Source organism: Campylobacter concisus (assembly GCF_902460665.1).
GTDB classification, from domain to species: domain Bacteria; phylum Campylobacterota; class Campylobacteria; order Campylobacterales; family Campylobacteraceae; genus Campylobacter_A; species Campylobacter_A concisus_AL.
This window is the reverse complement of the sequence record NZ_CABPUR010000003.1, coordinates 56,335-112,845: the sequence shown is the minus strand read 5'-3', so window position 1 is coordinate 112,845 and position 56,511 is coordinate 56,335. Positions and strand designations below refer to the sequence as shown.

Annotated in this window: 63 protein-coding genes, 1 tRNA gene and 1 pseudogene (2 of these 65 cut by a window edge); 37 read left to right on the top strand and 28 right to left on the bottom strand. The window is 37.0% G+C overall.

Annotated features, from left to right (window positions below):
• The 3 genes in view from F3G66_RS07470 to F3G66_RS07460 are tightly spaced (at most 50 nt apart) and all read left to right on the top strand, a layout consistent with a single transcriptional unit that may run on beyond the window.
• Window positions 1-42 carry the 3' portion of a hypothetical protein gene (locus F3G66_RS07470; RefSeq protein ID WP_107686353.1) on the top strand. 144 nt of this gene lie to the left of the window's left edge, so 42 of the gene's 186 nt are visible here — the last part of the coding sequence; the start codon falls outside the window, past its left edge; its stop codon occupies window positions 40-42.
• A gap of 50 nt (window positions 43-92) precedes the next feature.
• A complete protein-coding gene (locus F3G66_RS07465) occupies window positions 93-923 on the top strand; it encodes an adenylosuccinate lyase (RefSeq protein WP_103559273.1) in 831 nt (276 codons plus the stop codon).
• A gap of 38 nt (window positions 924-961) precedes the next feature.
• Window positions 962-1,705 (top strand): hypothetical protein, encoded by a 744-nt coding sequence (locus F3G66_RS07460; protein WP_149707673.1) that lies wholly within the window; start codon window positions 962-964, stop codon window positions 1,703-1,705.
• Here F3G66_RS07460 and F3G66_RS07455 read toward each other — a convergent pair whose 3' ends face one another.
• Genes F3G66_RS07455 through F3G66_RS07430 form a run of 6 tightly spaced genes read right to left on the bottom strand, consistent with a single transcriptional unit; the run spans window position 1,706 to window position 7,287 of the window.
• Window positions 1,706-2,956: an RNA polymerase factor sigma-54 gene (locus tag F3G66_RS07455; protein WP_223154240.1), complete on the bottom strand. Its 1,251-nt coding sequence runs from the start codon at window positions 2,954-2,956 to the stop codon at window positions 1,706-1,708.
• Between the two features lie 3 nt (window positions 2,957-2,959).
• Window positions 2,960-3,688, bottom strand: a complete 729-nt coding sequence (lptB, locus tag F3G66_RS07450) for an LPS export ABC transporter ATP-binding protein (protein WP_087584490.1) — start codon at window positions 3,686-3,688, stop codon at window positions 2,960-2,962.
• Window positions 3,681-4,079 carry a tRNA (adenosine(37)-N6)-threonylcarbamoyltransferase complex ATPase subunit type 1 TsaE gene (gene tsaE, locus F3G66_RS07445; RefSeq protein ID WP_149707671.1) on the bottom strand — a complete coding sequence of 133 codons (399 nt, stop codon included), beginning with the start codon at window positions 4,077-4,079 and terminating at the stop codon, window positions 3,681-3,683. Before tsaE ends, lptB begins: the two co-directional genes overlap by 8 nt.
• Complete coding sequence (locus F3G66_RS07440; protein WP_054196626.1) at window positions 4,079-4,324, bottom strand: RNA-binding S4 domain-containing protein; 246 nt, start codon at window positions 4,322-4,324, stop codon at window positions 4,079-4,081. The genes tsaE and F3G66_RS07440 overlap by 1 nt, the downstream gene beginning before the upstream one ends.
• 33 nt (window positions 4,325-4,357) lie before the next feature.
• Window positions 4,358-5,185, bottom strand: a complete 828-nt coding sequence (locus F3G66_RS07435; protein ID WP_149707670.1) for an alpha/beta hydrolase — start codon at window positions 5,183-5,185, stop codon at window positions 4,358-4,360.
• The gene (locus F3G66_RS07430) at window positions 5,179-7,287 is read right to left on the bottom strand and encodes a TonB-dependent receptor domain-containing protein (protein ID WP_149707669.1); all 2,109 of its coding nucleotides are present in this window, start codon (window positions 7,285-7,287) and stop codon (window positions 5,179-5,181) included. The genes F3G66_RS07435 and F3G66_RS07430 overlap by 7 nt, the downstream gene beginning before the upstream one ends.
• A 201-nt stretch (window positions 7,288-7,488) precedes the next feature.
• Here F3G66_RS07430 and F3G66_RS07425 point away from each other — a divergent pair, with 201 nt between their 5' ends.
• The 17 genes and pseudogenes from F3G66_RS07425 to F3G66_RS09825 all read left to right on the top strand — a co-directional run.
• Window positions 7,489-8,712, top strand: coding sequence for an argininosuccinate synthase (locus F3G66_RS07425; protein ID WP_149707668.1), 1,224 nt, complete (start codon window positions 7,489-7,491; stop codon window positions 8,710-8,712).
• A 25-nt stretch (window positions 8,713-8,737) separates the two neighbouring features.
• Window positions 8,738-9,184: a 50S ribosomal protein L9 gene (gene rplI, locus F3G66_RS07420; RefSeq protein WP_054196623.1), complete on the top strand. Its 447-nt coding sequence runs from the start codon at window positions 8,738-8,740 to the stop codon at window positions 9,182-9,184.
• Window positions 9,185-9,718 (top strand): ATP-dependent protease subunit HslV, encoded by a 534-nt coding sequence (gene hslV, locus F3G66_RS07415; RefSeq protein ID WP_002940451.1) that lies wholly within the window; start codon window positions 9,185-9,187, stop codon window positions 9,716-9,718. It abuts the gene before it with no gap.
• A gap of 8 nt (window positions 9,719-9,726) precedes the next feature.
• Window positions 9,727-11,049 (top strand): HslU--HslV peptidase ATPase subunit, encoded by a 1,323-nt coding sequence (gene hslU, locus F3G66_RS07410; RefSeq protein WP_149707667.1) that lies wholly within the window; start codon window positions 9,727-9,729, stop codon window positions 11,047-11,049.
• Window positions 11,046-11,915 carry a GTPase Era gene (era, locus tag F3G66_RS07405; RefSeq protein WP_149707666.1) on the top strand — a complete coding sequence of 290 codons (870 nt, stop codon included), beginning with the start codon at window positions 11,046-11,048 and terminating at the stop codon, window positions 11,913-11,915. The genes hslU and era overlap by 4 nt, the downstream gene beginning before the upstream one ends.
• 58 nt (window positions 11,916-11,973) lie before the next feature.
• Entirely contained in the window at window positions 11,974-13,161 is a 1,188-nt protein-coding gene (locus F3G66_RS07400; protein WP_223154238.1) for a C4-dicarboxylate ABC transporter, read from the top strand.
• Window positions 13,162-13,247: 86 nt separating this feature from the next.
• Window positions 13,248-13,493, top strand: coding sequence for a hypothetical protein (locus F3G66_RS09645; RefSeq protein ID WP_223154237.1), 246 nt, complete (start codon window positions 13,248-13,250; stop codon window positions 13,491-13,493).
• Window positions 13,490-14,137 carry a pilus assembly protein PilO gene (locus F3G66_RS07395; protein WP_149707665.1) on the top strand — a complete coding sequence of 216 codons (648 nt, stop codon included), beginning with the start codon at window positions 13,490-13,492 and terminating at the stop codon, window positions 14,135-14,137. Before F3G66_RS09645 ends, F3G66_RS07395 begins: the two co-directional genes overlap by 4 nt.
• On the top strand, window positions 14,137-14,550 hold the full coding sequence (locus tag F3G66_RS07390) for a hypothetical protein (protein WP_149707664.1): 414 nt from the start codon (window positions 14,137-14,139) through the stop codon (window positions 14,548-14,550). The genes F3G66_RS07395 and F3G66_RS07390 overlap by 1 nt, the downstream gene beginning before the upstream one ends.
• Complete coding sequence (gene mshL / locus F3G66_RS07385) at window positions 14,528-16,048, top strand: pilus (MSHA type) biogenesis protein MshL (RefSeq protein ID WP_084107949.1); 1,521 nt, start codon at window positions 14,528-14,530, stop codon at window positions 16,046-16,048. The genes F3G66_RS07390 and mshL overlap by 23 nt, the downstream gene beginning before the upstream one ends.
• Window positions 16,041-16,868: an ATP-binding protein gene (locus F3G66_RS07380; RefSeq protein ID WP_149707663.1), complete on the top strand. Its 828-nt coding sequence runs from the start codon at window positions 16,041-16,043 to the stop codon at window positions 16,866-16,868. Before mshL ends, F3G66_RS07380 begins: the two co-directional genes overlap by 8 nt.
• On the top strand, window positions 16,861-17,739 hold the full coding sequence (locus tag F3G66_RS07375; RefSeq protein ID WP_149707662.1) for a transformation system protein: 879 nt from the start codon (window positions 16,861-16,863) through the stop codon (window positions 17,737-17,739). The genes F3G66_RS07380 and F3G66_RS07375 overlap by 8 nt, the downstream gene beginning before the upstream one ends.
• Entirely contained in the window at window positions 17,736-18,275 is a 540-nt protein-coding gene (locus tag F3G66_RS07370; protein WP_149707661.1) for a hypothetical protein, read from the top strand. The genes F3G66_RS07375 and F3G66_RS07370 overlap by 4 nt, the downstream gene beginning before the upstream one ends.
• A gap of 9 nt (window positions 18,276-18,284) precedes the next feature.
• Window positions 18,285-20,036: a GspE/PulE family protein gene (locus F3G66_RS07365; protein ID WP_087580060.1), complete on the top strand. Its 1,752-nt coding sequence runs from the start codon at window positions 18,285-18,287 to the stop codon at window positions 20,034-20,036.
• Window positions 20,033-21,271 carry a type II secretion system F family protein gene (locus tag F3G66_RS07360; protein ID WP_103579980.1) on the top strand — a complete coding sequence of 413 codons (1,239 nt, stop codon included), beginning with the start codon at window positions 20,033-20,035 and terminating at the stop codon, window positions 21,269-21,271. Before F3G66_RS07365 ends, F3G66_RS07360 begins: the two co-directional genes overlap by 4 nt.
• 21 nt (window positions 21,272-21,292) lie before the next feature.
• Complete coding sequence (locus tag F3G66_RS07355; protein ID WP_021091396.1) at window positions 21,293-21,793, top strand: PAS domain-containing protein; 501 nt, start codon at window positions 21,293-21,295, stop codon at window positions 21,791-21,793.
• A gap of 572 nt (window positions 21,794-22,365) precedes the next feature.
• Window positions 22,366-23,055, top strand: a pseudogene (locus F3G66_RS09825) (methyl-accepting chemotaxis protein); the annotation flags it as partial.
• A gap of 9 nt (window positions 23,056-23,064) precedes the next feature.
• Here F3G66_RS09825 and F3G66_RS07345 read toward each other — a convergent pair.
• From F3G66_RS07345 to F3G66_RS07335, 3 genes are all read right to left on the bottom strand, one after another.
• On the bottom strand, window positions 23,065-23,559 hold the full coding sequence (locus F3G66_RS07345; RefSeq protein WP_149707659.1) for a SixA phosphatase family protein: 495 nt from the start codon (window positions 23,557-23,559) through the stop codon (window positions 23,065-23,067).
• Complete coding sequence (locus F3G66_RS07340) at window positions 23,559-24,368, bottom strand: ferritin-like domain-containing protein (RefSeq protein ID WP_149707658.1); 810 nt, start codon at window positions 24,366-24,368, stop codon at window positions 23,559-23,561. The genes F3G66_RS07345 and F3G66_RS07340 overlap by 1 nt, the downstream gene beginning before the upstream one ends.
• 107 nt (window positions 24,369-24,475) lie before the next feature.
• On the bottom strand, window positions 24,476-25,156 hold the full coding sequence (locus tag F3G66_RS07335; RefSeq protein WP_072594208.1) for an NlpC/P60 family protein: 681 nt from the start codon (window positions 25,154-25,156) through the stop codon (window positions 24,476-24,478).
• Between the two features lie 140 nt (window positions 25,157-25,296).
• Here F3G66_RS07335 and murA point away from each other — a divergent pair, with 140 nt between their 5' ends.
• The 15 genes from murA (at window position 25,297) to F3G66_RS07260 (ending at window position 38,197) form a co-directional block, all read left to right on the top strand.
• Complete coding sequence (murA, locus tag F3G66_RS07330) at window positions 25,297-26,565, top strand: UDP-N-acetylglucosamine 1-carboxyvinyltransferase (protein ID WP_149707657.1); 1,269 nt, start codon at window positions 25,297-25,299, stop codon at window positions 26,563-26,565.
• Window positions 26,566-26,567: 2 nt separating this feature from the next.
• Entirely contained in the window at window positions 26,568-27,728 is a 1,161-nt protein-coding gene (locus F3G66_RS07325; RefSeq protein ID WP_149707656.1) for a molybdopterin molybdotransferase MoeA, read from the top strand.
• 51 nt (window positions 27,729-27,779) lie between these two features.
• Window positions 27,780-27,854, top strand: a tRNA-Gly gene (locus tag F3G66_RS07320).
• A 65-nt stretch (window positions 27,855-27,919) separates the two neighbouring features.
• Window positions 27,920-28,726, top strand: a complete 807-nt coding sequence (gene flgA, locus F3G66_RS07315) for a flagellar basal body P-ring formation chaperone FlgA (protein ID WP_149707655.1) — start codon at window positions 27,920-27,922, stop codon at window positions 28,724-28,726.
• Window positions 28,723-29,274 (top strand): UbiX family flavin prenyltransferase, encoded by a 552-nt coding sequence (locus F3G66_RS07310; RefSeq protein WP_149707654.1) that lies wholly within the window; start codon window positions 28,723-28,725, stop codon window positions 29,272-29,274. The genes flgA and F3G66_RS07310 overlap by 4 nt, the downstream gene beginning before the upstream one ends.
• Entirely contained in the window at window positions 29,271-29,741 is a 471-nt protein-coding gene (gene coaD, locus F3G66_RS07305; RefSeq protein WP_012001782.1) for a pantetheine-phosphate adenylyltransferase, read from the top strand. Before F3G66_RS07310 ends, coaD begins: the two co-directional genes overlap by 4 nt.
• 1 nt (window position 29,742) lies before the next feature.
• Window positions 29,743-30,330 carry a dTMP kinase gene (tmk, locus tag F3G66_RS07300; RefSeq protein ID WP_149707653.1) on the top strand — a complete coding sequence of 196 codons (588 nt, stop codon included), beginning with the start codon at window positions 29,743-29,745 and terminating at the stop codon, window positions 30,328-30,330.
• 30 nt (window positions 30,331-30,360) lie between these two features.
• Window positions 30,361-31,587: a histidine--tRNA ligase gene (gene hisS, locus F3G66_RS07295; RefSeq protein ID WP_149707652.1), complete on the top strand. Its 1,227-nt coding sequence runs from the start codon at window positions 30,361-30,363 to the stop codon at window positions 31,585-31,587.
• Window positions 31,584-33,419 (top strand): biosynthetic arginine decarboxylase, encoded by a 1,836-nt coding sequence (gene speA, locus F3G66_RS07290; RefSeq protein ID WP_149707651.1) that lies wholly within the window; start codon window positions 31,584-31,586, stop codon window positions 33,417-33,419. The genes hisS and speA overlap by 4 nt, the downstream gene beginning before the upstream one ends.
• A gap of 11 nt (window positions 33,420-33,430) precedes the next feature.
• Window positions 33,431-34,609 carry a pyridoxal phosphate-dependent aminotransferase gene (locus tag F3G66_RS07285; protein WP_149707650.1) on the top strand — a complete coding sequence of 393 codons (1,179 nt, stop codon included), beginning with the start codon at window positions 33,431-33,433 and terminating at the stop codon, window positions 34,607-34,609.
• Window positions 34,609-34,812: a sulfur carrier protein ThiS gene (gene thiS, locus F3G66_RS07280; RefSeq protein WP_149707649.1), complete on the top strand. Its 204-nt coding sequence runs from the start codon at window positions 34,609-34,611 to the stop codon at window positions 34,810-34,812. Before F3G66_RS07285 ends, thiS begins: the two co-directional genes overlap by 1 nt.
• 7 nt (window positions 34,813-34,819) lie before the next feature.
• Entirely contained in the window at window positions 34,820-35,671 is an 852-nt protein-coding gene (gene thiF / locus F3G66_RS07275; RefSeq protein WP_149707648.1) for a sulfur carrier protein ThiS adenylyltransferase ThiF, read from the top strand.
• Window positions 35,672-36,436 carry a thiazole synthase gene (locus tag F3G66_RS07270; protein ID WP_009293788.1) on the top strand — a complete coding sequence of 255 codons (765 nt, stop codon included), beginning with the start codon at window positions 35,672-35,674 and terminating at the stop codon, window positions 36,434-36,436.
• Window positions 36,436-37,590, top strand: coding sequence for a 2-iminoacetate synthase ThiH (thiH, locus tag F3G66_RS07265; protein WP_149707647.1), 1,155 nt, complete (start codon window positions 36,436-36,438; stop codon window positions 37,588-37,590). The genes F3G66_RS07270 and thiH overlap by 1 nt, the downstream gene beginning before the upstream one ends.
• The gene (locus tag F3G66_RS07260; RefSeq protein WP_223154236.1) at window positions 37,577-38,197 is read left to right on the top strand and encodes a thiamine phosphate synthase; all 621 of its coding nucleotides are present in this window, start codon (window positions 37,577-37,579) and stop codon (window positions 38,195-38,197) included. The genes thiH and F3G66_RS07260 overlap by 14 nt, the downstream gene beginning before the upstream one ends.
• Before the next feature lie 4 nt (window positions 38,198-38,201).
• Here F3G66_RS07260 and F3G66_RS07255 read toward each other — a convergent pair whose 3' ends face one another.
• The 11 genes from F3G66_RS07255 to F3G66_RS07205 all read right to left on the bottom strand — a co-directional run bounded on the left by F3G66_RS07255 (window position 38,202) and on the right by F3G66_RS07205 (window position 49,669).
• Window positions 38,202-38,771, bottom strand: a complete 570-nt coding sequence (locus F3G66_RS07255; protein ID WP_087577011.1) for a nitrogen fixation protein NifR — start codon at window positions 38,769-38,771, stop codon at window positions 38,202-38,204.
• Window positions 38,772-39,311 (bottom strand): molybdopterin adenylyltransferase, encoded by a 540-nt coding sequence (mog, locus tag F3G66_RS07250; RefSeq protein WP_149707646.1) that lies wholly within the window; start codon window positions 39,309-39,311, stop codon window positions 38,772-38,774.
• A gap of 10 nt (window positions 39,312-39,321) precedes the next feature.
• Entirely contained in the window at window positions 39,322-40,974 is a 1,653-nt protein-coding gene (locus F3G66_RS07245; protein ID WP_149707689.1) for an ATP-dependent metallopeptidase FtsH/Yme1/Tma family protein, read from the bottom strand.
• Window positions 40,961-42,199, bottom strand: coding sequence for a tRNA (N(6)-L-threonylcarbamoyladenosine(37)-C(2))-methylthiotransferase MtaB (gene mtaB, locus F3G66_RS07240; RefSeq protein ID WP_149707645.1), 1,239 nt, complete (start codon window positions 42,197-42,199; stop codon window positions 40,961-40,963). Before mtaB ends, F3G66_RS07245 begins: the two co-directional genes overlap by 14 nt.
• The gene (locus tag F3G66_RS07235) at window positions 42,199-43,788 is read right to left on the bottom strand and encodes a mechanosensitive ion channel domain-containing protein (RefSeq protein ID WP_149707644.1); all 1,590 of its coding nucleotides are present in this window, start codon (window positions 43,786-43,788) and stop codon (window positions 42,199-42,201) included. The genes mtaB and F3G66_RS07235 overlap by 1 nt, the downstream gene beginning before the upstream one ends.
• Complete coding sequence (gene aroB, locus F3G66_RS07230) at window positions 43,785-44,822, bottom strand: 3-dehydroquinate synthase (RefSeq protein WP_149707643.1); 1,038 nt, start codon at window positions 44,820-44,822, stop codon at window positions 43,785-43,787. Before aroB ends, F3G66_RS07235 begins: the two co-directional genes overlap by 4 nt.
• A gap of 2 nt (window positions 44,823-44,824) precedes the next feature.
• Window positions 44,825-46,243, bottom strand: a complete 1,419-nt coding sequence (locus tag F3G66_RS07225) for a COG3400 family protein (RefSeq protein WP_149707642.1) — start codon at window positions 46,241-46,243, stop codon at window positions 44,825-44,827.
• Window positions 46,244-46,335: 92 nt separating this feature from the next.
• Window positions 46,336-46,896, bottom strand: a complete 561-nt coding sequence (locus F3G66_RS07220; RefSeq protein WP_021090524.1) for an ABC-type transport auxiliary lipoprotein family protein — start codon at window positions 46,894-46,896, stop codon at window positions 46,336-46,338.
• On the bottom strand, window positions 46,893-47,825 hold the full coding sequence (locus tag F3G66_RS07215; protein ID WP_021090581.1) for an MlaD family protein: 933 nt from the start codon (window positions 47,823-47,825) through the stop codon (window positions 46,893-46,895). The genes F3G66_RS07220 and F3G66_RS07215 overlap by 4 nt, the downstream gene beginning before the upstream one ends.
• Window positions 47,826-48,566, bottom strand: coding sequence for an ABC transporter ATP-binding protein (locus F3G66_RS07210; protein WP_149707641.1), 741 nt, complete (start codon window positions 48,564-48,566; stop codon window positions 47,826-47,828). It lies immediately after the preceding gene.
• Window positions 48,563-49,669, bottom strand: a complete 1,107-nt coding sequence (locus F3G66_RS07205; RefSeq protein WP_149707640.1) for an MlaE family ABC transporter permease — start codon at window positions 49,667-49,669, stop codon at window positions 48,563-48,565. Before F3G66_RS07205 ends, F3G66_RS07210 begins: the two co-directional genes overlap by 4 nt.
• A gap of 79 nt (window positions 49,670-49,748) precedes the next feature.
• On the opposite strand from F3G66_RS07205, the gene tgt reads away from it, so the two are divergent.
• Window positions 49,749-50,879, top strand: coding sequence for a tRNA guanosine(34) transglycosylase Tgt (gene tgt, locus F3G66_RS07200; RefSeq protein WP_149707639.1), 1,131 nt, complete (start codon window positions 49,749-49,751; stop codon window positions 50,877-50,879).
• On the top strand, window positions 50,869-51,567 hold the full coding sequence (locus tag F3G66_RS07195) for a CorA family divalent cation transporter (RefSeq protein WP_149707638.1): 699 nt from the start codon (window positions 50,869-50,871) through the stop codon (window positions 51,565-51,567). The genes tgt and F3G66_RS07195 overlap by 11 nt, the downstream gene beginning before the upstream one ends.
• Before the next feature lie 173 nt (window positions 51,568-51,740).
• On the opposite strand, the gene rplS is transcribed toward F3G66_RS07195, so the two are convergent.
• From rplS to waaA, 8 genes are all read right to left on the bottom strand, one after another.
• Window positions 51,741-52,097: a 50S ribosomal protein L19 gene (gene rplS / locus F3G66_RS07190; RefSeq protein ID WP_021090978.1), complete on the bottom strand. Its 357-nt coding sequence runs from the start codon at window positions 52,095-52,097 to the stop codon at window positions 51,741-51,743.
• 8 nt (window positions 52,098-52,105) lie between these two features.
• Window positions 52,106-52,798, bottom strand: a complete 693-nt coding sequence (trmD, locus tag F3G66_RS07185) for a tRNA (guanosine(37)-N1)-methyltransferase TrmD (protein WP_149707637.1) — start codon at window positions 52,796-52,798, stop codon at window positions 52,106-52,108.
• On the bottom strand, window positions 52,795-53,325 hold the full coding sequence (gene rimM / locus F3G66_RS07180; protein ID WP_149707636.1) for a ribosome maturation factor RimM: 531 nt from the start codon (window positions 53,323-53,325) through the stop codon (window positions 52,795-52,797). Before rimM ends, trmD begins: the two co-directional genes overlap by 4 nt.
• A complete protein-coding gene (locus F3G66_RS07175; RefSeq protein ID WP_072594183.1) occupies window positions 53,318-53,560 on the bottom strand; it encodes a KH domain-containing protein in 243 nt (80 codons plus the stop codon). Before F3G66_RS07175 ends, rimM begins: the two co-directional genes overlap by 8 nt.
• Window positions 53,560-53,787 (bottom strand): 30S ribosomal protein S16, encoded by a 228-nt coding sequence (gene rpsP, locus F3G66_RS07170; protein ID WP_009293992.1) that lies wholly within the window; start codon window positions 53,785-53,787, stop codon window positions 53,560-53,562. Before rpsP ends, F3G66_RS07175 begins: the two co-directional genes overlap by 1 nt.
• 71 nt (window positions 53,788-53,858) lie before the next feature.
• The gene (gene ffh / locus F3G66_RS07165) at window positions 53,859-55,199 is read right to left on the bottom strand and encodes a signal recognition particle protein (RefSeq protein ID WP_149707635.1); all 1,341 of its coding nucleotides are present in this window, start codon (window positions 55,197-55,199) and stop codon (window positions 53,859-53,861) included.
• Between the two features lie 62 nt (window positions 55,200-55,261).
• Window positions 55,262-56,020, bottom strand: coding sequence for an RluA family pseudouridine synthase (locus F3G66_RS07160; protein WP_149707634.1), 759 nt, complete (start codon window positions 56,018-56,020; stop codon window positions 55,262-55,264).
• Window positions 56,017-56,511, bottom strand: the 3' end of a protein-coding gene (gene waaA, locus F3G66_RS07155; protein WP_149707633.1) for a lipid IV(A) 3-deoxy-D-manno-octulosonic acid transferase. 642 nt of this gene lie beyond the right edge of the window; only the last 495 of its 1,137 coding nucleotides appear in the window; its start codon lies off the right edge, out of view — the gene reads right to left on this strand; it ends in the stop codon at window positions 56,017-56,019. The genes F3G66_RS07160 and waaA overlap by 4 nt, the downstream gene beginning before the upstream one ends.

Here is a 56,511-nt window from a genome sequence, read left to right as displayed (position 1 = left end):
TTTGCAGATTACATTAAAGGCCAAGATATAAGAAAAATATAAATTTGGAATGCTTATTGCTAAAACATGTAATATTTTATGTGGAGTAGGCAATGAAAGTTACGCAAACATTAGAATCTCTAAGCATTTTAACTGATAATGACGCTTTGTTTCGTGAGCTTAGAGATATGATAAGCAGAAATTTTACAAAAATTTTATCTAATAAAAATAAGGTTATTTCGTTTTATGAAGAGAGCGAGATCCCACAACGCAAGTGCTTTTTAAAATTTATAAAAAAACTTTATGAAAAGCAAAGCGATGATAAGCTTGATATTCGTTTTGCAAACTATAAAACCATAAAGCTTGGCTTTGTTCAAAAAAATACCCTAACTCCAGTCATTAGCCTAAACGTAAATTTTGTAAAAAATGAAGTCAAATTTGAGCTAAAAGATGCACTTTGCAGAGATTTTGCTAGCTACATCAGCGAGAGTCTAGTAAAAAGCAATGTTACTTTTAGCAAAAATGATGATTTTTTAAACATCACCATCTCAAACGACAACGACATAAACACATTAAACAAACTACTCTACAAAAGAAGCTATCCAAAATTTAGCGTAAATTTTATCTATGATGAAAAAGACTACAAAGCCTTTAAACAAGGTATAAAAATAAAAAGCTCATCTAAATTTGTAAGCAGATTTTCTGTGCTTGCAAATTTGCTTGAGGAAAATTTTGGGATTTTGGGTTGCAAAAAAGATGATGACTTTGAAACTATCAGACAAAGCTATCTTTCACTCGTAAATATCTATCACCCAGATAGGCACGCCAACAAAAATCCTCTCATACAAGAAGAATACGCAAAGAAATTTAAAAATATTCAATCTGCTTATGAGAGCCTAAAACCATACTTTAAAAATCAAGAAAATTTTGTGATGGTTGGCTAGAGTACAGCTTGCCACAAGGGCTATTAAAGAGAGCAAAAATGAATGGTGAAATGTTTAATATTTGCGCTATTATTGTTGCCGCAAAGCAGGCTATAAAGTCAAATTCTCCTATCCTGTATAATGGCACTAGCTACGAAAATAGTATAAATTTTCACTTTCTCTCAGATCATAGAGCAAATGGCGTAAATGAGTGGTTTGAGCATGCATTAAAGCTTGGATTAAGCGATGTAAGACTTACTACAAATTTAACTGGCTCATCAGATGAACGTTTATTGCTTAGCTTTTCAAACTCTACCGCAAAATCGATCATCTGCATTTTTAAAGAGCACATGAGCTGCTTCGTACCCTACTGGAAATACAACAAAGATCAAAGAGGCTGGGACATAATATATAAAGAATTTGGTCTTGAAAAAGATGTAAATTTAGAAAATTTTAGCGACAACACAGAGGCTTTTGTGGACACACTTACCAAGATAGCGGCCTTTGCAGATGAGATAGAATGTGAGAATTTTGGTGAGTGTTTTCGCAGGGCTTTAAAATCACTTGGATCTTCAAACAATGATGATCAAAAGATATTTAATGCGCCACTTATGCCAAAGCCAAATTTAGCCCTTTTTACTGCGGCAAGTGCGGCTGATGTCTTTGGTGGCATGGGCTCTTGGAACGATGACGCGGCAGGCTTGGCGCAGCATAAAAAACGCGCTAAAGAGTATGATGAGCTTAGCGGTGAGCTTTTTACGCAGATGCGCAAAGCCACGCTTTTTGCCATAAATGAGTGGTAGCTAACCGTTTATCTGATAGATCTTTTTTCGTTGGCTTGAGCTGCCGATATTTAGGATTTTGCGGTATTTTGTGATGGTTCGGCGAACGATTTGGATGTTAAATTTAGCTTGGATTAGCTCTTGAATTTTTAGGTCAGAAAGTGGCTTTTTGTGGTCTTCGTCTTTAATGAGCTCTAGTAAAAATTCCTTTATTGCAGCGTTTGAAGTCTCCTCGTCAAAGCCAGTTGAAAAGAAATTTTTAAGTGCGACCGTGCCTCTTGAACAGCTTAGATATTTGTTTGCGATCGCTCTTGATATGGTTGATGGGTTGCGCCCAAGCTCGTCTGCTATGTCTTTTAGCTTCATAGGCTTTATATCGCCGCCCAAGAAGTAGTCGTACTGATACTCAACTATCATAAGCCCTATTTTATAAAGCGTTGATTTTCTCATTTCAAGGGCATCTATGAGCTCGCTTGCCTCTTTTATGCGTGAGCTTACAAAGGTCTCTTTCTCGTCTAATCCCTCGGTGTCGATCGAAATTTCAGGATAGTACTCGTCATTTATCTGCACGCTAATGCCACTACTTGTGCTTAGCACGAAGATGTCAGGCACTGCCTCTTTTTCATCTTCAAAATACTCAATGGCCGGGGGATTTTTAAATTTCTTTATGATCTTTAGCGCGTCATCGTAAAATTTAAGCTTTCTAAGCTTTTCTATGTTTTCAAAATTTAAGATGATCTTTTTTGCGCACTCTATGATCTCATCGCTTGCCTCTGCCTCACTTAACTGAAATAAAAAACTCTCTTTGACATCTTTTGCACCAACGCCACAAGGCTCAAGGTAAGCAAATCTCGCTCTAACCCGCTCTACTTCGCCCTCATTAAAGCCCGCAAAAATTTCATCATCATAAGAAAAATAGCCCTCATCGTCTAAGCACTCGATGATCTTATATGCGATATCTTGTGACTTTTGCGTGGGGAAAAGTGGCGGATTGATTTGACTAATTAGCTTTTCATAGAGGCTTTCTTTGTAGATGCTTAAAGCCTCGATGCTCTCACTAACAGAATTTCTACTAACCTGCTCAAAAAAATTTCGTTTTTTTTCGCTTTTTTCTAAATTTTTATGTTCGATCGTGGCAAATGGATTCTCTTTTATAAAAGGCTCAAGCGTCTCTTTTAGCTCATCAAGTCCGCTTTGAAGTATGGGAAGCCAGCTTCGTAGCGTTTGGTTTAGTTTGATCTTTGGCGCTAAAGTTTGCTTTTGCCTTAGCATCATCTACTCAAGCAGCTTAAATTCTTCGCCAAGATAGTGCGTTCTAACGAGCTTGTTGTTTGCTACTTCGCTCGCACTGCCGCTTGCTAGTAGCGAGCCATCTTTGATGACGTAGGCTCTGTCGCAAATGGCTAGTGTCTCACGGACGTTGTGGTCAGTTATCAAAACGCCGATGCCTAGCTTTTTAAGGTCTCTAACGATACTTTGTATGTCGCTAACTGCGATCGGGTCAACACCAGCAAATGGCTCATCGAGCAGTAAAAATTTTGGCTTTATGATGAGGCTTCTAGCGATCTCACAGCGTCTGCGCTCGCCACCACTTAGGCTAACGCCCTTTCTTAGGCGGATAGGCTCAATGTTTAGCATATTTAGCATCTCATTTACTTTTTTAGAGATCTCTTCTGTGTTTTGGTCTAAAATTTCAGCTCCAAGAAGTAAATTTTCTTCTACACTTAGCTCTTTAAATATGCTCGACTCTTGCGGTAAATAGCCGATGCCAAGGTGTGCCCTTTTATGAAGCGGGACGCTTGTGATCTTTTGATCATCTAAAAAGACATCTCCGCTAGTTGGCGAGATGAGCCCACAGATCATATAAAAAGTGGTCGTCTTTCCAGCGCCATTTGGCCCAAGAAGCCCCACGACTTCGCCACTATTTACCTCTAAAGATATACCTTTTATGATCTCAGTTTTTTTAATCGTCTTTTTTAGATCTTTTACTTCTAGTTTATGCACTTATAACCTCGTATTTTCTGCCGTTTTTGCTAGGAGAAATTTTTACTAACGTATAGCTCTCGCCATTTTTCTTTAGAGCTTTTTCTAAATTTTCATCGCCCCACTCTACTAGATGAAGCCCCTCTTCAAACAAATTTTCAAAAAGGCCGTTTTTCGCCATCCCGTCAAATCCGATCTGATAAATGTCGTAGTGGTAGATATCTTTACCATAAATTTGCATCAAAGAAAACGTAGGCGACGTCACGCTCTCATCTATGCCATGAGCCTTGATGATCGCCTTTACAAGCGTCGTTTTACCACTTGCTAGATCGCCAATTAGTAGCACCACGCCACTTTTTGGAAGTACCTGTACAAGCCGGTTTAGCTCATTTTCTAAAAGCTCAAAAACCATCAAAGCTCTTTTACATATTCGTTTTGAGCGCTTTTTGGTATGCTTTTTGTAGTTGGGATCGCTAGCACCTCGTATCTCGCCTCGCGCGTTAGAAATTTGATGCTAACCACATCGCCAACCTTAACATCTTTTGCCGCTTTTGCCTGCACGCCGTTGATGCTCACAACACCGCTTTTGCACATATCTTCGCTAACGGCACGCCTTTTGGTGATATTTACTACGTTTAAAAATTTATCTACTCTCATGTGGCGGATTTTAACAAAAATAGCCTTAAATTTTTAATCCTTTAGATATTTTAAAAGCTCTTTTAAATTTAGAGGTATGACGCTGCCGTGCGTTTGCCCTTTGTAAAACTCAAAGTGAGAATTTACGTCACTTTGCTTTAAAATTTGTGCCAAATCGCTCGCCTTTAAAGTACCAGGCTTGTCAGTCTTGTCCTTTCTCTTTTCAAGCTCGCCAACGCTAAGAAAGACAAATTTAGCTTTTAGTTTCTCTTTAATTTTACCCTCGCTCACATTTTGCTTTAAAATTTCAGACTCGCCCCACCAAAGAGATGGCGAAGCGATAAAGAAATTTGAAAATACGCCATCATTTTTTAGTAAGGCATAGAGCGTAAAAAGCCCGCCAAAAGAGTGTCCATAAAGGCTTTTTTGGCTATCTTGCACGTTAAATTTCTCATCAATTAGCGGCACTAAATTTTTAGTTAAAAAGCGGTAAAACGCATCAGCGCCACCACCTTTGCTAAACTCCTCACCCTCTGCCTTTGGCGTGAGGTCTCTTGTACGTTTTTCTACCTCATAGCTTTTGTCTGTGTCATATCCTATGCCTATTATTAGTGGTGCAGCCTTACCATCAAATTCATTTAAAAGCATGTTAAACTGGGCGTTTGCATCAAGTAAGAAAAGCACATTTTTAAACTCATTTTGCCCTTTCAGCTTGGCTGTAAAAATTTTATAAATTTTATCATTTGCACTCATTTTAAAGGTTGAAATTTCAAATTTACTAGCAGCTTTTTGGCTAAGTGGCTCAGGCGTTTGGCTAGGTCCTGCGTGCAAAGTCTGCGTCACACCAAGCGTAAAAAGCAAAAATTTAAACGCTCTTACCATTTTGCAGCGACCTTAAACCAAAATCTCCTGCCCTCTTGCGGATAAAAGTAGTATGTATCGCCCACAAGCGACTCATCGTATCTTACTTTATCAAAGATATTATAAGCATTTAGGCTAAGAGTTAGGTGCTTGTTTGCGTCCCAGCTGACGCCTGTATCGAAGGTGAGAAGGTCTTTTGTGTTCTCTCTTACTTTGTTGCCAGCACCAAAATTTACGCTCGTTAGCTTACTCTCGTAGTTTGTGCCAAAAAATGTCTTGACGCTTTTTATAGGCTTATATGTAAGCGTAGCGTGAAATACATGCTCTGGCGTTGCTGTTAGGCTTTTGCCATCAAGTCTGTTAAGCCCTGTTTGGCTAAATTTCATAGGGCCATTTGGCGTGTTTATCGTTGGGTCGCCAGTTTTTATCTTTGATTTGTTATAAGTGTAGTTTGAGCTTAAATTTAGATTTGAAAGAATATCATAATCGCCACTTAGCTCCACACCCCAAACGGTCGCACCCTCAATGTTAAAGTAAGTTCCCCAGCCAGGGCAACCGACTGTTTTTACCCTTGTCCTTGCTGGGCAAGCGCCAAAAGCTGGGATTTTATTTACATTACTGCCGTCAGTGTCTAGGATTTTATCTTTAAATTCATTTCTAAAAAGCGTTACCGAGCCTCTAAAATCAGCTTGATTGTCATAATATGCCCCAACTTCATAAGTCGTGCTCTTTTCTGGTTTTAGATCTTTATTACCAAAATCAACTATCGTCCAGCCACCTTGAATAGTGCCTACTTCTGGAGAAATTTGATTGACATCTGGTGTTTTATAGCCAGTCGCTACGCCACCTTTTAAGCTTAGCGTATCTGTGGCGTTATAGACTAGGTAGGCTCTTGGTGAGAGGTGGTTGCCAAAGAATTCGTTGTGCGTGAGCCTTGAGCCAAGTGTTAAAAATAGCTTTTCATCTAAAATTTGCCACTCATCCTCGATAAATCCTGCATGCTCGCTCATCGAGTAGGTCTTTGGATCTTTTAAGCCGTTTCTTGAGGCGTTTGAGACGATGAAGGTCGTGCCGACATTTTGCTTGCTAAAGTCATAGCCAAAAGTTAGTGCGTGAGCACCAAGAAAGGTTGTAAATTTTGAGTTAAAGTTGTGATTTTTGGCTTTTGCAGGTATGAGGCTATCAAAAAGGCTCGTTCTTTGTGTCTGATCATAAATGTAGCTGATATCGGCATTTAGGTTATCAAATTCACCAAGGTAGCCCACGCCATAGCTCTTTTTCTCGTAGTCATAATTATCTAATGGTCTTCTTCTTGGGTTTGGATCGGCTGATTTGCCAACCGTTTTTGAATAATCATGCCTTTCGTTTGAGCCAAGGATAAAAAATTTATTGTGTTCATCTGGAGTGATCCAAAGTTTTGCGCTTAAATTTCTCTTATCACTCTTTTGATAGCCACCGATGTAGCCATCTTCGTCTCTTAGCTTTTTATAGCCCCAAAGCTGGAGTGCAAAAAGGTCTTTATAAAGAGGTAAATTTAGATAAAAGTCACCTTGCCTGCCATCGCCTATACCTTTATGCGTGTTTAACGTGGTTGAGATACCGACGTTGCCACTAAATTTTGAAAAGTCCTTTTTGGTAATGATATTTATAACGCCTCCAACCGCGTCGCTACCATAAAGCGAGCTCATAGGCCCACGGATGACCTCTATACGCTCGATCGCTTCAGCTGGTGGGATGAAATTTGAGTTCATATCCCCTGCTCCGCCCTTTGGATTTGCGCTGCTTGAATTTACTCTTTTGCCATCAATCAAAACTAGCGTTTGAGACTTCTCCATGCCACGTATCGAGATACCGCTAGCTGGACCATCCTCGCCACCGACGACATTTACGCCTGGCACCTTTTGAGCGATAGAGTGGAGCGAAGTAAAGCTATCTTTTGTAAGCTCATCGCCGCTTATCACGCTTATGCTCGCAGGAGCCTCTTTGATCTGCTGCGAAAAGCCACTCGCACTTACTACAACACCATCAAGCCTTGTTTCGTTATTGTCTTTATGCTCTGCTCCAAAGAGCGAATTTGCCACGCAAGCGCTAAGGCAGATGGCAATAAATTTTGTTTTTCTCACGACTATCCTTTTAAAAATTTAATTTGAAAAAGTTTGAAATTTAGCGAAGTATCTTTTAAAACAATATTAATTATCATAATTTTAAATAGTAATCTTTTTTATAAAATTTTCTAAAAAAAACTTACATTATTTATTAAATTAGTTTATTAAAAATTAATCAATTTAGGCTAAAATACGACCATTTTAACAAAAGGAAGAGCTATGAAAAAAGGCGTAAAAAAAGTGGTTTTAGCATACTCTGGCGGACTTGACACAAGTATCATTTTAAAATGGCTTCAAGATGAATATAACTGCGAAGTAGTCACATTTACAGCTGACATTGGCCAAGGCGAAGAGCTAGAGCCTGCACGCAAAAAAGCCTTAGCACTTGGTGTAAAGCCTGAAAATATTTTTATAGAAGATTTAAGAGAAGAATTTGTACGTGATTATGTGTTTCCAATGTTTAGAGCAAATGCAGTCTACGAGGGCGAGTATCTGCTTGGCACTTCGATAGCGCGCCCACTAATAGCAAAACGCCAAAGCGAGATCGCAAGACTTGTTGGTGCTGATGGCGTGAGCCACGGAGCAACAGGCAAAGGCAACGACCAAGTTCGCTTTGAGCTTGGATACTACGCGCTCGGCGACAACCTAACTATTATAGCTCCATGGCGCGAGTGGGATCTAAATAGCCGCGAAAAACTTTTGGCATATGCTGAGAAAAACGGCATAGATATCACTAAAAAACCAGGCAAAAGCCCATACTCAATGGACGCAAATTTACTTCACATAAGCTACGAAGGTCTAGTACTTGAAGACCCAAGTCATGCACCAGAAGATGATATGTGGAGATGGACAGTAAGCCCAAAAGATGCTCCAGATAAGAGCGAGATCATCGAGATCGGCTATGAAAAAGGCGATCCAGTAAGCATAAACGGTAAAAAAATGAGCCCAGCTGAAATTTTAACCGAGCTAAACCGCCTTGGCGCAAAACACGGTATAGGCAGACTTGACATCGTAGAGAACCGCTCAGTTGGTATGAAGAGTCGCGGATGCTACGAAACTCCTGGCGGCACGATAATGCTAAAAGCTCACAGAGCGATCGAGAGCATCACGCTTGACCGCGGCGCAGCTCACTTAAAAGATGAGATCATGCCAAAATACGCCGAGCTAGTTTACAACGGCTACTGGTGGTCACCTGAGCGAAATATGCTCCAAGCTCTCATCGACAAGAGTCAAGAACACGTAAATGGCTCAGTTAAAGTTGAGCTTTATAAAGGCAACGTGACTATCCTTGGCAGAAGCAGTAAAAATGATAATCTATTTAGCGAGGCATACTGCACATTTGAAGAAGACAGCGTTTATGACCAAAAAGATGCAGAAGGATTTATCAAACTAAATGCACTTCGCTTCATCATCGCACGTAAAAATGGACGAAAATTTGACTAAAAGATAAAATTTAAAAAGGAAAGAAATGAAAGTATTATTAATAAAAGATGTAAAGGCGCTTGGTAAAGCTGGCGAGATAAAAGAGGTAAAAGACGGCTATGGCAATAACTTCTTAATCGGCAAAGGCTTTGCAAAAGCAGCTACTCCAGACGTTCTTCGCCAATATGAAGCAGCCCAAAAAAGAAAGGCCGAAGAGCTAAAATATGAGATTGCAAATTTAGAAAAGCTAAAAGAAGAGCTTGAAAAAGTTACAGTTGTCATCAAAAAAACTCTTGGCGCAAATGGCTCGCTTTTTGGTTCAGTCTCAAAAGAAGAGATCGCAGCAGAGCTTGAAAAAACGCATCATTTAGTTGTCGAGAAAAAAGCGATCGACATGGACACTCACCTAAAAGCAGTCGGCCTTTATGACGTTCATGTAAAGCTTGGACACTCGATAAATGCAAGTTTGAAGGTTGATGTGCAAGGAGAATAGATGTTTCATGCAACAACCATCTTAGCCTACAAAGGTAAAAATAAAGCGGTCATCGGCGGCGACGGACAGGTGAGCTTTGGTAACACCGTCTTAAAAGGCAATGCCGTAAAAATTCGTAAAATTCATAACGGCAAAGTCCTAGCTGGCTTTGCCGGCAGCACTGCTGATGCGTTTAACCTTTTTGATATGTTTGAGAAAAATTTAGAGCATACAAAGGGCGATTTGCTAAAGGCGGTTATAGAATTTAGTAAAGAGTGGCGCAAAGATAAGTATCTAAGAAAGCTTGAAGCGATGATGCTTGTGCTTGATAGGGATAAAATTTTCTTACTTAGTGGTACTGGAGATGTTGTAGAACCAGAAGATGGCAAGATAGCAGCTATCGGAAGTGGCGGCAACTACGCTCTCTCAGCAGCCCGTGCCTTAGATAAATTTGCCGATATCGACGAAGAAGAGCTAGTCAAAGAGAGCCTTAAGATCGCCGGTGAAATTTGCATCTATACAAATACAAACATCAAAACTTATGTTTTAGAATAAGAGAGAAAATGAACTTAACACCAAGAGAAATTGTTAAATTTTTAGATGACTATGTGATCGGTCAAAAGGACGCCAAAAAGATTATAGCGATCGCACTTCGCAACCGCTACCGCCGCATGAAGCTTGAAAAGAGCTTGCAAGATGACATCATGCCAAAAAATATCTTGATGATCGGCTCAACTGGCGTTGGTAAAACTGAGATCGCAAGGCGTCTTTCAAAGATGATGGGACTACCATTTATCAAGGTCGAGGCTAGCAAATATACCGAGGTTGGCTTTGTTGGCCGTGATGTTGAGAGTATGGTAAGAGACCTTGCCATGGCCTCATATAATCTCGTAAAAAACGAGCAAAGTGAAAAAAATCAAGATAAAATCAACGCCTACATCGAAGAAAAGATCGTCTCAAAGCTACTGCCACCATTACCAAAAGGAGCAAGCGAGGAGAAGCAAGCAGAGTACGCTAAGAGCTATGACAAGATGTTAAATAGGCTAAGAAACGGCGAGCTTGACGAGCTAAATATTGAGATCGAGGTACAGCAAAACCCGCTTGAGGCTGGCTCAAACGTGCCACCTGATATGGCGCAGATGCAAGAGAGCTTTATAAAGATAATTGGCATCGGTGGCAAAAACATCAAAAAAGAGATGAAGGTAAAAGACGCTAAAAAAGCCCTTCAAAGCGAGGCAAATGATAAAATTTTAGACCTTGAGAGCGTAAAAACTGAAGCTTTAAGAAGAGCTGAAAACGAGGGCATCATCTTTATAGACGAGATCGATAAAGTGGCCGTTGGCTCAGGTAGCTCAAACAGACAAGATCCTAGCAAAGAAGGCGTGCAAAGAGACTTGCTGCCTATCGTTGAGGGCTCAAATGTAAATACTAAATTTGGAAATTTAAAGACAGATCACATTTTGTTTATCGCAGCTGGCGCCTTTCACATAAGCAAGCCAAGCGATCTCATCCCAGAGCTTCAAGGTCGTTTCCCACTAAGAGTCGAGCTTGATAGCCTTGATGAAGATGCGCTTTATCAAATTTTAACTCAGCCAAAAAATTCGCTTTTAAAGCAATACATCGCCCTACTCTCAACCGAAAATGTTGAACTAGAATTTGACGATGAAGCGATAAAAGAGATAGCAAGGATCGCTCATGCTGCAAATGAAAAGATGGAAGATATCGGTGCCAGACGCCTTCATACAGTGATCGAGCGTGTGATAGAAGATATCAGCTTTGAGGCTAGTGAAAAGAGCGGCGAGAAGATAAATGTGACAAAAGAGCTTGTAAAAGAGCGCCTAAAAGACGTGGTCGAAGATCAAGACCTAGCGAGGTATATACTTTGAAATCAGGCTTTGTTAGCATCATAGGACGCACAAATGCTGGCAAAAGCTCGTTTTTAAATGCTTTGTTAAACGAAAAGATCGCCATTGTTTCGCACAAGCAAAATGCAACCCGCAGAAAGATAAATGGTATAGTAATGAACGGTGAAGATCAGATCATCTTCACCGACACGCCAGGACTTCACGAGAGCACAAAGGCGATAAATCAACTACTAATCAGCCAAGCGATAAAATCGATGGGAGACTGCGATCTCATCGTATTTTTAGCGCCTATTCATGATGATACAAGTGACTATGAAAAATTTTTAGCTCTAAATCCTGAAAAACCACATATCTTAGTGCTAACAAAAGTCGATGAGAGCTCAAACGCTAAAGTATTAGAAAAGATCACCCAATATCAAAAATTTCAAGATAAATTTACAGCTTTGCTTACCTTTAGCACCAAGCAGCCAACCTATAAAAAGCCGCTTCTTGATGAAATTTGCAAGCTTTTGCCAGAGCATGAATATTTTTACGATCCAGAATTTCTCACGCCGACAAATGAAAAAGAAATTTTTAGAGAATTTATACTAGAAGCGATATATGAAAATTTAAGTGACGAGATCCCTTATCTTAGTGATGCGATCATAAAAAGCGTAAAAGAAAAACCTGGCATTACTGAAATTTTTGCAAGTATCATCACTGAGCGTGAAATTCATAAAAGTATGATCATCGGTAAGAATGGTGAAACGATAAAACGAATAGGAATTTTTGCAAGAAAGTTAATACAAAATTTAACCGGATCAAAGGTCTTTTTAAAGCTCGATGTAGTCGTTAAAAAAGGCTGGAGTAAAGAAGAAAAGAGCCTTAATAAAATAATTGGTTATTGATTTTTTATTGTAAAAATATTAAAATACAGCCCAATTAGAGCATTATGAGGTAAATTTTATGTTAAAGCTTAGAAAAATTAACGATAATCCAATCGTTACACTAGATCCTTATGAATATGAAGGTTTTAGATTTTCTAATAGCAATGTCGATACGCTAAGTCTTTCAAAGAATATTCTCAAGCGAGACTTCTTTATATCTTATATCGAGTACAAAGATATAATAACAGCTACCATAAACATCTCAAGAACAATAGATGATGAGGATATTGAAAATAATATCTCGATCAAAATTTACGAAGAGCTCTCTCTTGATCCTGCGATTGACTATAAAATAGTTTATTTTGAAAGCAATGTTGAAAAAGAAGATAGAATTTTTAATGTTTTTATTGCTACAAACGAAACTATAAATAAAATTTTTAAAAATATTTCTAAAAGAGTACCTTTTATAGATTATGTCGTTGTAGAGCCACTCTTATATAGTGCTATCTATAAAAAGGGCTTACTTCCTAGCACTCAGAGTGATTGTTTTTTGACATTTAGGGCCGATGAAGCATTTATAAGCATTTATGTAAATGGAGAATACCTTACATCAAGAGGTTTAAGATACACACTAAATTATCTAAAAGATAAATTTATAGAGCAAAGCGGCGAAAGAGTAAGCCTAGAAAGCTTTTTAGACATCCTAAAGACAAGAGGACTTTTAGATAGCAATGAAGAAGGCTTTAGCTACGATCTAAATACTGTTTTTGAGGACTATATATTTTACGTAAATGATACGATAAATGTTGTCAATAGAATCTATAGCATAAATATAAAAAATATCTATATTGACTGCGACTATAAAATAGAGCGTTTGGAGAAATTTATCAATACAAAACTTGGAACAAATGCTACGAAATTAAATACAAGCACTGTAATAAATTCTAAAAATTTAGCCATTAGCGAACGGTATAATATGATGGCTTTGTATGCAAATTTTTACAAAAAAGAGGCCTTTAATGCCGATTTTAACTTCTCAAATTTGCTTAGACCTGATCCATTCACAAAAAGAAAAAGCGGTAAATTTATACTGACATGTGCCACTGCTTTTTGCCTAAGCATGTCCTATCCTCTTTATAATTATATAGCTGGCAGTATTTTAGAAGCAGATTCGCAAAAGCTAAGTGATGAGCTTGATGTGCTTAATGCACAAGCAGCACAAATAAGAAGTACTCTTGAAAGACTAAAAAAGAGCAAAACGATATAAAAGGATTAACTGATAAAGAGGAAGAGAAGTTAAATTTTAGAAAAGGATTGCTTCAAGAAATTGAAAACAAAAAAGATCATTACGTAATGAAAGGTTTAAATCTTTTTGAAATTACAGATATGATAAACAACAATAGCGTTTTTATAACAAATATTAAAAACAACGATAAAAATTTAACTGTAACGGTTGTTAGCGATAATGAAAAAAGGATTACGCAGCTAATAAAAGATATTAGCAAGATGCCTAAATATTCAGTAAATACAAAAAAAATTAAAGAAGATAGGCAAAACAACGAGTATGAAAGTAATATAAGTATAGAGATTAGACAATGAGACAAGATGTTTTAAGTAAAATAGATAAGTATTTTGACGCAAAAAAACAAAGTGAAACAAATATAATTTTTTTGGGTTCAGCTTTAATTATTATTTATATTGTTTATATGCTTTGCTTTGATCCGTCGCAAGATTTTTATGATGAAAGACTTAATGCACATACTAAAATTAGCAATGATCTTACAAGAACAAGAGATTATTTAAGATCGACCAGCTCACCTAGTGGGGATAAAAATTTTAAAATAAATGAAGAGTCCAAAATACTTGAAGCGCTTAAAGGCAAATACTCTAGTGTTTTAAAATTTAATGCTCATTTTGACTCAAAGCTAAAAGAACTATCGTTTTTATTATTTAACGATCAAAATTGGGCAAATTTCTTAGACAATATCGTATCTTTAGCGAAGCAAAATAATATAAAAATTTTAGAGTTAAAAAGCGATATAAAAGAGCCAAATTTCCAAAAAATTGAGCAAATTTTAAATATTGACTTGACATTTTTGGGAGGTTTTAAAGATATGCTTTCATATATAAATGGTCTTGAAGAATCAAAGCTGGTAGTTGATCTTCATAAAATGGATGTAAATTCTACCCAAAAAGAGCTTGGCGCTAAGATCTCAATATCTGTTTGGGGGATGAAATACTAATGAAAATAAAAATTTTATTGGCTTTTTTCTTTTTAAATATTACTTTTGCTAATCAGCTTCAAGAGGAAATGGACTCTTATGATAAAATTTTTGAAAAAATAAAGGAAAAAAGAAGCGGTCTTAGCGATATTGAGCTTTCGAGCATAAAAAATCCTTTTAAACAAGAACCTATCAAGACGATAACAGATCAAAATTTATCAATTACTCCTCAGGCTTCAAAAGGGCTTAGTTTAAAAGCAATTTTATTAAATAAAGCAAATATTGATTCCAAGTGGTATGCTGTCGGTGATATTGTTGATGGTTACAAAATAGCCAATATTACTAGAAATAGTGTTTTTTTAGTAAAAGGCGATGAAAAACAAGAGCTAATTTTAAAAAATGGAAGTAAAAATGTTGAGATTAAAATTAAATAAAATATTAATAATAGGTGCACTATTTTGCTTAAATATGAATTATGCTAGTGCTAATGAGAGTAGTTGTTTAAGCAAGAATTTTAATATGAAAATTTCAGATGATGTTGCGCTAGTAGATGTGTTAAATCAGCTTTCAGAGATGTGTAACTTTAGCATTGTTGCAAAGGATACTTATAGCAAGACAGAACTAAAAGATAAAGTTTTTGGCGTTAATATCAGAAATATGAGTCTTAGCGAAGTTTTTGACCTGCTTTTAAGTGAGAAAAATTTAAGCTACGAGTTTTCAAATAATGTATTAAAAATTTCATCTTTAAAAACTCAAATTTTTAAACTAGATTATATAACTTCTATTAGAGAAGGAACTGCTGTCACCCAAGCTTCAGTGGATGCTACTCCATCTGAAATTTCTAGTGGTTCAAGTAGTAGCGATAATTCCCAAGATGATAGTTCCCAAGGCTCAAGCAACCTTATAAAAACTACTGAAAGGTTTGACTTTTGGGAAAAACTAGATGCTGAGCTTAAAGCTATTTTAAATAATAGTAGCGAACATATTACAGCACCTGATCCTATTATAAACCAAAATGCGGGACTTATCACTGTTACGGCCACTCCTTCTCAACTTAAGCGTGTCGAGAAATATATAGATGAAATGCAAAAAAGACTAAAAAAACAAGTAATTATTGATGTTTCTATTATTTCAGTTGAATTAAATAATGAATACAAACAAGGCGTTGATTGGAGTAAATTTGAACTTGGATTTAATACATACATTGGTAATTCAAGAAACAATCCGAGCTCAAGTGCTACTTGGACAAATAAAGGAAATAGCCTAAGTGATGGATTTGGACGTACATTAAATATTGCAGCTAATTTAAATTTCAGCCTTGATGGAATGATAAATTTTCTTGAAACAAATGGAAAGACAAAGGTTATATCAAGTCCAAAAGTAACAACACTTAATAATCAGCAAGCACTAATCTCAGTTGGTGATAACATAAACTACCGCGTTCAACAAAAGACTGACAATGGAAACAGCAATAGCGATAGGTTGACAACCACTTACAAACAATACTCTGTTTTTATTGGCATATTATTAAATCTATTACCAGAAGTCTCTGATAATAATAAAATAATGCTTCGAATCAATCCATCGCTTAGTAACTTCAAATATGCTGAAGACGATACGAGACAAAATGCGTTAAGAGAGATCGCTCCAGATACAGTACAAAAGAAACTCTCAACTGTCGTTCAAGTTGATAGCGGTGATACTATTATTCTTGGTGGATTAATAGGCCAGACAAAGGGTAAAAATAATACTTCTGTACCTCTTCTTTCTGACATCCCACTTATAGGTGGCGTCTTTAAAAGCACAAGAGACAACATAAAGACAACGGAGCTTATCTTTGTTATCACTCCTCATGTAGTTGATTTTGACAAAAAAAAGCCACTTAATCAATCATTAAAAGACTTAGGTTTTTCTAAAACGATCTATGAATAACAAGAATATTTATACAGATATAAAAGATATCTTTATCAACGAAGACGAAGTAGCTGATTTTGTTAATCTAGATAACTCGATCACTTGTTACAATAAGATCGTCTCGGCTCTAAAAAAGCCATTAAAACTTATACTTTTTTATGGTAAGCCCGGCAGCGGAAAGACCTTTTTGTTAAACAAGATAGCCTCTGATCTTCAAAAGGATAAAAAATTAATTTTTTTCCCACATCCTTTTTTTAGCGAGGCTACATTTATAGAAGCTCTTTGTGAAGATATATACGGAAATAAACTTGATAATATAAATAATTTTGAAAGTTTTGTTGCACTCTACTCAAAAGAATTTAAAAATAAAGATGAAATTTTACAAAATCAAATAGTCGTTATCTTGGATGAAGCACAACTTTATCCTACTGAATTGATCGAAAAAATAAGGCTAATGGCCGATACAAGATTATTTAAATTTCTATTTACGATTCATAAAACTGAAAATGAAGATGTGTTAGCAAAAGACTATTTTCAAACTAGAATTTGGGAGAGTATAGAGCTTGGAAGTGCAAACACGAATGAAATCATAGTTTATTTACAAAGAAAAATAGGACAAAAAGGCTACGATAAATACCTAAATTTTCAGAAAAAAGACTATGACAAAGCCTATGAGCTTTGTTGCGGAAATCTACGCACACTAAATAAAATTATGTATAAATTTTATGAAATTTGTGAATATTACGAACAAAATCAGCCATCAAAATTAAGTAGCGAGGACGTAAATATTAAAATTTTGACAATGTCTGCACTTGATACAGGAATAATTCATGCTTGAATTACAAGAAATTCAAAGACTAGAAAAGCTCTATGAAGAGTACGAAAAAAAGAATAAAAATAGCCTTTTAAAATTATTATCACATAAAAAGCTAGGTCTTTTAATAATTACGATCTTGCTAATTGCTTTTATCTTTGGTGCTTTTTTATTTTTCTCAAATGCTAAAAACAAAAAAGAGACAACTAGTACTCCAACTTTAATTGAGAAAAATTTGACAATACAAACAGATATAAAAGAAAAAAATATAACCTTTGCTGAAACTAATGTCAGCAAAAATATTTTAGAAGATGGCAAACAAAAAAGCGAGCAGGCAAAAGAGAGGTTTGAATCAGATAAAAAACAAGATGAGCTTGCTGAGAAAATAGCTAAAAAGCTAGAACAATCCATAAAACTAAATGAAGATAATAAAGAGCAGGCATCAGATAAAAAACAAAGAAGTGGTGGCGGTTGGCTAAAGCTAAATCTACCAACTGAAAATGAAAATATACAAAATGAACAGCCTCTACCAAATGAAGAGATAATAGAATTAGAACCAAAGGCAAAGCCAAAAATTGATATTCAAATTTCAAGTGAAAACAATGAAATTTCTATACTAAAAGAAAATTTTAATAAAAATAAAAATCCAGAAATCGCCCTTAAAATAGCAAGAAGATGCTATCAAGACAAAAGATATAGCGACACTATAAAATGGGCACTATCGGCAAATAATTTAGATAGTAGTATTGAGGAGTCTTGGGTTATGTTTGCTAAGGCAAAATATATGTTAAAACAAAAAGATGACGCATTGCGTGTATTAGAAGAATATAATAAAAATAAAAATAAGCCCGAGATAAATGAGCTAATAAATAAGATAAAAAGTGATACGTTGTGAAATTTTTGCTTGTTATATTTTTATCATTAAATGCCTTTGCGTTTGGGACGGCTGACATTAAAAGTTATTTTGAAAAAGCTGAATATCCTAAAATTTGTAATCAAAAAATACAAGATCTTTTAAAAGATTCACAAAATGAAGAATTTCTTAATATCTTTGGCATATCTTGCTTAAAAACAAATGATATAGATAGGCTCGCTCTTCCAGCAAGTAAACTATCAAAAACGCAAAGTTCAAGAGAGAATGCAGCATATTTTGCAGATATATTGCTTAAAAAAAAGTTACTGCTTCATGCTATCTTGGATGGGGCTGATATAAGCTATATTAGACTTCCAAAGAGCGATTACATTCTTTCATTTATATTTGATAAATTTGTCAAAAAAGAATACGTTGAGGAGCTTGGCGTATTTATTTTTGAAGAGCCAAATTCAGACACAAGATATGAACTTAGTACAATCGTTAGCCCAAATTTTGCAAAAATGATTTTAAAAATTTTTAAAAATGACGATCTTACTTCGCAGATTGAGTATAGATAAAGAGAAGAGATGAATAATTTAGAAAATTTAACGCTAAAAACATTAGAGCAACTTAATAAACTAAATGATGAGCAAATTTTAAAGATTATAGAGATAAAAAAGATAAATAAAAAAAGTCTTTTGGCTATTTTGCTTGAAGAAAATATGCTAGAAGAAGAGATTTTTTTTGAAATTCTATCTGATATTTATAGAAGAGGACACACTGACATTGATGAAATTTCAACTAGCCTTCAGATAGATCAAAAGCGCTTTATTCAATATGTATGTGATAAATTTAAAATCACATTTTTTGATCTTGATGATATAGATATCGACTACCGTATCAGTGAAAAACTAAGCACCTCGCAGCTAAAATCATATAATGCGATCCCTGTAAAAGAAGACGAGATAAGCGTTTATGTAGCTTTTAAAAATCCTTTTGACGTGATCATTCAGGATAAAGTTCAAAATTTATTTAACAGAAAGCTATTAAAAGTAGCTTGCGCAGATCCAGCCCAGATAGAAAAATATATAAATAAAATAGCTCTTAATGAAAGCATAAAGGACGTTATTACAGAGATCAGAAAAGAGCTTTCAAGCTCTAGCAGTCAAGGACAAAGCACAGAAAGCTCTGGAATTTTAAAGCTAATTGAGATAATTTTAAAAACATCTATTCAAAGCAGAGCAAGCGATATTCACATCGAGCCAACCGAGACAAACTGTATCGTAAGAAGTAGAATAGATGGTATGCTAAGTGAGACATTTATATTTGATAAAGATATCTATCCGCCGATGGTAAGCCGAATGAAGCTACTTTCCAATATGGATATCGCGGAGCGCCGTCGCCCACAAGATGGTAGATTTTCAGCTCAAATTTTAGATAAAGAGTACGATTTTCGTATCTCTACGCTACCTATCTTAAATGGCGAAAGCATAGTTTTAAGAATTTTGGACAAATCAAAAGTTATCATAAACATTGAAGACCTTGGTATGCATCCAGATAACTTTGCTAAGTTTAAAAAGAGTATGAAAGCGCCTTATGGCATCATACTAGTTACTGGTCCGACAGGATCAGGAAAAACGACTACACTTTATGGTGCATTAAATGATATAAAAAGTGTAAAAACCAAGATCATAACTGTTGAAGATCCGGTCGAGTATCAGCTAAATATGATCCAACAAGTACATGTCAATGAGAAGGCTGGGCTTACTTTTATCTCGGCTCTGCGCTCTATTTTAAGGCAAGATCCAGATATTATCATGATAGGTGAGATCAGAGATCAAGAGACACTTAGAATCGCTATTCAAGCGGCACTAACTGGCCACTTGGTTTTTTCTACACTTCATACAAATGACGCTATTAGCGCTTTGCCTCGTATGGTTGATATGGGCATTGAGCCATATCTAGTAAGTGGTGCATTAGTTTGCATAGAGGCTCAAAGGCTTGTAAGAAAGCTTTGTCCGTATTGCAAACAAAAAGTCACGCTATCTCAAAAAGCTCTTGATGAGATTAAGAAATTTCTTCCTGAAGATTATCAATTTTATAAAAGCGTAGGTTGCCAGCACTGCTCACAAACCGGATATCTAGGGCGTGAAATGATAAGCGAAATATTATCTATCAGCGATCATATAGCAAGTATCGTAGCAAACAACGCTTCAAAAGAAGAGCTTAAAAAGGCTGCCTATGACGAAGGCTTTATAGATATGTTCCATGATGGTGTTATACGCGCAGCAAATGGTGTAACAACGATCGAAGAAGTATATAGAGTTGCCAAGATATGAAATTTTACGAAATAGAATATATAAAAGATGGCAAACGCCAAAAGATGAGCCTAAAGGCCAATAGTAAAAATGATGTAAAAAATCGTGCAAATATTCAAGGCATGATAGTAAAGATAAAAGAAACTCAGGTCTCAAGCATTAACAATGATTTTTTGGACTTGCAAGAAAAATTTAACAAAATTTTCTCTTCTTCAAAAGTAAAAATTCCAGCTCTTGTTGCTACCATAAGGCAACTTAGCGTTATGACTAATGCTGGTATATCAATACATGATGGCATAAAAGAGACAGCAAATGCTACTGAGGATAAAAGGCTAAAAACAATATTTCAAACGCTAGACGAAGACCTAAATCAAGGTGCGAGCTTAACTCAAAGTATAGAAAATTTTCAAGAAGAGCTAGGCGATGTCACTGTTGCTATGGTAAGGCTTGGAGAGAGTACTGGTAATATGGCTGACGCATTATCAAAGCTAGCTGCTATCTTGCAAGAAGTCTGGGATAACCAGCAAAAATTTAAAAAAGCCATAAGGTATCCAATAACCGTAATATGCTCTATAATTTTGGCTTTTATTGTGCTTATGACATCAGTTGTTCCACAATTTCGAGAAATTTTTAGCCAGCTTAATGCAGACCTACCGCTTCCTACTAAAATTTTACTAAACATTGAATACATAATGAGCAATTATGGTATATACATAATAGTTGTTCTTGTCGCATTTGCTTTTTTGCTAAAAAGGCAATATTCAAATGATGAAAATTTTAGAGATAAGGTCGATAAATACCTACTAAAAGTCTATCTTGTGGGTAAGATAATATTTTTTGCAAATATGAGTAGATTTAATCTAATCTTTACAGAGCTTGTTCGTGCAGGACTTCCTATCGCTGATGCACTTGATACTGCTGTTGTAACTGTTTCAAATCAAGACATAAGAAATAAGCTAACTGCCGTAAAAGTACTGGTTGGCCGTGGCATAAGCTTAACCGAGGCCTTTAGGCAAACTGGGCTTTATGAGGGTATGCTTATACAAATGATAGGTGCTGGCGAACAAAGTGGTAGCTTAGATGACATGACACAAAAAGTTACTGATTATTATAGAGTGAAATTTAATGATATTATTGATAATATTTCAAACTATATTGAGCCGATACTACTAATATTTATCGCAGCTATGGTGCTTTTGCTCGCCCTTGGTATATTTATGCCAATGTGGGATATGGCAAAAGCTGTTAAAAATTAAATCAACATTTAAAGGAGTAAAATGCCTATAGAAAGAGAATATGGCGTTGATGAGAACGCATTTTTAGTTTCAAAAACAGATACAAAAGGAAGGATTACTTATTGCAACGAGCCTTTTTTAAATATCGTAGGAGTAAAACAAGGTGATCTCTTGGGAAAACCGCACAATATAATAAGGCACACTGATATGCCAAGAGTTATTTTCAAGCTACTTTGGGAACGCATACAAAATAAAGAGGAAATTTTTGCCTTTATTAAAAATAAAACTCTCAATGGTGGATTTTACTGGGTATTTGGTAATATCACAGCTTCACTTGATCAACAAGATAATATCGTTGGTTACTATTCTGTTAGACGTAAGCCAAATGCAAAAGCGATAGAGATCATAAAACCACTTTATGCAAAACTACTTGAGCTAGAACGAGATGGCGGTATCGAAGCATCTAAAAAATATTTATTTAATTTTTTGGAAGAAAAATCAACAAGCTATGATGAATTTATAAACAACTTACAAAGGCTCTAGATATGTTTAAGAAAAAATCAAATGCAATAAATGAGATTTTAAGTGTTGTCAAATCGGCAAGCAATGGCATACTAGAGCCTCGCATTGTAAATGTTGGAGAAAAGGACGAGATGTATGAAGTCGCCCTTGGCATAAATGATTTATTAGATCAAGTTGAGGCGCTTCAACGTGAAATTTCAACCTCAGTCCAAGCTGCACAAAACTCAAAAACATATAGAAATATATTTGTAGAAGGGTTTAGGGGTTTATTTAAACGAAATGCCATATCTATGAGCAAGGGTGTCACAGGCATAAAAGACGGCCAAAAAAGCAAGGTTAGAGGTCTTCTATCAAGCGAGCTTGACAAACTTGGAAACGGTATAAATGGTATAAATTATGTAAGAGATGATCTAAATGAAAGTATCAAAAATTTAAGCCAAACAGCAACAGATGCTAAACAAACTGCACAAATAGCAAAAGAAAATATGTCAAATATCGTCGAGCTTAGTCAAAACATGGGAGAGCTTGATGGTCTAGTACAAAGCTGCTCAAATGCTACTGGCATGCTAAGCACTAGGGTTTCTGAAATAAGCTCTATTTTAAATTTAATAAAAGATATTGCCGATCAGACAAATCTGCTTGCTCTTAATGCCGCCATTGAAGCTGCTCGTGCAGGAGAGCACGGACGTGGTTTTGCGGTAGTTGCTGATGAGGTAAGAAAACTAGCTGAAAATACACAAAAAGCTGCAAGCGACATAGAAGTCAATATAAAAACACTTCAGCAAGAGGTAAATGATATTGATGAAAATTCTAAAAAAATCGATGAAATTTCTAAATTAACTACACAAAATGTAGAAAATTTCAAAAAGGTATTGAGCGAGTTTAATGCAAACGCACAAAATACTGCTCAAACATCAAAATATGTCGAAAATAAAACCTTTGCTATAATCGCAAAAATTTCGCAAATCGCTTACAAAACTAAAGTGTACTCTGATCTTATAAACGAACAAGGATATAGTGAGGAAATACGTGATTTAGCGCAAAGTCTGCTAGATTGGTATGAGAACGAGAGTATAAGCGAACACAAGCAAAATAAAAATTTTGATAAGTCAAAAGAGCTTACATCGTCGCTAAATAATGAAATCAAACTCTTGCTCGAGAAGTCAGCCTCTGGCTACAACGAACAAAATTTGAATTATTTTGTTGATAAGTCTAAGAAAATAGAAGATCTAAGCGAGCAAATTTTTACTTCATATAACGAAATTTTTAAAGATAAAAACTGAAGTGTTAAATTATCTTTGATGTTTTTTGGGGTGGTCAAAAAATAACGCTTTTGCACCACCCTCTTTTAACTCACTAAATTTACATCCAAACTCAACGCAAAATATTCCAGAAGTTGGGATATTATCTATTGATGAATCGCTTAAATACTCGCAAATTTCAGTTATGCTTGGATTGTGCGTGATGATAAAAATTTCATCCAAACTCTCATTTATATTTTTAACAAATTTTAAAAGATCTTCAAAACTTATATCATAAAGCTCATCTATAAGACTGGTCTCTTCTTTAAATTTTAAAGTTTTAGCAATAATCTTTGCCGTTTGCTCGCACCTTCTAGCACTGCTTGAAAAGATAGCCCCTGGCATCACATCATACATTTTTAGTCTATTTGCCATAAATTTAGCGTCTTCTTTGCCTTTTTGACTAAGCTCCCTTAAGGCATCTTTTGCTCCGTCCTTATTCTCATCAACCGCTTTTGAATGTCTTATGAAATAAATTTTACTCACTATCTCTCCTTTGAGAAATTCTTTATCAAGCAAAGCTCTTCTTTGCTAAAACCAGCTTTTAAGCGATCTTGTTCATTAATCTCTCTAACATTTTTAAATGAATTTGGATACAAACTTAAGATAATGTCAAAGTAGCTATTTTCGTCAATACCCTCTTTTTTGCAAGCAAATTTAAACCATTTATCGCCTTTATAAACATGAGAGACTTCCTCCTTTAATATGACTTTCAGGCACTCAATGAGCTCTTCATTTTCACCCTCGCCTTCAAGCCTTTTTATAATATGAGCGTTTGCATCAAGCCCATTTGCCTCCATATATCTTGGCAGTAGCGCCATACGGCTAGTTAGACTACTTGAAGTCTTTTGAAGTGCGATAAAAAGCCCATCATGCACACTTAACTCGCCGTATCTACCGCCACGCTTTAAGAGCAAATTTTCTATCATGCAAAAGTGTCTGATCTCATCTTCAGCTACTTCTAGCCAGTCTTCATAAAATTCTCTTGACAAATTTCTAAATCTATAACAAGCATCAAGCGCGATGTCAATAGCACTAAATTCAATATGAGCTACCGAATGGATAAAATTTAAATTTTTATCCTTTGGCTTTACTTTTTTGTTTAGCTCTTTCATGCTAACTACTTCACAAAATTTTGCATAGCTTGGCGTTATTAGCTCGTTTGGTTTAGAGCTTTCACAAAAATTTATATTAAAATCTCGTTTAAATTTCTCATAAAATAGCTCAAATTTTAAAAATTTAAGCCCAATCTCGCCTTCATTTAAAATTTCCCAAATTTCATCAAAAAAATTCATATTTTCTCTTTATATAAATCTGTATTTACAAGTGTAAATTTATATAAATAATGCTTAAAATTTGAGCCTAGTGTTTGTTTTAAAAGGTTTTTAGTAAAAATTCCTGTTTATTTTGCTTTGCCATATCCAGCAAATCTATTTGCTGCCAAGCAACTTGAATTTGAACATCTTACAAGATAACTATTTATCTCTTGATTTCCTTTTAGATGCACATTTTTTTGTTTTAGATTCATATAGCTATGAATTATCTTTCCGCCAGAATTATGTATAAATTTTACCGTCTCATCGCCAAGAACAGCCGTAACTATGCCAACATGAGTGATATTTTTCTTATCTTTATTTTTCTGAACACCCTTGCCAAGAGTATTTGAGAAAAATACAAGATCGCCTATTTTTGGATTTTTATGAGTAATTAAATTTTTACTTTCATAAAAATTATAGATCGCTTTTGACTTTCTACCGCCATTATCGTAGTAGCGATTTATTGTCTTTTCATCAAAATACATATTTTGATACTTTGCATTTACGATAGAAACAAATCCTGAGCAATCACCACCTGCTCTTGTATTTAGGTATTTTTTAAAAAAAGAACCAAATTTTTTATCTTCTCTATCATTATCTTCATCTATGATTTCGCCAATCATTTGCTCGCTAAAATCAACGCTTGAAGTTACGGTCTGATTTGTTTCATTTTGCGGAGTTGTCGGTTGATTAGAAGTAAAAGAACAACCTGTAAAAAATATAATGCTAAGTATAAAAAAGATTTTTTTATTTATTGAATTTGACATATTTATATCCAAAAAATTTAGTGTTTGCAATTTTAACTTTTAAACGTAAATGAACCGGAAATAGTGCTTTGCTTTCTTTATTCTAAGTTAAAAAGCAATATAATATCGGCAAAAAACATATTTTCTTAAGGCAAAAAACAATGATGCACTATTTAAAGATAAAAGGAAATGCCAAATTAAGTGGCGAAGTAAAAATAAGCGGTGCCAAAAATGCTGCTCTACCGATCATCGCCCTAACCTTACTTGCAAAAAAAAGTGTAAATTTAACAAATATCCCAAATGTCGCTGATATAAAAACACTTTGCCAACTGCTAACCAACCTAGGAGCAAAGTGCGAATTTAAAGATAAAAACTCACTAAGCATAGACACAAGCTGTGTAAGCTCGACGACTGCAAACTATGATATCGTTAGAAAAATGCGCGCTTCTATCTTAACTCTTGGACCGCTTCTTGCACGTTTTGGCCACTGCGAAGTGAGCCTACCTGGAGGATGTGCGATCGGACAAAGACCTATTGATCTGCATCTAAATGCGCTTGAAAAAATGGGAGCAAATATCGAAATAAAGCAAGGCTACGTCATTGCAACAGCACCAAATGGCCTAAAAGGCGCAAAGATCGTTTTTGATAAGATCACCGTAACTGGCAGCGAAAATATCATCATGGCTGCAGCTCTAGCGCACGGCACAACAGAGCTTTTTAACGTAGCACTTGAGCCTGAAGTGGTGCAAATTTGTGAAATTTTGACTAAGAGTGGCGTTAAAATAGAGGGCATCGGTACAAGTGAGCTAAAGATAACCGGAAGTGGCCAAAAATTGCTTGAAATTTGCGATATTGAAGTCATCCCTGATAGGATCGAAGCTGGCACATATCTTTGTGCTGGAGCTATAACAAATAGCAAAATTTCAGTCACAAAGGCAAATGCTGCACACATGACAGCCATTTTAAATAAATTTGAAGAGATGGGCTTTGGTATCGAAGTAGACGGCGATAAGATCACGATATTGCCAGCAAAAGAGATAAAACCAGTAGAGATAAGAACCACTGAGTATCCGGGCTTTCCAACAGATATGCAAGCTCAATTTATGGCGCTTTGCCTTGCAGCAAATGGTGTTAGCACGATAGATGAGAGACTTTTTGAAAACCGCTTTATGCACGTTAGCGAGCTTGCTAGAATGGGAGCGGATATTAAATTAAACGGACATATCGCAAGTGTTTATGCACCAGCTAAGCTAAACGCAGCCGATGTAATGGCAACAGATCTTAGAGCAAGCTCAGCGCTGATACTAGCTGCTCTTATAGCAAATGGTGAAAGTTTGGTACATAGAATTTATCACCTTGATAGAGGATATGAAAATTTAGAAGAGAAATTTCAAGGCCTTGGTGCAAATATTACTAGGCTTGAGGAGTAAAAATGCTACTAAATGATGCATTAGATGCGCTTAAATCTAAATTCAAATTAAAAACAGATAGTGAAATTTTACCTATTAGCATGACTCTTGGTAAAACATTGGCAAATGATGTAGTGGCGGTAAAAGACTTACCATGTTTTGATAACTCTGCGCTTGATGGCTTTGCTGTGAAATTTGAAGATAAAGATAAGCCATATAAAATAGTTGCAAGTGCCTTTGCAGGCGATAAAGAGCAGCTAAGCATCGGCAAAAATGAGTGTGTTAAGATAATGACTGGCGCGAAGATGCCAAAGGGTGCTGATACTATCATAAAGATTGAAGATTGTGTTGTTGATGGAAATTTTATAAAAGCACCAAATAATCTTAAAAAAGGTGATGGATATCGCTTTAAAGGTGAAGAGGTAAAGATTGGTGAAATTTTGCTAAAAAGTGGTGAGGTCTTAAACACTAGAGGCATAATGATGTTAGCAGCACAGGGTATAAGTTTTATAAATGTAAAAAAACAGCCTAGTGTTGGAATTTATTCAAGTGGAAATGAGATCATCGAGCCTTGGCAAAGAGCAAGCGAGGATGAAATTTACAATGCGAATGCTTTTGGCATCGCTGCACTTTTAAGATCTATTGGACAAGATAGCTCATATCTTGGCATCATAAAAGATGAGCTAAGTGCTGTCAAACAGGCATTTTTAAATGCTACAAATTACGACATTATTATCTGCTCTGGTGGGGCAAGCGCTGGTGAGGCTGACTTTATGAAAATGGCTCTAAGCGAGCTTGGATACAATGAAATTTTTTCACATATTGATATAAGACCTGGCAAACCTTGCAAGGCTTATGAAAAAGATAGCAAACTTATTTTTGTCCTTCCTGGAAATCCAATGGCAGCTTATGTTTGCATGATGATGCTTGTTTTGCCTCTTTTAAAAGAGGATTGCTTTGTGATGCAAAATGCTACAAATGCACAAAATTTAAAGGTAAAATCAGGCAGGATCAATGCCATTTTTGGAAATATTGAAAATGATAAATTTATAGCAACAAATGGTGGAAAATACGGCTCTGGCATGATAGATCATATTTTAAAAAGCACTTTTATGTTTTTAACTAGCCCAGATCAAAGCGAAATTTTGCAAAATAGTGAAATTTCTCTTATAAAACTTCCATAAAATCTTGACAAATGAAAAACAATCTGATAGAATGCGGACTTCATTTTAACTGCGGGAATAGCTCAGGGGTAGAGCACAACCTTGCCAAGGTTGGGGTCGCGAGTTCGAATCTCGTTTCCCGCTCCATCTTTTTTATACTCTTTTTTTTATTTTCCACAAAACTTTTTGCAAATGAAGTCAGCATTTATCCAATGTATTGCGTTCTAAATGATCAAATTTCACTTAGTACTTTTGGCTTTGAAGGCGAAGACAATGAAATTTTAAACTTAGGGGGCAAAAGAGCTGCTAAGATAGATAGCAAAAAACTCTATGAAATTCTAACAGCAAATTTTAAAACATATAATGACAAAAGCGGTGGAAGCGTTGCCTTTGTGAAAAACTGCTCTATTATGGATGAGATTCAAATGCAATTTTTAAGATCAATTAGCGATGAATATCCTGGTATCAGCATAAGTGATCTTAGCATCAGCCCACAAAATAAGCTTCCAGCAAATTTCAAAGAGCTCGTCCTAAAAAATATCTTTTTAGGTGATCAAAATAGTCAAAAAGGTACATTTAGAGCATCATTTGAGGATGTTGATCTGAGTCTAAAAAGTATCTATTTTAAATTTAGCTTTAACGCTAAGATGCCAGCCTTCATAGCAATAAATTCAATGAATACAAACCACATTTTAAGCCTACTTGACTATCTGCCAACGATGATTGAGTTTGGCAAATGGCCAAAAGATGCACTTTCTAGCTCAAATAGCTTAGCTCTTATAACAAAAGTGCAGATAAAAAGCGGTGAAATTTTAACCAAGCGTCAGTTTAACGCCATAAGCTTAGTCAAAAAAGGTCAAATGCTAAATGCAGTTTTAAGCGAGGATGGCGTTAAGATAATAGCTGAAGTAAAGGCACTTGAGGATGGAAATTTAGGTGATATGATAAAGATAAGAACAAAAGATAATAAAATTTTACAGGCCACAGTTTCAGGCAAAGATGAGGCAGTTATCAGATGAAAAAGGTAGTTTTTGCAGCCACTGGAGCAAGCGGGGCTGGACTCTTTTTAAAGCTTGTCAAGGCAGCCAAAGATAGTTGCGAGGCGCATGTCATAGTTAGTAAAAATGCCATGAAGGTTTTGGAAGCTGAGGAAAATTTGAAGCTAAATTTAGATGATCTTGGCGTAAAAATTTATGACGACCAAGATCTTGGCTCAGGCCCGGCTTCTGGCTCATTTGGTGCTGATGCTATGATCATAGCACCCTGCTCTACTAATACTTTGGCAAAGGTTGCAAACGGCATAAGTGACACGCTCATCACAAGGGCCGCAAGTGTCGCGCTAAAGGAGAGACAAAGGCTAGTTTTGGGAGTTAGAGAGATGCCGTTTTCCACGATCACGCTTTCTCAGATGCAGCTTCTCTCATTTCTTGGAACTATCATCGCACCGCCAGTTTTAGGCTACTACGCAGGCATAAAGAGCCTTCATGATATGGAAAATTTCATCATTGGCAAGTGGCTTGATGCTTTAAAAATTGAAAATAATCTTTACAAAAGGTGGCAAATTTGAAAAAATCTTGCATCTATCCAGGTACATTTGATCCCATTACAAACGGCCATTTAGACGTTATCATAAGGGCTACGAAAATTTTTGACAAGGTAATCGTCGCAGTTGCAAAAAGTGATAGCAAGCAGCCGATGTTTGCACATGAAAAACGTATCGAAATGGCAAAAGAGGCAGTTTGCGAGCTAAAAAACGTAAGCGTTCTTGGCTTTGATAACTTGCTTGTTGATTTTGCTAAATCGCACGGCATAAACACCGTCATCAGGGGACTCCGCGCGGTTAGCGACTTTGAGTATGAGCTACAAATAGGCTACGCAAATGCTGCACTTTGGGACGAATTTGAGACGGTTTATCTTATGCCAAGCTTAAATAACGCCTTTATCTCAAGCTCGATCGTCCGCTCAGTCTTGCGCCACGACGGCGACGTGAGCAACCTGGTGCCAGCAAAAATTCTAAAAAATTTAAAGGCGTAAAATGTATGTTTTATTTGAAGGCATTGACGGCGTTGGCAAGAGCACGCAGATAGAAATTTTAGCTTCTAAATTTAGTGATGCCATCGTCACAAAAGAGCCTGGTGGCACGCAGCTTGGTCAAAATTTGCGAGAAATTTTACTAAGCTCAAACATAAAAATAGGCAAAAGGGCTGAAATTTTACTCTTTTTAGCCGACAGGGCTGAGCATTTTGAAAAGCTGGTTGCTCCAAATTTAAGCAGGCTCATTTTAAGCGATAGAGGCTTTATCTCAGGCATTGCCTATGCTTTAGCAAATGATGAGAACTTAGATGAAAGCGTGCTTTTAGAGCTTAATAAATTTGCGCTAAATGATAAATTTGCAGATAAGATCATCTTTTTTGAAGCAAGTCTTGAGCTTATAAGCTCGCGCTTAATAGAAAGAGGCACAAGTGATAAGATCGAGGCTCGTGGGCTGGAGTATCTTTTAAAAGTGCAAAGCCTAATGAAACAAATTCTTATCAAAAATGGCTTTGAAACGCTTTTTATAGACGCATCTAAAAGCATAGAGCTAATTTCAAAAGAGATAGAAAATTTTATAAATTTTAAGTAAAATCACAAAAAATAAAAAAAGGATAATGCGATGATAACGGCACTTCGTGGCATGAAAGATATGCTTCCAGCTCGCGCTAAACTTTACGCACGGATAATCAAAACCTGCGAGGAAGTCGCAAAAAACTACGGATATGAGCAAATTTTAACCCCACACCTCGAGGAGACAGCACTTTTTAAAAGAAGTGTCGGCGAGAGCAGTGACATCGTGGGCAAAGAGATGTATCAGTTTGAAGACAAAGGTGGCAACGACGTTTGTTTGCGTCCTGAGGGCACGGCTGGCGTGGTTAGAGCGTTTATCGAGGCAAAACTTGACAGGGCAAATGTGACAAAACGCTGTTTTTATCACGGCTCGATGTTTCGCTACGAGCGCCCACAAAAAGGCCGTTTAAGAGAGTTTCACCAGTTTGGCTGCGAGTGCTTTGGCGAGGGCAGTGTTTACGAGGATGCGAGCATTATTTTGATGGTGAGCGAAATTTTTAACAGGCTAAATATCAAAACAACCCTAAAGATAAACTCGCTTGGTGACGAGAGCTCGATGAAGTCTTACAAAGAAAAACTTGTCAAATTTCTAGATGAAAATGACGGTAGAATTTGCGAGGACTGCAAAAGACGCAAGCTTTTAAACCCTATCCGCGTGCTTGACTGCAAGGTCGAGAGCTGCCAAGAAATTTATAAAAACGCTCCAGTTATCACTGATAGCTTAAGCTGTGAGGCGCAGGCTGATTTTACAAAACTGCAAGAAATTTTAACCGCAAATGGCGTTAAATTTGAGATAGATACAAAGCTCGTTCGTGGGCTGGACTACTACTGCAAGACGGCGTTTGAGTTTATAAGCAATGAGATCGGCTCACAAAGTGCAGTCGCAGGTGGCGGCAGATACGATAGGCTGGTCGAGTACCTTGGCGGTAGAGCAAGTTATGGCGTTGGCTTTGCGATGGGCGTTGAGAGGATAATGGAAATTTTAGGTGAAGCTGGGGATGAGCGAGACGGGATTTATCTTTGCGCGCTTGATGCGCTAAATTTAGACTTTATCTATGCGCTTGGCTCAAAACTTCGCAAAAAATATCAGGTCGAAATTTCTTATGAAGCTAAAAAACTTCAAAAACATCTGCAAAATTCCGACAATAAAAATGCAAAAATTTTCCTTTGCGTTGGCGAAAATGAGATGAAAGAGAATAAAATTTGGTATAAAAATTTAGAGACCAAAGATGAAAAAACGATAAATTTAGATGAGCTTGAAAAGGAGCTTGGATGAATGATTTTGGACTTAGCATTTGGGGCAATTCAAATTTTGTTATAGAAGATGGCAAAGTCTGTATAAATGCAGCCAGCAAACCAGCGATCATAGACATCGTAAAAGAGATAAGAGACGATGGCTACAGAGGGCCACTACTACTTCGCTTTCCGCACCTTATCCAAAAGCAGATCGAGCAGATCCACGCAAGCTTTGCAAAGGCAAAGAAAGAATTTGCCTACAAAGGCAGCTTTAATGCCGTTTTCCCGCTTAAGGTCAATCAATATCCTGGCTTTGTAAAAAACCTAGTTCGCCTTGGCAAGCCCTACAACTACGGCCTAGAGGCTGGTAGCAAGGCTGAGCTACTTCTAACTATGGCTTATAACAACGACAAAGCGCCTATAACAGTAAATGGTTTTAAAGATAAAGAGATGATAAACATAGGCTTTATCGCCTCTGAAATGGGGCATAACATCACGCTAACGATCGAGGGCTTAAACGAGCTTGAAGCGATAATCGCCATCGCAAAAGAGCGCTTTAAACCAAAGCCAAAGATCGGACTTAGGGTAAGACTGCACTCGACAGGCTCAGGACTTTGGGCAAAAAGTGGCGGCATACACTCTAAATTTGGACTAACATCAACTGAGCTAATAGAAGCTGTAAAGATGCTAAAAAAGGCAAATTTACTTGAAAATTTCACAATGATACACTTTCATATCGGCTCTCAAATAAGCGAAATTCACCCGCTCAAAAAAGCACTCATCGAGGCTGGTAATATCTACGCTGAGCTTAGAAAAATGGGTGCCTCAAATTTAAAAGCTATAAATTTAGGCGGTGGCCTAGCGATCGAGTACTCGCAGTTTAAAGAAGAAAGCAGCAGAAACTATACATTAAACGAATATGCAAACGACGTTGTTTATATGCTTAAAACCATAAGCGAGCAAAAAAAGGAGATTGAGCCAGATATTTTCATAGAGTCAGGTCGCTACATCGCCGCTTCTCACGCACTTTTAGTCGCCCCTGTGCTTGAGCTATTTTCTCAAGAATACACCGAAGAGAAGCTAAATTTAAAGAAAAATAATCCAAATTTAATAACCGAGCTAGTCGATCTTTATAAATCAATCAAACCTTCAAACGCCCTAGAATACCTGCACGACGCCATCCATCACACAGAAAGCGTTTTAACACTTTTTGACCTTGGCTATGTTGATCTTCAAGATAGATCAAACGCCGAGGTGCTTTTAAGGCTCATTAGTAAAAAGGCTGTCGTAATGCTTGGCAATAAAAGCAATTCAAGCGATCTGGCCAAAATTCAAAAAGAGGTTCAAGAGAGATACTTGCTAAATTTCTCTATTTTTCAAAGCTTGCCTGACTTTTGGGGACTAAAGCAAAATTTTCCTATCATGCCACTTGATAGGCTCGATGAGCGCCCTACTTTGCCAGCTTCGATCTGGGACATCACCTGCGATAGCGACGGCGAGATCAGCTATGATGACGAGAAAAACCCACTGCTTTTGCACGACGTGGATGTAGAGAAGGAGGATTATTTCTTGGGATTTTTCCTAGTTGGCGCATATCAAGAGGTGATCGGTATGAAGCACAACCTCTTTACCCACCCGACAGAAGCTACCGTGGAGATAACAAGCGATGGCTACAAAATTATAAATTTACTAGAGAGCCAGTCGATCCTTGATATCATGGAGGACATGGACTACGATATCTACGAGATCCAAGACACTCTAAATGAACGCTTAGAGAAATCAACTCTGATAAACGAAACACAAAAGAAGCAAATTTTGGGTGAGCTTTATCTATTTTTAAATGATAATAGCTACCTAAAGACAATCAACTAAAAAGGAAAATAATGCAACTAGCAAACAGAATGCAAACATTAAGCGAATCAATCACAATCGCGATCAGCACAAAGGCCAAAGAGATGAAGGCTGCTGGCATCGACGTGATCTCACTTTCAGCTGGTGAGCCTGACTTTATGACTCCAAAAAAGATAAGAGAAACTGTAAAAAACGCACTAGATAACGATAGCAAAAGCGGCAAATACACGCCAGTGCCGGGCCTGCCTGAGGTTATAGACGCCATTAGAGCAAAGCTAAAAAGAGATAACGGACTTGACTACAAAGCAAATCAAATCGTCACAAACATCGGCGCAAAACACTCACTTTTTAATGTGTTTCAAGCGCTTATCAACCCAGGTGACGAGGTCATCATCCCATCTCCATACTGGGTTAGCTACCCTGAGATCGTTAAATTTTGTGGCGGCGTGCCTGTCTTTATCGAGGCGGACGAGAGCACAAATTTTAAAATCACAGCCGAACAGCTAAAAAAAGCGATCACGCCAAAAACAAAGGTCTTTTCGCTAAATCACCCGACAAACCCAACTGGAGCTGTATATACGAAAGAGGAGATCGCGGCATTTGGCGAGGTTTTAAAGGGCACTGATATCATAGTTACAAGCGATGAAATTTATGAAAAAGTGATCTATGGCAAAGAATTTCACGCAGTGGCTTCAGTGAGCGAGGATCTTTTTAAAAGAACAGTCACGATAAATGGCCTAAGCAAGTGTGGCGCGATGCCTGGCTGGAGATTTGGCTACATAGCAAGCTCGATGGACTGGCTAATTGCTGGCATCAAAAAGCTTCAAAGTCAAAGCACAAGCAACATCAGCTCAATCGTGCAAATAGGCGCTATCCCGTCACTTCTAGGCGAAACTGACGAAGACATCGAAAGCATGAGAAAAGAGTATGAAAGAAGACGCGACGTAGCAGTTGAAATGATAAATGCTATCCCTGGGCTAAGCGTAGTTAAGCCCGATGGCGCGTTTTATCTATTTGTAAAATGTAAAGAAGTAGACGGCAACTCGCTTAGATTTTGCAAAAAGATGCTTGAAGAGGTAAATGTAGCGACCGTGCCAGGTGTGGGCTTTGGCATGGAGGGATATTTTAGAATTTCTTTTGCGACAGACATCGAGAGCATAAAAAAAGCGATCGAGAGGATCGCAAATTTTGTAAAAAGCTACAAAATTTAATGATCAAATTTAGAGTAAATGGCAAAATTTTCGAGCTTGAAAACGATATAAATGTTTATGATTTTTTAGCTCAAAATGGCTATGAGCTTAAATTTATAGCCCTTGAGCGAGACGGAGAAATTTTGCCAAAAAAGCTTTGGAGTGAGCACTTTATGAGCGAGGGCAAAGCTTATGAGATCGTCACTTTAGTTGGCGGTGGATGAGGAGAAAATGATAGAGATAGTACTAAATGGCGCAAAATTTAAGGTGCCAGTAAAAAGCCTTGGCGAGCTAAAAGAGCTTGCGCTTGGCGATAAAGAGAGTGAAATTTATAAATTTTTAGAGAAATTTAACGCTACAAAGCCTGACATTTTTATCGTTGATGGCTTTGCTATAAAAGAAGATAGCGAGCTAAAAGATGGCTCAAACGTCGTATTTATAAGGCGTGGCGTGATGCCTGAGCGTGAAGTTTTACGCGCGATGATCGCCTCACGAAACAGCCCTGAGTTAAATTTGGCCCTAAGTAAAGCGGTGATAGGCGTAGCTGGACTTGGCGGCCTTGGCTCAAATATCGCGCTAAGCCTAGCTAGAGTTGGCGTAAAAAAGCTGGTACTTGCCGATTTTGACGTCGTGGAGCCAAGCAATCTAAACCGCCAGCAATATTTCGTCCGTCACATCGGTATGAAAAAGACGCAGGCGCTTAAAGAGCTGATAAATGACGTAAACCCCTTTGTTGAGGTAGAAACTCACGATATATTTTTAGATGAAAAAAACGTGGCTAACGTCTTTGGCGAGTGTGAAATTTTATGCGAAGCCTTTGACAATGTCGCTGGCAAGGCGATGATACTAAACGAAGCTGGCGCAAGCTTAAAAGATAAAAAGATCATCGGCGCCTCTGGCATGGCAGGATACTTTAGCTCAAATCTCATAAAAACCATAAAATTTGCCAAAAATGTCTATCTTTGCGGCGACCTCACAAACGAGGCAAAGATCGGTCAAGGGCTCATGGCACCACGCGTTGCGATCTGCGCAAATCACGAGGCAAATTTGGCCATTAGACTACTTATGGGCTTGGAGGCGTAAGTGCAAAGTGATAGTTTGATCCTTGGTGGCAAGGAGTTTCAAAGCCGCTTTATCCTTGGCTCTGGCAAGTACTCGCACGAGCTCATCGACTCAGCCGTAAACGAGGCTGGCGCGCAAATTTTAACCCTTGCTCTTAGGCGCATAAACGAGAGTAAAGAGCGAAATATACTTGACTTTATCCCAAAAGGCGTGACGCTTCTGCCAAACACAAGTGGCGCTAGAAACGCCAAAGAGGCCGTTCGTATCGCCCAGCTCGCACGTGAGCTTGGATGCGGCGAGCTTGTTAAGATAGAGATCATAACTGACTCTAAATTTCTCTTTCCAGACAACGCTGAAACCATAAAAGCGTGCGAAGCCTTGGCAAATGACGGCTTTGTGCCAATGCCATATATGTTTCCAGATCTAAATGCCGCAAGAGCGATGCTAAGTGCGGGGGCAAGCTGCATAATGCCTCTAGCTGCACCAATTGGCTCAAACCAAGGGCTAGTTTTTAAAGATATTATTGAAATTTTGATAAATGAGCTTGATACACAAATCATCGTAGATGCTGGCATCGGTAGGCCCTCACAAGCGTGCGAAGCGATGGAGATGGGAGCGGCTGCGATCATGGCAAACACAGCCATAGCCTCATCTAAAAACATCCCGCTCATGGCAAGAGCTTTCAAAGAGGCGATCATCGCTGGTCGCAACGCCTATCTAGCAGGCCTTGGTGCAAAGAGTAAAAGCGCAAACGCCTCATCTCCGCTCACTGGATTTTTAGACTGATGAAATTTACAAGAACCGACCACATGCAGCTACTACCTCACATGCAGGATGTTGGTAGCGATATCATGGATGAGATTTTAAAAGAGCGAGCGAGCTACAAACCTGAAATTTACACCGAAGCGGACGTAAAAGCAGCTCTAAATGCAAAGCACTGCTCGCTTGAAAATCTAAAAGCCCTACTCTCGCCTGCCGCAGCGCCATTTTTAGAGCAAATCGCCCAGCTTGCTCAGGCAAAGACAAGGGCAAATTTTGGCTCAAACATTACGCTTTTTACTCCGCTTTACATAGCAAACTACTGCGATAACCTCTGCGTTTATTGCGGCTTTAATGCTAAAAATAATATAAAAAGGGCAAAGCTAAGCGACGAGGAGATCACAAGGGAGCTAAGAGAAATTTCAAAGAGTGGCTTAGAAGAAATTTTGATCCTAACTGGCGAGAGTGAGACTAACTCAAGTGTCGCCTACATCGCAAACGCCTGCGCTTTGGCAAAGAAATTTTTTAAAGTCGTTGGGGTTGAAATTTACCCGCTAAACTCTGAGGGCTACGCCCTGCTTCACAAAAGTGGCGCAGACTACGTGACCGTCTTTCAAGAGACCTATAATCCCACAAAATACGAGAAAATCCACCTTGGTGGCAATAAAAGAATTTTCCCATACCGCTTAAATGCGCAAGAGCGAGCGCTTCTTGGAGGCATGAGAGGGGTTGGCTTTGCCGCACTCCTTGGTATAGATGACTTTAGGCTTGATGCCTTTGCGACCGCACTTCACGCAAGCTTAGTTCAAAAAAAGTATCCGCACGCTGAGATCGCATTTTCATGCCCAAGACTTCGCCCTATCATAAACAACGACCGCATCAATCCACGCGATGTGGGCGAGCGCGAGCTTTTACAAGTGATCTGTGCTTATAGAATTTTCATGCCAACAGCTAGCATAACGATCTCAACCAGAGAAAAGGCGAAATTTCGCGACAACGCCGTAAAGATCGCCGCAAACAAGATAAGCGCTGGCGTAAAAGTGAGCATCGGCGCTCACGGCGAAGAGAAAAAGGGCGACGAGCAGTTTGAGATAAGCGACGACAGAAGCGTGGATGAGATAAAAGCAATGATAAAAGCAAACGGCCTAGAGCCATTGATGAGCGAGTATGTCTTTGTTTAAAATTCTCTGCGTGGCTGACTTTGATAGCTATGAGGGTAATGATTTTTTAAAAAGGATCCAGCTACTTTGCAAGAAGGCTGGCGTGGATGAAATTTTGCTTCGTGCAAAGGGGCTAAATGAAGCTGATTTTTATGATCTTGCTAGGGTTGTGGCTCAAATTTGTGAAAACTACCGCAAGAAATTTATCATTAATCAATTTTTTGACGTAGCTTGCAAGCTAAAGAGTGACTTTTGGCTCACTTCAGCGCAGCTTGATTTTTTTAAAAATCACGGCGTTTTTTTAGATGAATTTAGAAAAACAGCAAAAATTTACGCCCCAGCTCACGACCTAGAACAAGCTAAAATTTCAGCCTCTATCGCTGATGTGCTGGTTGCTTCTCATATATTTGCCACCTCTTGCAAGGCAGATTTAGAGCCAAAGGGGTTAAATTTTATAAGCGAGCTAAAAAGCTTTAATAAAGAAATTTACGCACTTGGTGGACTAGATAGCGGGAACTACAAAGAGGTCATAAAAGCTGGAGCAAACGGCATTTGCTTCATGAGCCTAGCAATGAACGGCGATATGGAGCTTATAAAAAAGATAGCAGAGAGCAAAAACGGCTCGTAAAATTTTACTCATTTTTGCTAGCGATATATGTTTTTATATCAAATATAAGTAGCGTCACAAGCGATGGCAGCATATAGGAGTTTAGCACTAAAAGCAGCGACTTTGTCAAATTTGACTTTATTAAAGTCTCTATGTCAAAGCTGCTGTTGTAGTTAAAAAAATATAGCAAGGCAAACTCGCTAACAAGAACTATGCGAGTGATCTTTAGCAAGATGTCATTTCCCAGTCTTGCAAATTTATCATCGACCACAAGCGACAAAGTGATCCAGCCAAGCAGCCAAATTGAGCAGGCTAAAGCATAAACAGTAATGCTTTCATCAAATTTTTCAAGTAGTAAAAATACCAAAGGTTGCAAAAATACAAGGCTAGCGATAAACCAAAGAAGTGAGCTAAAGGCTAGCAGGCAAACACAGCCAAAGATAGAAATGGCAGAGATAAAGCCAAAAACCTCTAACCCAAGATAGTAGGCCAGCGCATAGGATAAAAAAGAAAAAACAAGCCAAATTTTAATAACAAGTCGCCACCTATTTGCAAAGGCAGTGGCTTTTAAATTTAGGCTATCTGTCAAACTCATTTACGAGATTTTCTTTTGTTTTGGGCGGAAAACTTTCATCACGTTTTCATCAGTCTCGATAAATGCACCCTCTATAAGATCGATGCAGTATGGCACCGCTGGGAAAACTGGCTCCAAGCACTCTTTTATCGCCTTTGGCTGGCCTGGTAAATTTATGATTAGCGCATGACCTCTAATACCTGCTGTTTGACGTGAAAGGATCGCTGTTGGGACGTATTTTAAGCTAGTCGCTCTCATCAGCTCACCAAAGCCTGGCATCATCTTCTCACAAACTGCCTCTGTTGCCTCTGGAGTGACATCTCTAAGAGCTGGTCCAGTGCCTCCAGTCGTTAGCACAAGATCGCAATCAAGCACATCTATCATGTGTATGAGCCTTTCTTTTATTAGCTCAAACTCATCTGGTATAACTTCGCAAAAATATTCTTTTTCGCTCACTATCCAGCTATCAAGCACTTCACGTATGGCTGGGCCAGACTTATCTTCGTAAATGCCACCACTTGCACGATCTGATAATGTTAAAATTCCTATCTTTGCTTTCATCTTTTACCTTTTAATAGTTTTCATTTAAAATTTTCGCCAGCGTCTCTTTATCTACGCTCTCGTATGCTAGCAGATATGAGCTTATCTTTGCGATTTGCTCATTTGTGCCTTTTAAAAAGGATGTGATCTCCTCTTTTGCTTGTTTTAAAATTTCTTCTACATCGTTTGGATTTGGCACAAAAGAGCTTCCCATACCATATTCATAAACCATCTTTGAAGCGATCTCTTTGGCTAAATTTAGATCACTACTTGAGTTTGAAAAGATGTCGTTTTCATCTATCTCAAGCTTGCACATGCCAGCGATGAGCACCTTGATACGAGATATCATCTGCGACTTTGACTCGATCTCTTGCTCTGTGGCCATGAATCTATCTTCTATAAGAGAAATTTTTTCAAATTTTACATCAAACCAGTAAGCACTTAGCGCCTTTGCTCCTTGATAGATGGCTTGAATTTTCTTCTCGTTTTCGCTATAGCTTAGCACCTTTTTTTTACCGAGCAAGACCTTGTTTAAAACAGCCTCAAAGTCCCTCATCTTAAGCACGCTCTCGCCGTTTCTTAGGGCATTTATCGCAGCTTCATTTACAAGCGTACTGAGTGCCGCACCTGAAAAGCCAACGCTCATTTTGGCGATATCCTCAGCCGCCACTTCGCAGTTTTTATCTTTTAGATATGTGTTTAAGATCGCTACTCTGTCGTTAAAATCAGGCATAGAAAGAAAAATTCTCCTATCAAAACGCCCTGATCTAAGCAGTGCCTCGTCGATCATCTCGATCCTATTTGTTGCGGCTATCACTATGACACCTGAGTTATCTTCAAAGCCATCCATCTCAGTTAGTAGCTGATTTAGCGTGGCTTCTCGCTCGTCGTTTCTAGTCCCACCCCTACTCTTACCAACGGCGTCTATCTCGTCGATAAAGATGATTGAGGGCGCATAGGACTTGGCTCTACTAAAAAGCTCTCGTACTCTCTTTGCGCCCATGCCGACATAAATTTGCACAAAGCTTGCACCGTTTTGATAAAAGAATGGCACATTTGCTTCGCCAGCAACTGCCTTTGCTACAAGCGTCTTGCCAACGCCTGGAGGGCCTATCATTAGCACGCCTTTTGGCATTTTGATACCAAAATTTCTATATTTTTGTGGATTTTTAAGAAAATCAACTATCTCGCTAAGCTCGCTTTTGACCTCACTAATGCCTGCCACATCGCTAAATCTCACATTTGAGATGACTGGCATAGTGTTTTGATTTAGCACGCTTTCTATCTCAAATGCGCCATCTTTTTTGCTAAGCAAGCTCTCCTCTTTTTTCCTGATACTTCTAAAGATATAAGCATACCAAAGCACGAAGCAGACAAAGATGATAAATCCCCAGATCATGCCAGGAGTGATGTATTGCTTAGTCTTTTCAACAGGTACTTTTTTAATAAGTTCTTTTAGATCGATACCCTCTTTTATGATTGAAAAAAGATTGTTTTGTGCATAAAGCACAACTTCATCGTCATCGATTACAGCGCGGTCTATAAAATTTCCATCCATTAGCTGCATATATTGCGAATATGTGATATTTCGTGGCTCTTTGCTAACAGCAAATAACAGCACACTGATTAATGCGACAGCTGCGATTATTAGGATATTTTTCTTATTAAATTTAAATTTTTGCATAATTGGCATCTGGCTTAACTTCATATTCGCTTACCTCCACCCACTCTTTTGTTATATCTTTTTGGCTTAAAATTTTAGCTTTGTTGTAAAACTGATCAAAACCTTCGTAAAACTCACCATTTTTTTGCTCGACTAAAATTTTCAAAGCTCCGTTATGTTTTTTTCTAAAATTTTCATTATTTTGTAAAGCTATGCCTTGTAAAATTTTTAGCCTACTTTTTGCCACATCACCGCTAACATCGCTTTTTAGTGTAGCTGAGTGCGTATCACGCCTTGGCGAATAGACAAAAGCATGCAGATGTGTGATAGGAAATTTCTTAAAATTTTCCACAGCCTCTGTCCATATCTCCTCACTCTCACCAGGATGACCCACGATGTAGTCTGTGCCAAGGGCAAAGCCAAGTGAGCTAAGCTCATTAAAAAGCTCCAAATCGCTAAATGCATTATTTCGTCTTCGCATGATCTTTAACATCGCCTGACTCGTGTGTTGAAGTGCGATGTGCAAATGACGCTCCAGCCACTCTTCTTTTAAAATTTCTCTAAAGCTCTCATCTATCTGGCTTGGCTCAATACTTCCAAGTCTAATGCGCCTTATGCCAGAAATTTTACCTAAGTTTGCCAAAAGCTTACCAAGAGAGCTATTTGTATCTTTGCCGTAACTGCCTATATTTGTGCCGGTTAAGACAAGCTCATTATAGCCGTTTTGGGCTAAAATTCTTGCCTCTTTTAATATCATGGACTCATCCATGCTTCTAGCCTTGCCGCGGACCGAAGGGATGATGCAGTAGCTGCAGCTAAAGTTGCAGCCTTCTTGAATTTTTATAAAAGCCTTTGTGTGATTTTCATAATTTGTAACTATATTTTTATCGACTGAGTTTAAATTTCCAAGCTCAAAAAATGGCTTTTCTTGCTTTAAAAGTTCATTTAGATCGCTCTTTTTACTAGCTCCAAGCACACCAAATATACCGCTATTAAAAAGCTCTTTGCCCTTGCTAACCGCTCCACATCCGGTCAGCACTACCTTTGCCCCACGCCTTTTTACGCCATTTATGTAGTTTCTGACACCACTATCAGCAGAATTTGTAACAGTGCACGAGTTTATGACCACAATATCAGCGCTCTCTTCATCATTCGTGATCTCGTAGTCCTTGATGTAGCTTTTTAAAAGCTCAGTATCATAGATATTTGTGCGACATCCAAATGTTTTAAAAAATATCTTTTGCATTAAGAATTTTCACTCTCTTGCTCGCTGTGAGTGGTGTGATCGCTTGGATTTTCTTTTTTGCCTATAAACATAGTTTGTGTTGGATAAGCGATCTTTATATCATCTTGAGCTAAAAATGCTTCTATTATCTCAGCGCTAATAGTACTTCTAAGAGCCAAAGTCGCATAAGAATTTGCCATATACCAGCATGAGACATTTATACCATAAGGCTCAAAAAATGTATAAATTCTTGGCTCGACGTTTGGATTTTTGATGCTGTATTGACTTCTTAGTTTATTCATCTGGCGTTTTGCGATATCGGTATAGCCTTTTGAGTATTTTTTAACGACATTTCTTGCTAGATAGACGGCTTTTTTATGGTTACTATCAAAACTTATCATGATATCTATACCATCCCAAACGGTCTTCATACCATAATGAGCATAGTTTGCGATGAGGTCGGTAAAGATATAGTTATTTGGCACAAAGATAATTCTACCTGCACGGCGGTTTGTCTTATAAGTCGAGTAGCTAACATCCTCAAAAACAGTCAGCCTAAGTAAAGAGATATCGATCACATCGCCCACAAATTCACTACCATCATGAAGCACTCTGATCCTGTCACCCACATGTATAGAGCCGCCAAACATGATCACCATCCAGCCAAGCATACTCATAAACATATCTTTCATCGCAATGGCGATACCAGCTGAAGCAAAACCTAGCACGGTTACTAGATATGTGACGTTTTCGATATACGAAAAAAGTAAGATTATAATGATAACAGTGATATTTAAAACGTTTAAAAATTTATTGACCGTGTAAAATCTCTCATTGTCAGTAATCGTTCTTTTAACGATAAATTTAGCGATAAATGTTAGTCCGATCGTCAAAAGAATGATGATAGCTGTATAGCCCATACTTAAAAACTGAGCTTTTATATCAGAGGTTGTTAAATTTATAGCCTCATCAGCTCTTTTTTCATAGACATTATAAGTTGTATCAGCGATCTGTTTTGCCGCTTTAAAGTCGCCTATTTCTTGTTTTACCAAGTTTAGGCTTTCCCTATTTTGTTCATTTTCTTCTATCAAATTTAGTCTATTTAGTAAATTCTCTTTTGTTTCAAGCTTTTCTAAAAGCGTATCAAGCTCTTTTATATGCCTTTGGTACTCTATCTTATCGCTCTTTATCTTTTTGATATACGAAAAGCCAGATATAAGTGCAACGGGACTTGTTATCCTTGGTGGAGTATCCATTTCAGGAGCTGCTAGCATATTTGAAAATGGCGTTTTTTCATACTCTTTTAGTAAATTTATCTGCTCTTTTAGAGTTTGGATTCTCTTTATGATATCGCTGCCTCTTCTTGAGCTTTTGTCTAGCTTTTTTAGTTCATTTTCATTTTTTTCAAGCTCATCAATAAGTCTTTGATAAGTGTTATAGTTAGCATACCTTGTGATCCAGATATTGTTTTTTAGGGAGTTATCTAGATTTGAAATATCTTTTATAAGCTCGTTATTTTGTAAATTTTGCGAGCCATTTTGCTCAAGCGTAACGTTCTCCTCAGCGTAAAGGGTAAAGCAAAAAAGTATTAAAACTAGGATCTTTTTCATTTAAATTCTCTTAAAATTTTTAAAACGTCTTCTTTTTTGACGTCATTTTTTATGATCGCACTGCCGATTTTATCTGCAATGATGAAATTTATCTTATCACCTTTTGTCTTTTTATCCATAAAAAATGCCTCGTAAAATGCATATTCATTTTCTATTTTGTAGTTTACTGGAAGGCCAAATTTTACCAAAACCTGCCTGATCTCTTCGGCATCTACCTCGCTCATGAGACCTAGTTTTACGCTTAGGCGATTTGCCATATTCATACCTATCGCCACCGCCTCGCCGTGTAAAAATTCTTTATAATTTGTCTCATTTTCTATAACGTGAGCAAAGGTATGGCCGTAGTTTAGGATAGCTCTTAGCCCTTTTTCTTTCTCATCTTGTTCAACCACCTTTGCTTTTAAAATTACCGACTTTTCAACTAGCTTAGCTAAGCTTTCATCATCTAAATTTACGCTTTTTAGCCAATCAAACATCTCTTTGTCAAAAGTTATCGCCATTTTTAAAGCCTCAGCCACGCCAGCTGCAAATTCTCTCTTTGGCAATGTCTTTAAGAAATTTACCTCACAAAAAACTGCCTTTGGCTGATAAAATGAGCCTATTAAATTTTTGCCAAATTTGTTATTTACACCGGTCTTTCCACCCACGCTCGCATCAACTTGCGCTAAAAGCGTAGTTGGGATATTTATGAAATTTATCCCTCTTTCATAGATGCTCGCCGCAAAGCCAGTCATATCGCTTATGACGCCACCACCAAAGGCGATTAACGTAGATGAGCGATCAAATTTGCTCACAAAAAGCTGCTCTAAAATTTGCTCTACCGTTTCAAGGTTTTTATACTCTTCGCCGTCAGGCACACTTATGATAAATTTCTCATCACACTTCAAAATACTAAGTAGTTTTTTAAGATGAAGCCCCGCTACTTTAGCGTTTGTAACGATGCCAACCTTGCCTTTTAGCTCAAGATTTTCAAGCTCGTTTATATAAATTTTATAGCTTGATGCTTTTTCTTTAAGATTTAAGTTTATCTGCATTTCTACTCACTTACTGGCACAAAAAGCTGTGCATTTTGACTTAGTTTTTTATAAAGCCTATTTAAATTTGTCGATAAAAAGGCAAATGCCCCGCCATTTGCCACGCTTTTAGTAAACATTACAAAATGAAGCAAATCTTTTGTATTTTTTAGTTTTACAAGTGGATTTTTTAGATTGTGATTTTCTATCTTTATGCGCTTAGAAAATAGCGCGCTAATGCTCTCAAAATGCTCTCTTAACGCCTCATCATCGCTGTGTTTATTGTCAAAATAGTAAAATTTCATCTCCAAATCAAGCTGTGCACAGCAGTCAGTTATCACAGCTGATTGATTCTCCACTTCTTGACTTTGATCGCCTAGTATAACGCCCTCTTTTATATTTGAGAGCAAAATTTTACCCGTTTTTAGCACTGGAAGTTTTAGCTCATAAAATAGCTTTTTAAATTTAAAAAAGTATTTATCATCGCTTAAGATTAGGCCGATATCGTGCTTTAACACATCATGTTTTATAGATTTGTTATCGCTATTAAAATAATCCATCAAAACGATGATATTTTTCTCTTTTATCGCTTTTAAAGTATCTAAATTTTCACCTAAAGTTGGATTTATCACTCTAAAAAAAAGGCGTTTATTATTTAGTTTTGAATGCAAATACAAGCTATCCTTTATGAGCTTGCTAACACGTTCTTTATCCATTGAGATCATATCGATCAGCACATAGATATTGCTACCAAATGGACTTGGAAACTGCCCACTTTCACGCTTGATCGAGCGATAAACATTTTGAAGCACATTTGGATCACCAACGATTAGTAATATATCGCTTGGCTGTATCATTACATTTGGCTTTGGCAAGATGATCTCGCTACCTCGATATATGAGAGCTATTCGCCATTTCTTTTGAGCTACTGAGCTGATGTGACGATACATATAAGAGCTACCTATTGGCACCTTAACTTCCATGATCTCGCCCTCACTAAGCCCAATATTATCAGCTAAAACTGGTAGATCTGGTAAATAGTCCATAAGCCTTGATGCTGCAATATCTCTGATATCAACCACGCTTAAGTGTTTATCACTTGCAAATATTTCTTTGCATTTTTCATCAAGCTCCCATGAGCTCATAAAAACAGTCTCGGTCTTTGTGCTGATCTGTCTTAAATTTTCATAAACAGCAACCGCCTCATTTTTATCATCGCAAACTATACAAAACTGACTAAAATAGCCATCGCTTACGCTTTTTAACTTTGAGAGGCTAGTTGGGTCAAACTGGTAAAATGTAAAATTTTCATAATTTGATTTTTGACTGTAATCCTCACTTGAAACAACGATATAGTGATGTAAATTTGATTTTGTTTCAAGTAGTCTATTTAAAAAATTTCTTGCGAAAGTTCCATCTGCGATTATTAAAATTTTCTTCATCAATTCTCCGTATTTTAAAGCTCACATTATAACAAAAGGTCTTTAAAATAAGCTATTTTGGCTATAAATTTAAAATTTACAGCCAAGAAAATTTAAGAGATTATTTCAGAGATTAGCGTATCGATTGCTAAATTTGTAGCCTTATTTATCGTATCAAAAATAGTACTTGAGCTTGGATCTGGACAGAAAATTTCTTTTGTAATCATGCCTGATTTTAGCGAAGTGTTTGCATTAAACAGCTCATAAGCTAGTGAAACTTCGGCCTTGTCGCCTCTTATTTGAAGAGAGATGATGCTAACTTTTAGCCTAAGATCCTTTGCATTTGGCGAAAATATCGGCTTTGCAGCACAGTTTGAATAAAGCCCTTTTACAAGCGATTTATAGACCATTTCGCTTGGCTCAGATACAAATTTAGCGTCGCTTAGGTATCTGATTTTATTATTTTCAGCTACGATCAAAATTTTTCTAGTATCGACCATATCAAGAGCGCTTACATTTTCGATGAAGACATTCTTTAGCTCTTTTTGTTTATTTTCAGCTGAGCAAGCCTTATTTGAATAGTGAATTTCATACATCGTTGCAACTGGCACATCTGTCTTTAGCGAGCAGCCAAGAAATAAAAGCGTAGCCGTTAAAAAGATTAAATTTCTCATTTTTTATCTCCTTTGTCATTTGGCACTGGATTTGTGAAGAAAAACTCGTAAGGATTATCTTCAAGCCTTTGAAGTGCGCCTCTAAATTCGCGAAGCGTCTTGTCAAATCCATTTAAAAAATCACTCGCTTCTCTTAATAACGGCCCAACCGTATTTCTAAGGTCGTATTCGCCATCTTTAGCCTTTTTAGTGATGAGCTCTTGCAGAGAATTATATCCGGTGATAGCCGAATTTGCCGACACAAAAACTTGGTTTGCATTTGAAATTAGTCTGTTTAAATTTTTAACCAATTCTTTTGTATCAGTTTTGTTTAAAGTATCTGTAAAATTTTTCACATTTTTAACGATACTATCAACCTCACTTAGCCCCTCTTCGTCTGTTAAAACTTGTGTAAATTTATCAATATTTTTAAGGACTGACTCTACGTGAGCGATATTTTCAGGTGAAAAAAAGTTATCGACTTTATCAAGTGTTTGATTTATCTTTAAGGTGATATTTTCAGCGTTGTTTCCAAGCTTTGAAAAGAGGCTCTCTTCAAGCTGCAAGATAGGCTTTTGACCTGATGCAAAGTCTTTTGTACCACGGCTTATATTTATACTAGCTACGCCGCTAATAGCCTGAACTTCTATACTTGCCACGCTATCAGCCTTTATCGGCAGATCTTCTCTTATCTTCATCGTGATGTTTATGAGAGCATTTTTGTCATCAACAAAATTTATATCACTAACGCTTCCTGCTGGTACACCGATAAATTTAACCGTAGAATCAACCTTTAGACCGCTTGGCAGCTCGGTTGTGTGAATGTAGTACTCTTTAAAATCAACCTTTGTATTATTTTTACTAGTCATCCACCAGATAAATATCGCAAACGCTGTAAGGCAAGCCATAAAAAACATGCCAACAATGGTATAAGAATTTCTATTTTCCATCTATTTTTTCCTCATTTTAAATAGCTCTTCAAGTGGGTTGTTTTTAAGATATTCAAGTTCTTTTATATTTCCCTCAAAGGCTATTTTTTTGTTATCTATTATCAAAAATCTATCCAAAATATCAAAAATACTATCCGCATCATGCGTCACCATGACGACAGTTACGCCGATGCTATCACGAAGCTCTTTTATGAGCGCGTCCATCTGGCGTGAGCTAACAGGATCAAGGCCACTATTTGGCTCATCTAAAAATAGCACCCTTGGGCTTAGTACTAAGGCTCTTGCTAGCGCAGCACGCTTTTTCATACCGCCACTTAGCTCACTTGGATAAAGCATCGAGACCTCTTTTTTAAGTCCAACTTTTTGTATCCAAAACATCGCTATCTCATCAATCTGACGTTTGTTAAATTTAGAGTACTCATGAAGCAAAACGCCCACATTATCAAGGATCGTCATCGAGCTATAGAGTGCGCCAAATTGAAACATCGTTCCACTTTTTAGCTTTATCTCTTGCTGCTCCTCTTGACTACTTTTCCACATATTGACGCCATCAAAAAATATATCGCCCTCGCTTGGCTTTTTTAGATATATCATCGTCTTCATAAGCGTCGTTTTACCAGCACCACTGCCGCCTAAAAAGCCGTAAATTTCAGCCTCTTTAATGCTCCAGCTTACATTATCGTGCATTATCTTATCGCCATAACTTGTTGTTATGTTTTTTCCAACTATTATCTCGTTCATATCTTTAGCCACATAAAAATTATCGCGAAAAATGCATCAAGCGCAATGACCCAAAATATCGCATTTACAACGCTAACTGTTGTCATTACTCCAAGACTTTGAGCATTTTGACTCACGCCAAATCCTCTCATGCAGCCAATGATCGCAATTACTGCGCCAAAAAATGGAGCCTTTATCATACCAACAGCAAAGTGTCTAAGCTCGACCATCTCGCGAAATCTATTTAGATAGTCGCTAAAGCTGATATCAAGTATCGTTTGGCAAATAATCATCTGCCCTAAGATACTTATAGCGTCAGCTATAAAGATAATGACAGGTACACAAAGCACCATTGCGATGATGCGCGGCAGCACCAAGAAGTTAAATGGCTCAAAACCCATCGTCTTCATCGCATCTATTTCCTCAGTTAGCTTCATAGCGCCAATTTGAGCAGTAAAACTAGAAGCTGACCTACCTGCGATAACGATAGCAGCGATGAGTGGGGCCACCTCTCTAAGCGTTAGCATACCCATGATCTCTACTATAAATATACTTGCTCCAAAGCTTGCAAGCATCGCACTGCCAAGATATGCAAGCACGACACCTATCAAAAAAGCGGTGAGTGAAACGATAAAAACGGCATTTACGCCACCATCTTTTATATAGTTACTAAATTCTCTAAATCTAAGACTGGCTGGATTAAATAAAATTTTTACGCTTTTTATTAAAAATTCGCCCAAGAACGTGCCAAACTCAGCTAAATTCACAAAACCTTCACAGATTTTTTCACCGAGTCGTGAGAAGAAATTTAGACTATTGTGCGGCGGCATGTAGTTAAAATCGATCTTTTCATCATTTAAAAGATCGCCCATTGCCTTTATCTTCTCATCATTTGTAATAATCTCAAATTTCTTACCATTTAGCGCATTTCTTAAAAGTATCAAAACAGCGTAATCAATGATTTTTAGCTCACTAAAATCAAATTTAACATTGCCATTAAGCTTTTGGATTTTTTTAAAAATGCTTTGTAAATTTTTTGCGTCTTTGTAGCTAAACTCACCTATAAATTTTATAGTCTGAGTGCCATTTGTCACTATAAAAATGACATCATTTTTCTTTTGCAAAAAGTTCCTTTGCCTTAAAATTTCTGGATTATATTATAAATTTTGTTAAAATAAAAAATCAAAAATTTTAAGGATTTAGATGAAATTTGAAGTTATAAAAAAAGATGGAAATGCAAGACGTGGTATCCTAACAACTTCCCACAGCGTGATACAAACACCAGTTTTTATGCCAGTTGGCACGGTTGGTGCAGTTAAAAGCCTAGATGCCTTTGATATGAGTGAAATTTTAGACGCAAAGATAATCTTAGCAAACACCTACCACATGTATCTACGCCCTGGTAGCAAGGTCGTGCGCGAGTTTGGCGGACTTCATGGATTTTCTAAATTTGAGCGCTCGTTTTTAACTGATAGCGGTGGATTTCAGGCGTTTTCACTTAGATCAAATACCAAAAACGACGATGGAGGGATAAAATTTAAAAGCCATATCGACGGTAGCACGCACTATTTTACGCCAAGATCCGTCCTTGATACGCAGTACGATCTAGGTAGCGACATCATGATGATACTTGATGATCTAGTCGCCTTACCTGCTGAGCCAAAGAGGATCGATCTAAGCATAAAACGAACGATAAAATGGGCAAAAGAGGCGATTGATTACCATAAATTTATGCAAAGCAAGGGTATTGGCTTAGAGCAAAATATCTTTGGCATCGTTCAAGGAGGTACTGATTATGATGCGCGTAAATTTTGCGCCGAAGCTTTAAATGAGTTGCCATTTGATGGCCTTGCGATAGGAGGTCTTAGCGTTGGCGAGAGTAATGAGGCGATGTATGACACTGTTGAGGCGGTTATGCCATTTATGGATGAGCTAAGACCGCGTTATCTAATGGGCGTTGGCACACCTGAAGATCTCGTGGAAAACGTAGAGCGAGGCGTTGATATGTTTGACTGCGTCATGCCAACGAGAAATGCAAGAAACGGCACACTCTTTACTAGCTTTGGCAAGATAAATATAAAATCAGCGAAATTTATAAACGACCACGCGCCAATCGACCCGCAGTGTCAGTGCTATACCTGCAAACGCTACTCAAGAGGCTATCTAAATCACCTTTTCAAGGCGAGGGAGCTCACATTTTTTAGACTAGCAAGTCTTCACAACCTGCACCACTATCTAAATTTGATGAAAGAGATGAGAGAGGCGATAGAAAGAGGCGAATTTGCCAAATTTAAGAAAAATTTTTATGCTAAAAGGGTAAAAAATGAGCTATAAAAGTTCAGTTTGTGGATATTTTTATGGCGATGAATACGACTATATTTTACTTGTTTCTTTTACGCAAAAGCAAAGCTATAAATTTTTATTTAAAAATGGCAAAATTTACAAAGAAGATTTTGATCACGAATGCGATAAAAACGAGTTTGAAGCGGCTCTTAAAAAACTATGTAATGAATATGCAAACAAAATTTTAGAACATCAAGATGAGCTAAACGAGTATGAAAAAATTTATGCTAGTCGAAAAAACTTTAATCAATTTATCAAAAGACATCACTTTTTAAAATATGAGATTAGAAAATTTCAAAACAAGATATCTCACTTTTATGAGACACTTTCGATTTGCCAAAGTGAGCAACAAAATTTAAAAAAAGAGCTTAAAAATAGTACTCATGAGGCAAATGTTTTTAGAACAATGGCCAATGAATATGCCTGCAGAATCGATGATATTTATACATTTATACAAAGTATAAAAAACGACAAAATCAATCAAAACATTTACATTTTGACAATGATATCAGCTGTAATGCTGCCACTAAATCTGATAACTGGCTTTTTTGGTATGAATACACAAGGCTTACCATTTAATGAAACTAAAAATGCTACCATAATAGTTGTATCAATAATGCTTGGAGTAATTCTTTGTTGTGTTATTTTTTTATTTTGGTATACAAATAAGAAGAAGTAGAAAATAAATAAATTTAGTATATATTTTAAATTTTTATAGCCTAGTGGTAAAAACAATAAAAATAAATAGATTTTTATTAATATTAAAACGATAAAAATATTTAATAGAAAATAGAAATTAGATTTAAAGAAAAGTTGAAAAGTCCTGAATAGGCTTCAGGACAGATGGCAGGGTTATTTTCTAAGTTCGCGGATCTTAGCAGCTTTACCACGAAGATCACGTAGATAGAATAATTTAGCTCTTCTAACACGACCTTTTCTAAGAACTTTTATCTCTTCGATAGAATCACTAAAAATTGGAAAAATTCTCTCAACGCCAACACTATTAGCGCCAATTTTTCTAATGATAAATGTTTCGCCTGTGCCACTACCACGTCTAGCTATACAAATACCTTCAAAATTTTGAATTCTAGTTTTATCGCCTTCGTGAATACGAGTAGCAACACGCAATGTGTCTCCTGCACGAAAGTCAGGAATATTTTTACTAGCAATTTGAGCATTTTCAAATGCTTCAATGTATTTATTTCTCATGTTTTTCCTTATTTATGTGGCTTAAGCTTTTGATATAAATCAGGGCGAAAGAACCTTGTTTTGCAGTGAGCCATCTTATTTTTTAAAGTGTGGATTTTAGCATGGTTACCCTTTAAAAACTCTGAAACCACAAAGATTGATCTAAAATTATCAGGCTTTGTAAAAGATGGGGCTTCAAGTAAATTATCCTCAAAACTCTCCACTTTAAGGCTCATATCGTTTCCTAAAATTCCAGGTATATTTCTTGATATTGCATCACTCATACAAAGCGCAGGAAGCTCTCCGCCAGTTAAAACAAAATCGCCTATGCAAAAAACTTCGTCCGCCCAAAGCTCAACAACTCGTTCATCAAGACCTTCATATCTACTGCAAACAAAACAAATGTGATCTTTTTTAGAAAGCCTCTTTGCATCATTTTGATTAAATTTTTTACCAGCTGGTGTCAAAAATATTACGTGAGTATTTTTATCTTTTGCTTTTAGAAATTTGATCGACTCATCCAAAGGCTGCGGAAACATCAAAAGCCCTGCTCCACCTCCAATCATATAATCATCAACTTTATTATGCTTATCTTTAGTAAAATTTCTTGGATTTATAAAATCAATTTCAATAAATTTATTACCAATTGCACGTTTTAAAATAGAATCACAAAAATAAGGTTTAACTAAATTTTCAAAAAGTGTAATAAACGTAAATTTCATGAATTTTCTAAAATAGCTCTAGCACCTTTTACCAAAATCTCTTCATTGTCTAAATTTACACTTATAATAAAATACTCTAAGTATGGAATGTAAAAATTCTTTGGTTCACCACCCAAGGTAAGCTCTTCGTCTGTTTTTATGTATAAAAGTGAATTTGCAAAATTATCTTGGATATCTTCTACAATACCCAAAATTTCACCATCTTCTATAACTTTTAAGCCAATAATATCAAACTGAAAAAATTCATTTTTTTTTAATTTGCAGTTTTTTCTAGTGAGCTCTTTTGTGGTATATATAGTTCTATTTACAAGTGTTTTAGCAAGATCTAAGTCATCAAAATTTTCAAACAAAACCAGATCTTTTTGTCTATTGTAGTCTTTTATGGTCAGCTGATCATTGTTTTTGTCAAAAAAGATTGCACCTTTTTTAAACTGTTCTGGGAAGTCGCTCTTATTGTGAAGCTTCAAGTAGCCCTTTAAACCAACACATCTTCCGATGGTAGCGACTTCAACAATATCACTATTCAATAGCTTTTACCGTTACTCTATAGCTTGTATTGTCTTTGGCTTTACAACCAATAATAACGGTCTTTATAGCGTTTATCATTTTGCCATCTTTGCCGATAAGTTTTCCCGTATCAACCTTATCAGCACTTATAATTATCTCAGCAAAATTTTCACCAAGTTCCTGACGATCAACACTTACTTTATCAGGAAAATCAGCAATCAACTTGGCGTATTCGTATAAAAAATTTTTAACCATTATTTTGTAATTTGTGCAACTCTATCGCTAAGTTTAGCACCAACGCTTTTCCAGTAATCTAATCTCTCTTTATTAAAATTTATAACATTTGGTTCAACCATAGGGTTGTAATAGCCAATACTTTCTATCCAGCCACTATCACGTCTTTTTCTACTATCTGTAACAACTATACGATAAAAAGGTCTTTTCTTACGTCCCATTCTTGTTAGTCTTACTACTGTTGCCATATTATATTTCTCCTCTTGTTTTAAATAAAGCTTAAATTTAGATAACAAATATCCAAATTTAAACCCTTTTATCAAACAGGTCTTTTTAAATTTGCTTGAGAAAGCATATTTGCAAGTCCTTTTGCTCCACCTTTTCCTGAAAATTTCTTAGCAAGTTTTGAGGCATTTTCAAACTGCTTTAAAAATCGATTTACCTCTATCTGAGAAAGTCCAGAACCAGCCGCTAAACGTCTTTTTCTACTATTGTTTAAAAGTTCAGGATTTTCACGCTCTTTTTGCGTCATCGAGTTTATCATAGCCTTAATATGCAAAATTTCTTTTGAATTGTCAAGATCTATATCTTTTATTTGATTTGCAATATTTGAAAGTCCAGGTATCATTCCCATTAAAGACTTCATGCTACCAAGCTTTTTAACGCTTTCCATTTGATCTAAAAAGTCATTAAAATTAAACTGGCCTTTTTTTATCTTTTGATTTAGGCGTTTTGCCTCTTTTTCATCTATAATAGTCGATGTTTTCTCAACCAAAGTAGCCAAGTCGCCCTCGCCCATTATGCGGCTTACGATACGATCTGGTATAAAGCTCTCGATATCAGCTACTTTCTCGCCAGTACCAACAAATCTAAGTGGGATATTTAGCTGTTTTGCGATACTAATAGCTACGCCACCCTTTGAGTCAGAGTCAAATTTAGAAAGGATAACTCCAGAAATTCCTAAAATTTCATTAAAACTTGTAGCTGTCTTTACGGCGTCTTGACCACTCATGACGTCAGCTACGTAGAAAATTTCATGTGGATTTATCGCATTTTTTACATCTTTTATCTCTTGCATCAACTTCTCATCAATTGCAAGACGACCAGCGGTATCCACTAAAAGCACATCATAAAGGCCGCTTTTTGCTTTTTCTAGCGCTTCTTTTGCTACTTTTATAGGGTTATTTTCATTTTCTATATAAAAAAGATCGATCTCGTTTGCAATGCAGAGCTGTCTTAGCTGCTCAACCGCTGCTAATCTTTGCAAATCACAAGCAGCAACTAAAACTTTTTTCTTTCTTAGTTTTAGATAGTTTGCAAGCTTGATAGTTGTTGTTGTTTTACCACTACCTTGCAAACCAGCCATCAAAACAATGGTCGGCGCAACTGGTGCATAGACAAAGCCTTGATTGCCAGGAGCTGTTAAAATAGTCGTTAAATTTGACTTGATCGCATCTAAGAAATTCTTTTGACCAACGCCAGTTTGCTTTAGTTCGCTTTCGATAGACGTGAGTAGATCTTTAGTGACTTTGTGGTGAACATCAGCTTTTAAAAGAGCTTTTTTGAGCACATCAAGTGCGTTTTTTAGAGCTTTTTCATCATCTATAAAACGTATCTTGCTAACGGCTAATCTAAAAGACTCGCTAATTTGTTCGAACACTAATCACCTTTCTAAGTTGTTATTAAAGGGCGTATATTACTAAATAATTTCTTTATTGCTCTTTAAATTTCAAATTTATTAGATAGCTCAAATCCAAGAGAGTTAAATTCTCTTGGGATCGGCGCTTTAAATTTATAGTTTAAAAGAGCAATAGAATAGGCATGCAAAAACATTCTATTTGCCCTATTTTTGCCGTATTTCTCATCGCCAACGATAGGTAAATTTAAGCTAGCCAAATGCACTCTTATCTGGTGTGTTCTGCCTGTTTTTATGGCAACTTTTACAAGCGTTTTTTTGCCCACAACCATGAGTGGTGAAATTTCGCTGATCGCCTCTTTGCCATCTTTTAATATCTTTGAAAAGGCGCTATTTTTATTTTTTATAGTTAAGATCGGCTCATTTACGACCACTTCCTCGCTCATGATGCCCCTAACTGCAGCCACGTAAATTTTCTCAACCTTCATCTTTTTAAACTCACTTATCGCAAGCGTTGCGAATTCATCATTTTTTACAAGAAGCAGTACGCCACTCGTGTCTTTATCGAGTCTATGAAGGAGTGGAAATTTATAAATTTGACTAATTTTTTCACTAGTTATGGCAGCTGGCTTACTGATTGCTATTAAATTTTCATCTTCAAAAATAATGCTTGGCTTTGGTATCTCTTCGACGCTAAATTTGGTATTTTCACTCATTAGTGCTCGAGCTATCATCACTTTTTGGCCTTTAGCATAGACTAGACCGCTATCTATTAGCTCCTTTGCCTCGTTGTTTGAGATATTTTTTTGTTTGGCTAAAATTTTATACGCTTTTTCTTCGCTCATAAAGTGCTCCTTATATCTTCTATGATCGCATCAGCACTTGCTTGCACGGCGATCTTGCTCTTTTTAGCATCACTATCTATTATGCCACTGATCTCGCTTGCTTTTGCGATATAGATGTTTTCAACTAGGCTAAATAACGCCTTTTGGTTAAATATAAACTCGCCACTTATTATCACTGGGTTAAATTGTGCGCACTCGATTGGATTGTGCCCGCCGATATTTGGCACAAAACTGCCGCCAAGCACGACTACATCGCTAATAGCATAGACATTTACAAGCTCACCTAAAGTGTCAAGCAAATTTACTTTAGCTTCAAATTTATACGTTTGACTAAATTTCGCAAAGCTAAAGTCATGCTTTTTAGCGTAGTCGCCTGCTATCTTCTCAACCTCTGCGAACCTCTCAGGATGGCGTGGTGCGATGATTAAAAAATCATTTTCCTTTAAATTTAAATTTTGCAAAATCATCTCTTCTTCGCCAGCGTGAGTACT

Bases quoted from the DNA above. Each gene is read 5' to 3' on its own strand.
- F3G66_RS07465 (WP_103559273.1), top strand. From the start codon at position 93: ATGAAAGTTACGCAAACATTAGAATCTCTAAGCATTTTAACTGATAAT.
- F3G66_RS07460 (WP_149707673.1), top strand. From the start codon at position 962: ATGAATGGTGAAATGTTTAATATTTGCGCTATTATTGTTGCCGCAAAG.
- F3G66_RS07455 (WP_223154240.1), bottom strand. From the start codon at position 2,956: ATGCTAAGGCAAAAGCAAACTTTAGCGCCAAAGATCAAACTAAACCAA.
- tsaE (WP_149707671.1), bottom strand. From the start codon at position 4,079: ATGGTTTTTGAGCTTTTAGAAAATGAGCTAAACCGGCTTGTACAGGTA.
- F3G66_RS07440 (WP_054196626.1), bottom strand. From the start codon at position 4,324: ATGAGAGTAGATAAATTTTTAAACGTAGTAAATATCACCAAAAGGCGT.
- F3G66_RS07435 (WP_149707670.1), bottom strand. From the start codon at position 5,185: ATGGTAAGAGCGTTTAAATTTTTGCTTTTTACGCTTGGTGTGACGCAG.
- F3G66_RS07425 (WP_149707668.1), top strand. From the start codon at position 7,489: ATGAAAAAAGGCGTAAAAAAAGTGGTTTTAGCATACTCTGGCGGACTT.
- rplI (WP_054196623.1), top strand. From the start codon at position 8,738: ATGAAAGTATTATTAATAAAAGATGTAAAGGCGCTTGGTAAAGCTGGC.
- hslV (WP_002940451.1), top strand. From the start codon at position 9,185: ATGTTTCATGCAACAACCATCTTAGCCTACAAAGGTAAAAATAAAGCG.
- hslU (WP_149707667.1), top strand. From the start codon at position 9,727: ATGAACTTAACACCAAGAGAAATTGTTAAATTTTTAGATGACTATGTG.
- F3G66_RS07400 (WP_223154238.1), top strand. From the start codon at position 11,974: ATGTTAAAGCTTAGAAAAATTAACGATAATCCAATCGTTACACTAGAT.
- F3G66_RS09645 (WP_223154237.1), top strand. From the start codon at position 13,248: ATGAAAGGTTTAAATCTTTTTGAAATTACAGATATGATAAACAACAAT.
- F3G66_RS07395 (WP_149707665.1), top strand. From the start codon at position 13,490: ATGAGACAAGATGTTTTAAGTAAAATAGATAAGTATTTTGACGCAAAA.
- F3G66_RS07390 (WP_149707664.1), top strand. From the start codon at position 14,137: ATGAAAATAAAAATTTTATTGGCTTTTTTCTTTTTAAATATTACTTTT.
- mshL (WP_084107949.1), top strand. From the start codon at position 14,528: ATGTTGAGATTAAAATTAAATAAAATATTAATAATAGGTGCACTATTT.
- F3G66_RS07380 (WP_149707663.1), top strand. From the start codon at position 16,041: ATGAATAACAAGAATATTTATACAGATATAAAAGATATCTTTATCAAC.
- F3G66_RS07375 (WP_149707662.1), top strand. From the start codon at position 16,861: ATGCTTGAATTACAAGAAATTCAAAGACTAGAAAAGCTCTATGAAGAG.
- F3G66_RS07365 (WP_087580060.1), top strand. From the start codon at position 18,285: ATGAATAATTTAGAAAATTTAACGCTAAAAACATTAGAGCAACTTAAT.
- F3G66_RS07360 (WP_103579980.1), top strand. From the start codon at position 20,033: ATGAAATTTTACGAAATAGAATATATAAAAGATGGCAAACGCCAAAAG.
- F3G66_RS07355 (WP_021091396.1), top strand. From the start codon at position 21,293: ATGCCTATAGAAAGAGAATATGGCGTTGATGAGAACGCATTTTTAGTT.
- F3G66_RS07340 (WP_149707658.1), bottom strand. From the start codon at position 24,368: ATGAATTTTTTTGATGAAATTTGGGAAATTTTAAATGAAGGCGAGATT.
- F3G66_RS07335 (WP_072594208.1), bottom strand. From the start codon at position 25,156: ATGTCAAATTCAATAAATAAAAAAATCTTTTTTATACTTAGCATTATA.
- murA (WP_149707657.1), top strand. From the start codon at position 25,297: ATGATGCACTATTTAAAGATAAAAGGAAATGCCAAATTAAGTGGCGAA.
- F3G66_RS07325 (WP_149707656.1), top strand. From the start codon at position 26,568: ATGCTACTAAATGATGCATTAGATGCGCTTAAATCTAAATTCAAATTA.
- flgA (WP_149707655.1), top strand. From the start codon at position 27,920: ATGTATTGCGTTCTAAATGATCAAATTTCACTTAGTACTTTTGGCTTT.
- F3G66_RS07310 (WP_149707654.1), top strand. From the start codon at position 28,723: ATGAAAAAGGTAGTTTTTGCAGCCACTGGAGCAAGCGGGGCTGGACTC.
- tmk (WP_149707653.1), top strand. From the start codon at position 29,743: ATGTATGTTTTATTTGAAGGCATTGACGGCGTTGGCAAGAGCACGCAG.
- hisS (WP_149707652.1), top strand. From the start codon at position 30,361: ATGATAACGGCACTTCGTGGCATGAAAGATATGCTTCCAGCTCGCGCT.
- speA (WP_149707651.1), top strand. From the start codon at position 31,584: ATGAATGATTTTGGACTTAGCATTTGGGGCAATTCAAATTTTGTTATA.
- F3G66_RS07285 (WP_149707650.1), top strand. From the start codon at position 33,431: ATGCAACTAGCAAACAGAATGCAAACATTAAGCGAATCAATCACAATC.
- thiS (WP_149707649.1), top strand. From the start codon at position 34,609: ATGATCAAATTTAGAGTAAATGGCAAAATTTTCGAGCTTGAAAACGAT.
- thiF (WP_149707648.1), top strand. From the start codon at position 34,820: ATGATAGAGATAGTACTAAATGGCGCAAAATTTAAGGTGCCAGTAAAA.
- thiH (WP_149707647.1), top strand. From the start codon at position 36,436: ATGAAATTTACAAGAACCGACCACATGCAGCTACTACCTCACATGCAG.
- F3G66_RS07260 (WP_223154236.1), top strand. From the start codon at position 37,577: ATGTCTTTGTTTAAAATTCTCTGCGTGGCTGACTTTGATAGCTATGAG.
- F3G66_RS07255 (WP_087577011.1), bottom strand. From the start codon at position 38,771: ATGAGTTTGACAGATAGCCTAAATTTAAAAGCCACTGCCTTTGCAAAT.
- mog (WP_149707646.1), bottom strand. From the start codon at position 39,311: ATGAAAGCAAAGATAGGAATTTTAACATTATCAGATCGTGCAAGTGGT.
- F3G66_RS07245 (WP_149707689.1), bottom strand. From the start codon at position 40,974: ATGCAAAAATTTAAATTTAATAAGAAAAATATCCTAATAATCGCAGCT.
- mtaB (WP_149707645.1), bottom strand. From the start codon at position 42,199: ATGCAAAAGATATTTTTTAAAACATTTGGATGTCGCACAAATATCTAT.
- F3G66_RS07235 (WP_149707644.1), bottom strand. From the start codon at position 43,788: ATGAAAAAGATCCTAGTTTTAATACTTTTTTGCTTTACCCTTTACGCT.
- aroB (WP_149707643.1), bottom strand. From the start codon at position 44,822: ATGCAGATAAACTTAAATCTTAAAGAAAAAGCATCAAGCTATAAAATT.
- F3G66_RS07225 (WP_149707642.1), bottom strand. From the start codon at position 46,243: ATGAAGAAAATTTTAATAATCGCAGATGGAACTTTCGCAAGAAATTTT.
- F3G66_RS07220 (WP_021090524.1), bottom strand. From the start codon at position 46,896: ATGAGAAATTTAATCTTTTTAACGGCTACGCTTTTATTTCTTGGCTGC.
- F3G66_RS07215 (WP_021090581.1), bottom strand. From the start codon at position 47,825: ATGGAAAATAGAAATTCTTATACCATTGTTGGCATGTTTTTTATGGCT.
- F3G66_RS07210 (WP_149707641.1), bottom strand. From the start codon at position 48,566: ATGAACGAGATAATAGTTGGAAAAAACATAACAACAAGTTATGGCGAT.
- tgt (WP_149707639.1), top strand. From the start codon at position 49,749: ATGAAATTTGAAGTTATAAAAAAAGATGGAAATGCAAGACGTGGTATC.
- F3G66_RS07195 (WP_149707638.1), top strand. From the start codon at position 50,869: ATGAGCTATAAAAGTTCAGTTTGTGGATATTTTTATGGCGATGAATAC.
- rplS (WP_021090978.1), bottom strand. From the start codon at position 52,097: ATGAGAAATAAATACATTGAAGCATTTGAAAATGCTCAAATTGCTAGT.
- trmD (WP_149707637.1), bottom strand. From the start codon at position 52,798: ATGAAATTTACGTTTATTACACTTTTTGAAAATTTAGTTAAACCTTAT.
- F3G66_RS07175 (WP_072594183.1), bottom strand. From the start codon at position 53,560: ATGGTTAAAAATTTTTTATACGAATACGCCAAGTTGATTGCTGATTTT.
- rpsP (WP_009293992.1), bottom strand. From the start codon at position 53,787: ATGGCAACAGTAGTAAGACTAACAAGAATGGGACGTAAGAAAAGACCT.
- F3G66_RS07160 (WP_149707634.1), bottom strand. From the start codon at position 56,020: ATGAGCGAAGAAAAAGCGTATAAAATTTTAGCCAAACAAAAAAATATC.